49 protein-coding genes, 1 tRNA gene, 1 other RNA gene and 1 riboswitch (2 of these 52 running past the window's edge) are annotated in these 57671 nt (G+C 44.0%); of the genes, 44 read left to right on the top strand and 7 right to left on the bottom strand.

Translation table 11 applies throughout. The annotated features are described in order from the left end of the window. The 17 genes from LKD36_RS05120 to LKD36_RS05040 form a co-directional block, all read left to right on the top strand. Positions 1-634: the 3' portion of a DHH family phosphoesterase gene (locus tag LKD36_RS05120; protein WP_118769259.1), read on the top strand. Its footprint begins 326 nt before the window's first position; only the last 634 of its 960 coding nucleotides appear in the window; its start codon lies beyond the left edge, outside the window; its stop codon occupies positions 632-634. Beyond that, complete coding sequence (gene truB / locus LKD36_RS05115) at positions 634-1566, top strand: tRNA pseudouridine(55) synthase TruB (RefSeq protein WP_308458948.1); 933 nt, start codon at positions 634-636, stop codon at positions 1564-1566. The genes LKD36_RS05120 and truB overlap by 1 nt, the downstream gene beginning before the upstream one ends. An 11-nt stretch (positions 1567-1577) precedes the next feature. Continuing rightward, positions 1578-2519, top strand: a complete 942-nt coding sequence (locus LKD36_RS05110; protein ID WP_118769261.1) for a bifunctional riboflavin kinase/FAD synthetase — start codon at positions 1578-1580, stop codon at positions 2517-2519. A gap of 95 nt (positions 2520-2614) precedes the next feature. Then, positions 2615-4273, top strand: coding sequence for a Na/Pi cotransporter family protein (locus LKD36_RS05105; RefSeq protein ID WP_118769262.1), 1659 nt, complete (start codon positions 2615-2617; stop codon positions 4271-4273). Positions 4274-4345: 72 nt separating this feature from the next. Continuing rightward, positions 4346-4428: transfer RNA gene (locus tag LKD36_RS05100), tRNA-Leu, on the top strand. Positions 4429-4662: 234 nt separating this feature from the next. Next, positions 4663-5139 (top strand): complex I 24 kDa subunit family protein, encoded by a 477-nt coding sequence (locus LKD36_RS05095; protein WP_118769263.1) that lies wholly within the window; start codon positions 4663-4665, stop codon positions 5137-5139. A gap of 3 nt (positions 5140-5142) precedes the next feature. After that, positions 5143-7023 carry an NADH-ubiquinone oxidoreductase-F iron-sulfur binding region domain-containing protein gene (locus LKD36_RS05090; protein ID WP_118769264.1) on the top strand — a complete coding sequence of 627 codons (1881 nt, stop codon included), beginning with the start codon at positions 5143-5145 and terminating at the stop codon, positions 7021-7023. A gap of 14 nt (positions 7024-7037) precedes the next feature. After that, positions 7038-8744 (top strand): [FeFe] hydrogenase, group A, encoded by a 1707-nt coding sequence (locus tag LKD36_RS05085; RefSeq protein ID WP_308458947.1) that lies wholly within the window; start codon positions 7038-7040, stop codon positions 8742-8744. Between the two features lie 143 nt (positions 8745-8887). Continuing rightward, entirely contained in the window at positions 8888-10387 is a 1500-nt protein-coding gene (locus tag LKD36_RS05080; protein WP_118769266.1) for a HAMP domain-containing sensor histidine kinase, read from the top strand. Between the two features lie 62 nt (positions 10388-10449). Then, on the top strand, positions 10450-11457 hold the full coding sequence (locus LKD36_RS05075) for a guanosine polyphosphate pyrophosphohydrolase (protein WP_308458946.1): 1008 nt from the start codon (positions 10450-10452) through the stop codon (positions 11455-11457). A gap of 176 nt (positions 11458-11633) precedes the next feature. Next, positions 11634-11973: a transfer-messenger RNA gene (ssrA, locus tag LKD36_RS05070) on the top strand. Positions 11974-12120: 147 nt separating this feature from the next. After that, positions 12121-12444: an anti-sigma factor family protein gene (locus LKD36_RS05065; protein WP_118769268.1), complete on the top strand. Its 324-nt coding sequence runs from the start codon at positions 12121-12123 to the stop codon at positions 12442-12444. Next, positions 12444-14972: a DNA polymerase I gene (polA, locus tag LKD36_RS05060; protein ID WP_308458945.1), complete on the top strand. Its 2529-nt coding sequence runs from the start codon at positions 12444-12446 to the stop codon at positions 14970-14972. The genes LKD36_RS05065 and polA overlap by 1 nt, the downstream gene beginning before the upstream one ends. 3 nt (positions 14973-14975) lie before the next feature. Next, positions 14976-15563 carry a dephospho-CoA kinase gene (gene coaE, locus LKD36_RS05055; RefSeq protein WP_118769270.1) on the top strand — a complete coding sequence of 196 codons (588 nt, stop codon included), beginning with the start codon at positions 14976-14978 and terminating at the stop codon, positions 15561-15563. Then, positions 15564-16361 (top strand): MBL fold metallo-hydrolase, encoded by a 798-nt coding sequence (locus LKD36_RS05050; RefSeq protein ID WP_118769271.1) that lies wholly within the window; start codon positions 15564-15566, stop codon positions 16359-16361. 19 nt (positions 16362-16380) lie between these two features. After that, positions 16381-16653, top strand: a complete 273-nt coding sequence (locus LKD36_RS05045; protein WP_118769272.1) for an ACT domain-containing protein — start codon at positions 16381-16383, stop codon at positions 16651-16653. A 17-nt stretch (positions 16654-16670) separates the two neighbouring features. Next, complete coding sequence (locus LKD36_RS05040) at positions 16671-18035, top strand: PFL family protein (protein WP_308458944.1); 1365 nt, start codon at positions 16671-16673, stop codon at positions 18033-18035. Positions 18036-18139: 104 nt separating this feature from the next. Next, a riboswitch (cobalamin riboswitch) is annotated at positions 18140-18342 on the top strand. Positions 18343-18605: 263 nt separating this feature from the next. Here LKD36_RS05040 and LKD36_RS05035 read toward each other — a convergent pair. From LKD36_RS05035 to LKD36_RS05025, 3 genes are read right to left on the bottom strand one after another with little or no spacing between them, the layout of a single operon-like run. Next, positions 18606-19313, bottom strand: coding sequence for a response regulator (locus tag LKD36_RS05035; protein ID WP_118769274.1), 708 nt, complete (start codon positions 19311-19313; stop codon positions 18606-18608). Beyond that, entirely contained in the window at positions 19282-20448 is a 1167-nt protein-coding gene (locus LKD36_RS05030) for a sensor histidine kinase (protein WP_308458943.1), read from the bottom strand. The genes LKD36_RS05035 and LKD36_RS05030 overlap by 32 nt, the downstream gene beginning before the upstream one ends. Positions 20449-20466: 18 nt before the next feature. Next, complete coding sequence (locus tag LKD36_RS05025; RefSeq protein WP_308458942.1) at positions 20467-21645, bottom strand: tRNA(Met) cytidine acetate ligase; 1179 nt, start codon at positions 21643-21645, stop codon at positions 20467-20469. 117 nt (positions 21646-21762) lie between these two features. On the opposite strand from LKD36_RS05025, the gene LKD36_RS05020 reads away from it, so the two are divergent. The 8 genes from LKD36_RS05020 to LKD36_RS04985 all read left to right on the top strand — a co-directional run bounded on the left by LKD36_RS05020 (position 21763) and on the right by LKD36_RS04985 (position 31116). Continuing rightward, positions 21763-23796, top strand: coding sequence for a DNA topoisomerase (locus LKD36_RS05020; RefSeq protein ID WP_308458941.1), 2034 nt, complete (start codon positions 21763-21765; stop codon positions 23794-23796). 4 nt (positions 23797-23800) lie between these two features. After that, complete coding sequence (locus LKD36_RS05015; protein ID WP_118769277.1) at positions 23801-24472, top strand: acyltransferase; 672 nt, start codon at positions 23801-23803, stop codon at positions 24470-24472. Then, positions 24462-25193, top strand: a complete 732-nt coding sequence (locus LKD36_RS05010; RefSeq protein ID WP_308458940.1) for a TraX family protein — start codon at positions 24462-24464, stop codon at positions 25191-25193. Before LKD36_RS05015 ends, LKD36_RS05010 begins: the two co-directional genes overlap by 11 nt. Positions 25194-25208: 15 nt before the next feature. Next, on the top strand, positions 25209-25778 hold the full coding sequence (locus tag LKD36_RS05005; protein WP_118769279.1) for a flavodoxin family protein: 570 nt from the start codon (positions 25209-25211) through the stop codon (positions 25776-25778). Between the two features lie 16 nt (positions 25779-25794). After that, positions 25795-26490, top strand: coding sequence for a 2-phosphosulfolactate phosphatase (locus LKD36_RS05000; protein ID WP_118769280.1), 696 nt, complete (start codon positions 25795-25797; stop codon positions 26488-26490). Positions 26491-26595: 105 nt separating this feature from the next. After that, positions 26596-27309: a response regulator transcription factor gene (locus LKD36_RS04995; protein ID WP_118769281.1), complete on the top strand. Its 714-nt coding sequence runs from the start codon at positions 26596-26598 to the stop codon at positions 27307-27309. Further along, entirely contained in the window at positions 27284-29638 is a 2355-nt protein-coding gene (locus tag LKD36_RS04990; RefSeq protein ID WP_308458939.1) for a sensor histidine kinase, read from the top strand. Before LKD36_RS04995 ends, LKD36_RS04990 begins: the two co-directional genes overlap by 26 nt. A 110-nt stretch (positions 29639-29748) precedes the next feature. Then, a complete protein-coding gene (locus LKD36_RS04985; RefSeq protein WP_308458938.1) occupies positions 29749-31116 on the top strand; it encodes an NCS2 family permease in 1368 nt (455 codons plus the stop codon). A gap of 71 nt (positions 31117-31187) precedes the next feature. Here the strand turns inward: LKD36_RS04985 and LKD36_RS04980 are convergent, their stop codons facing one another. Both LKD36_RS04980 and LKD36_RS04975 read right to left on the bottom strand, forming a co-directional pair. Beyond that, entirely contained in the window at positions 31188-31526 is a 339-nt protein-coding gene (locus LKD36_RS04980) for a hypothetical protein (protein ID WP_118769284.1), read from the bottom strand. A 4-nt stretch (positions 31527-31530) separates the two neighbouring features. Beyond that, positions 31531-32499: a carbohydrate kinase family protein gene (locus LKD36_RS04975; protein ID WP_118769285.1), complete on the bottom strand. Its 969-nt coding sequence runs from the start codon at positions 32497-32499 to the stop codon at positions 31531-31533. Positions 32500-32654: 155 nt separating this feature from the next. On the opposite strand from LKD36_RS04975, the gene LKD36_RS04970 reads away from it, so the two are divergent. After that, positions 32655-34307, top strand: coding sequence for a SulP family inorganic anion transporter (locus tag LKD36_RS04970; RefSeq protein WP_308458937.1), 1653 nt, complete (start codon positions 32655-32657; stop codon positions 34305-34307). 52 nt (positions 34308-34359) lie between these two features. Here LKD36_RS04970 and LKD36_RS04965 read toward each other — a convergent pair whose 3' ends face one another. Further along, positions 34360-35304 carry an AEC family transporter gene (locus LKD36_RS04965; RefSeq protein ID WP_308458936.1) on the bottom strand — a complete coding sequence of 315 codons (945 nt, stop codon included), beginning with the start codon at positions 35302-35304 and terminating at the stop codon, positions 34360-34362. A 210-nt stretch (positions 35305-35514) separates the two neighbouring features. On the opposite strand from LKD36_RS04965, the gene LKD36_RS04960 reads away from it, so the two are divergent. From LKD36_RS04960 to LKD36_RS04890, 15 genes are all read left to right on the top strand, one after another. Continuing rightward, positions 35515-36189: a hypothetical protein gene (locus LKD36_RS04960; RefSeq protein WP_308458935.1), complete on the top strand. Its 675-nt coding sequence runs from the start codon at positions 35515-35517 to the stop codon at positions 36187-36189. A gap of 26 nt (positions 36190-36215) precedes the next feature. After that, complete coding sequence (locus LKD36_RS04955) at positions 36216-37556, top strand: hypothetical protein (RefSeq protein ID WP_118769290.1); 1341 nt, start codon at positions 36216-36218, stop codon at positions 37554-37556. A 112-nt stretch (positions 37557-37668) separates the two neighbouring features. After that, positions 37669-38502 carry an HAD family hydrolase gene (locus tag LKD36_RS04950; RefSeq protein ID WP_308458934.1) on the top strand — a complete coding sequence of 278 codons (834 nt, stop codon included), beginning with the start codon at positions 37669-37671 and terminating at the stop codon, positions 38500-38502. 194 nt (positions 38503-38696) lie between these two features. Then, on the top strand, positions 38697-39728 hold the full coding sequence (locus tag LKD36_RS04945) for a hypothetical protein (protein ID WP_308458933.1): 1032 nt from the start codon (positions 38697-38699) through the stop codon (positions 39726-39728). Positions 39729-39905: 177 nt separating this feature from the next. Next, positions 39906-40532: a sugar O-acetyltransferase gene (locus LKD36_RS04940; RefSeq protein WP_118769293.1), complete on the top strand. Its 627-nt coding sequence runs from the start codon at positions 39906-39908 to the stop codon at positions 40530-40532. 342 nt (positions 40533-40874) lie between these two features. Then, a complete protein-coding gene (locus LKD36_RS04935) occupies positions 40875-42176 on the top strand; it encodes a nickel pincer cofactor-dependent isomerase, group 22 (RefSeq protein ID WP_308458932.1) in 1302 nt (433 codons plus the stop codon). After that, positions 42103-43821 (top strand): amidohydrolase, encoded by a 1719-nt coding sequence (locus LKD36_RS04930; RefSeq protein ID WP_308458931.1) that lies wholly within the window; start codon positions 42103-42105, stop codon positions 43819-43821. The genes LKD36_RS04935 and LKD36_RS04930 overlap by 74 nt, the downstream gene beginning before the upstream one ends. Positions 43822-44037: 216 nt before the next feature. Beyond that, positions 44038-45627: an ABC transporter substrate-binding protein gene (locus tag LKD36_RS04925; protein ID WP_308458930.1), complete on the top strand. Its 1590-nt coding sequence runs from the start codon at positions 44038-44040 to the stop codon at positions 45625-45627. Positions 45628-45710: 83 nt separating this feature from the next. Next, positions 45711-46634 carry an ABC transporter permease gene (locus LKD36_RS04920; RefSeq protein WP_308458929.1) on the top strand — a complete coding sequence of 308 codons (924 nt, stop codon included), beginning with the start codon at positions 45711-45713 and terminating at the stop codon, positions 46632-46634. A gap of 12 nt (positions 46635-46646) precedes the next feature. Further along, entirely contained in the window at positions 46647-47483 is an 837-nt protein-coding gene (locus LKD36_RS04915) for an ABC transporter permease (protein ID WP_308458928.1), read from the top strand. A gap of 12 nt (positions 47484-47495) precedes the next feature. Next, entirely contained in the window at positions 47496-48455 is a 960-nt protein-coding gene (locus LKD36_RS04910) for an ABC transporter ATP-binding protein (RefSeq protein ID WP_308458927.1), read from the top strand. A gap of 12 nt (positions 48456-48467) precedes the next feature. After that, positions 48468-49487: an ABC transporter ATP-binding protein gene (locus tag LKD36_RS04905; RefSeq protein WP_308458926.1), complete on the top strand. Its 1020-nt coding sequence runs from the start codon at positions 48468-48470 to the stop codon at positions 49485-49487. A gap of 243 nt (positions 49488-49730) precedes the next feature. Continuing rightward, a complete protein-coding gene (locus tag LKD36_RS04900; protein ID WP_308458925.1) occupies positions 49731-50390 on the top strand; it encodes a GntR family transcriptional regulator in 660 nt (219 codons plus the stop codon). Positions 50391-50557: 167 nt separating this feature from the next. Further along, positions 50558-52192: an amidohydrolase gene (locus LKD36_RS04895; protein WP_308458924.1), complete on the top strand. Its 1635-nt coding sequence runs from the start codon at positions 50558-50560 to the stop codon at positions 52190-52192. 25 nt (positions 52193-52217) lie between these two features. Further along, entirely contained in the window at positions 52218-53597 is a 1380-nt protein-coding gene (locus LKD36_RS04890) for a GntP family permease (protein ID WP_308458923.1), read from the top strand. Positions 53598-53681: 84 nt separating this feature from the next. Here LKD36_RS04890 and LKD36_RS04885 read toward each other — a convergent pair whose 3' ends face one another. After that, positions 53682-54539 (bottom strand): AraC family transcriptional regulator, encoded by an 858-nt coding sequence (locus LKD36_RS04885; protein ID WP_308458922.1) that lies wholly within the window; start codon positions 54537-54539, stop codon positions 53682-53684. Positions 54540-54824: 285 nt separating this feature from the next. Here LKD36_RS04885 and LKD36_RS04880 point away from each other — a divergent pair, with 285 nt between their 5' ends. From LKD36_RS04880 to LKD36_RS04870, 3 genes are all read left to right on the top strand, one after another. Continuing rightward, positions 54825-55793, top strand: a complete 969-nt coding sequence (locus LKD36_RS04880) for an NAD(P)-dependent oxidoreductase (RefSeq protein ID WP_308458921.1) — start codon at positions 54825-54827, stop codon at positions 55791-55793. A 69-nt stretch (positions 55794-55862) separates the two neighbouring features. Then, on the top strand, positions 55863-56777 hold the full coding sequence (locus tag LKD36_RS04875) for a DMT family transporter (protein WP_308458920.1): 915 nt from the start codon (positions 55863-55865) through the stop codon (positions 56775-56777). A gap of 51 nt (positions 56778-56828) precedes the next feature. Then, positions 56829-57671: the 5' portion of an Ldh family oxidoreductase gene (locus LKD36_RS04870; protein ID WP_308458919.1), read on the top strand. Its footprint extends 228 nt past the window's final position; 843 of the gene's 1071 nt are visible here — the first part of the coding sequence; the start codon lies at positions 56829-56831; its stop codon lies off the right edge, out of view.

The following is a 57671-nucleotide window of genomic DNA, read 5'->3' as shown; positions in this document are numbered from 1 at the left end:
GAGCAATAAAGGCTATGCTCTGACGAATATCATTGACGGAGACGCAAGCTCCGCCTGCGAAGTAATCTGCAGATTGCTGGATATGGAAAAAGTTTCCAGGGACGCAGCGTCTGCTCTGTACATGGGAATTGCCCATGACACAGGGGTGTTCCAGTATAGCTGCACTTCACCGGAGACCATGCGGCTGGCTGCGGCTTTGATGGAGAAGCAGATCCCGTATACGGAGATCCTGGAGGAGACTTTCTACAAGAAGACCTATCTTCAGAACCAGGTAATGGGAAAAGCATTGCTGGAAAGCATGCGTCTCTTAAATGGCAAATGCATTGTCAGTGTCATGCGGCAGAAAGATATGGATTTCTTTGGAGTAACCACCACGGATCTGGATGGCATTGTCAGTCAAATGAAGCAGACGAAGGGGGTAGAGGTAGCAATTTTCCTCTATGAAACTGATTATATGGAATATAAAGTATCCCTCCGTTCTGAAAATATTGTGGATGTCAGCAAAGTGGCCTCTTATTTTGGAGGCGGCGGACACGTCCGGGCAGCCGGAGTGACCATGAAGGGAACTTTTCATGATATTGTAAATAATTTAACCTTACACATCGAGCGGCAGCTTGAAGGGCAGGAAGATTAGTGATTAACGGAGTTATTAATATTTACAAAGAGCGCGGCTTTACCTCACACGACGTAGTGGCAAAGCTGCGTGGTATTTTAAAACAGAAAAAAATCGGACATACAGGGACGCTGGATCCGGATGCGGAAGGCGTCCTTCCTGTGTGTCTGGGAAAAGGAACCAGACTCTGCGACATGCTGACAGACCACAGTAAGGTCTATGAGGCGGTGCTGCTGCTGGGACAGTCCACGGACACCCAGGATGTATCAGGAAACGTATTGCAGGAGGCACCGGTGGATGTTTCAGAAGAGGAAGTTCGAGAAGCAATTATGAGCTTTGTGGGGCCTTATGACCAGATTCCACCTATGTATTCCGCACTGAAGGTGAACGGACAGAAACTCTGCGATCTGGCGAGAGCAGGAAAAGAGGTGGAGCGGAAAGCCCGCCCGGTGGAGATCTATGAGATTCAGATCGAGGAGATTCATCTTCCGAGAGTAAGGATGAACGTGTTCTGCTCTAAGGGAACATATATCAGGACCTTGTGTCATGATATCGGAGAGAAACTTAAGTGCCACGGATGTATGGAAAGTCTTCTGAGAACCAGAGTAGGCCAGTTTCTTCTGAAGGACAGCCTGACTCTTGCACAAGTGGAAACGTACCGGGATGAGAACAGGATTACTGAAATTGTGATGCCTGTCGATCAGGTATTTTCTGACTGTCCGGCACTGAAGCTTACGAAAGAAGCGGCAAAGCTTGGATATAACGGAAATCCATTTACATCCACACAGGCGTTGACAGAAAATGATCAGATGGTGGAAAAATCATCAGATATTTCCCTGGACGGTGGAAAATGGTTCCGTGTATATGACCCGGAAGGAGTATTTATCGGCGTCTATGCTTATGACAGCAAAAGAGATCAGTTCCGTCCGGAGAAAATGTTTTACGAGAAGTGAAAAGGGACAGTATGAAGTATGTGACAGGTGAAATCGGATATACCATGGACAGACCTTCAGCAGTCAGTCTGGGAAAATTTGACGGGCTCCATCGCGGACACCGGAAACTTCTGGATGAGGTGCTGAAGCAGAAGAAAAACGGACTTGCATCGGTGATTTTTACCTTTACGCAGAATCCGACTAGGGTGCTGTCAGGATTATCCGCCCAGAATATTATTACAAATGAAGAACGCCGTGCTATGTTGGAAGAGGAAGGCATTGATTGCCTGGTGGAATGTCCCTTTGTACCGGAACTTGCCCATATGGAACCGGAACGTTTTGTGGAAAAGATTCTGGTAGAGCAGTTAAAAGCAGCTTTTATTGCAGTAGGGACGGATTTTCACTTTGGTTATCAGCGAAGAGGGGATTATGAACTTCTGCTGAAACTGGGAGACAGGTATGGGTTTCAAGTGGAAGTGGTGGAAAAAGCACAGAGCCATGGTCGGGATATCAGCAGCACCTATATAAGGGAAGCACTGCATGAGGGAAATATTCCACTGGCCAATGAGCTGCTTGGATATCCTTATTATGTGACAGGAGAAGTGCTTCATGGCCGTCAGATCGGCCGGACTCTGGGGCTTCCGACGACGAATCTTCTTCCTCCGCAGGTGAAACTGCTTCCGCCCAATGGGGTCTATCTTACCAGAACCATTCCCATGGACGGAGAAGAGTGGGAGTATTACGGAATCACCAATATCGGATACAAGCCAACGGTAGGGGCCACGGAGCAGAAAGGGGTAGAGACGTACCTTTTTGATTACAACGGAGACCTCTATGGAAGAAAGCTTCGGGTGGAATTTCTGGAGTTTGAGCGCCCGGAACAGAAGTTTGAATCTCTGGAAGTGCTGAAAAGAAGGATTTTATCTGATGTAAACTGGGGAAAAAGCAAAATAAAACAAAAGAAACCCTTGTAAGTTTTATGAAATTCATGTAAAGTATTAGTAAAGCGTATGTTAAACAACATACGCTTTTGTTTTGTCATAAAATGGACGAATGAGGTAGAGAAAAAATGGATTTGAGTGTAATTGTGACACTGATGGGCGGACTCGGCCTCTTCCTTCTGGGTATGCATCAGATGGGAGATGGTATGGAGAAGGCAGCCGGAGCCAGAATGCGTAATATTCTGGAAGCGGTAACTTCCAACCGGGTTATGGGAACACTGGTCGGAATTCTGTTCTGCGCGGTGATCCAGTCATCCAGTGCGACGACAGTTATGGTCGTCAGTTTCGTAAATGCCGGCATGATGAATCTGTATCAGGCAGCCGGTGTTATTTTTGGGGCAAATATCGGTACGACGGTTACGTCACAGCTGGTGTCCTTTAATTTGTCAGCTTATGCGCCGGTCATCCTCTTTGTGGGTGTGCTGATGACGCAGTTTGTGAAGAATGATCGGATTAAGAAGATCGGTGAAGTCATTCTTGGATTCGGAGTTCTGTTCATGGGACTGGACATTATGTCCGGCAGCATGTCCAATATGAAGGATTCTCCGTTGGTGGCAGAGTTCTTAAGCAGCCTGACCAATCCGTTCCTGGGTGTACTCCTTGGTACGGTCATCACGGCAATTATTCAGAGTTCTTCTGTAACCGTCAGTATCCTTCTTCTGATGGCACAGCAGGGTCTGATGGAGCTTCCGATCTGCTTCTATATCATTCTGGGATGTAATATTGGTGCCTGTATGTCCGCACTGCTGGCATCTCTGAATGGAAATAAAAATGCGAAGAGAGCAGCTCTGATTCACTTGTTCTTCAATATTATCGGAACCATTATTATTTTCCTGATCCTGACATTTGCAGGGGATCTGGTGCTGTATCTGCTGCAGACCATCTCCGGACCGGAACCGGGAAGATGTGTGGCAAATGCCCATACACTGTTTAAGATCAGCCAGGTTATCATGCTGCTTCCGTTTACGAAGGGGATTGTAAAACTGACCTATTTAGCAGTGCCGGGTGAGGATGAGACCGCAGAGGGCGAATGCGAACTTCTTTATATTGGAAAGAAAGCGGTATTTTCTCCGACAACTGCAGTCATCGAGGCTGTCAGAGAGCTGGAGCATATGGGTAAACTTGCCTATGAGAACCTGAATCGTGGTCTGGATGCATTAATTACCTTAAATGAGGATGAGATCAGTAAGATCTATGAAGTGGAAAAGCAGATTAACTTTATGAACCATGCAATCACCAATTATCTGGTGAAGATCAGCCAGATGACCCTTCCTATTGACGATAGTAAGAGTATCGGTGCTCTGTTCCATGTGGTAAATGATATCGAACGTATCGGTGATCATGCGGAAAATCTGGCAGATTCCGCCCAGACCCGTATCAAAGAGCAGATTGCTTTCAGTGATACTGCGTTAGAGGAATTAAGAGAGATGGGATCCAGAGTGAACACCATTCTCAAATATGCTATGGACATGTTTGCCAATAATACAAGGGAACATCTATATGATATCATGACTTTGGAGGACAGCATTGATGAGATGGAGCGTGAACTTCAGAAACATCATATTGAGCGTCTGACTCAAAATGAATGTTCCGCAGCAGCAGGCATGGTATTTTCCGATACCATTTCCGGTTTCGAGCGCGTGGCTGACCATGCAACCAATATTGCATACTCTATGCTGGAGACCCCGCCGGAGGATGAAGAAGAATCTGACGGAAGTAAGAAATAATTTTTAAAAGAACTTGTAAAATAATTTCTTGCACTTTGAAGAAACTTGTGGTAAGATAATTGAGTTAGATGCGCAGGAATGGCGGAATGGCAGACGCATCAGACTCAAAATCTGACGAGGGTGACTTCGTGTGGGTTCAAGTCCCATTTCCTGCACTGGCTTAAATACAGGCTTTTCTGACAAAATCCTCTGGAGAAATCCAGAGGATTTTTTTGTTTTGACATCAGCACTAACTTTATTAACATGTACTAACTATTGGATTTGTCAAATTCCGAACCCAAATTCTGTGAAAAATGGAAATTGTGCAAAACGTTGAAAAATGATAGAATTAACACATCGTATTATGCACAAAATGCATAAAAGTATATGGGATAAGGAGGATAACGAAAATGCTTGACCAGTCTTATTACAGTAAGACAGATGAGATCATTGAACATTATGGCAAGGATGCCCGTTCATTGATCCCCATCATGCAGGACATCCAGGCGGAGTACCGCTATCTGCCGGGGGAGCTGCTCACCTATGTAGCAGAGCAGATTGGAATTACAGAGGCGAAAGCGTACAGTGTAGCAACATTTTACGAGAATTTTTCCTTTGAAGCAAAGGGAAAATACGTGATTAAAGTCTGTGATGGTACCGCCTGTCATGTGCGGAAGTCCATGCCGGTTCTGGAAGCGCTCTGGAAGGAACTTGGACTTAGTAAGAAAAAGCATACAACGGATGACATGATGTTTACCGTAGAGACGGTGTCCTGTCTTGGAGCATGTGGTCTGGCACCTACCATGATGGTTAATGAAGACGTGCATCCTTCCATGACACCGGAGAAAGCACTGGCGGTGATCGAAGAATTGAGAGGGAGGGGATAAACCATGATGACAAGGGAAGAGCTTCAGCAGGTAAGAGAAGATGCCAGACGGCAGATTGAAGCTTATGATTGCCGGATTCTGGTCTGTTCCGGTACCGGATGTATTGCTACAGGTTCCACGAAGATCTACGAAGAATTTCTGGAACTGGTAAAAAACACACCGGGAATCGTGCTTGATTTTGCACCTCACGATGAAGACGGGGAGCATGTAGGCGTTAAGAAAACCGGATGTCAGGGCTTCTGTGAACTTGGACCCCTCGTAAGAATCCAGCGCGGGGATGAAGTGATTCAGTATGTAAAGGTACAGCCGGAAGACTGCAGAGAGATTTTTGAAGAGACGGTCGTAAGGGGAGAGATCGTCGATCATCTGCTTTATACGAAGAAAGATGTTCATTATAAGCATCCGGAAGATATTCCGTTCATGGCAAAACAGACAAGAATTGTTCTGGAAAACTGTGGTCGTGTGGATGCGGAATCTTTGGATGAGTATATTGCATCCGGCGGCTTTGAGGCACTGAACAAAGCCATGTTCGAGATGTCCAGAGACGAGGTTATTGATGAAGTAGACCGCTCAGGATTAAGAGGACGTGGAGGCGGAGGTTTCCCCTGCGGACGCAAGTGGAAACAGGTAGCACGTCAGAAAGAAACGGTTCGTTATGTGGTATGTAACGGTGACGAGGGTGATCCTGGTGCATTCATGGACGGTTCCGTTATGGAAGGTGACCCCTTCAAATTGATTGAAGGTATGATGATCGCCGCTTATGCAGTAAAGGCAGCTGATGGTTATATCTATGTACGTGCCGAGTATCCCATGTCTGTAGCCAGACTGCGCCATGCCATTGCACAGCTGGAAGAAAGAGGACTGTTAGGAGACAATATCCTTGGAACGGATTTCTCCTTCCGCTTACATATTAACCGAGGTGCCGGTGCATTCGTATGTGGTGAAGGTTCCGCACTGACGGCTTCCATCGAAGGTAAGAGAGGAATGCCGCGTGTCAAGCCGCCAAGAACGGTAGAAAAGGGATTGTGGGAGAAACCGACGGTTCTGAATAATGTAGAAACCTATGCTAATGTTCCGAAGATCATTCTGCAGGGTGCAGACTGGTATCGGACCATTGGTACGGAGGGAAGCCCGGGAACCAAGACTTTCTCACTGACCGGTGCCATCGAAAATACCGGCCTGATCGAAGTCCCGATGGGAAGTACTTTAAGAGAGATTATCTTTGATATCGGCGGCGGTCTGAAGAATGGCGCTCAGTTCAAAGCAGTACAGATCGGCGGACCGTCCGGCGGATGTCTGACAGAGAAACATCTGGATGAACCCCTTGACTTTGATTCTGTAAAGAAATTTGATGCCATCGTTGGTTCCGGCGGAATGGTAGTTATGGACACCAATACCTGTATGGTAGAGGTTGCCCGTTTCTTCATGAGCTTTACCCAGAGAGAATCCTGTGGTAAATGCGTACCGTGCCGTGAGGGTACCAAGCGTATGCTGGAGATTCTGGAGAGAATTGTAGCCGGAGAAGGCAGGATGGAAGATCTCGATCAGCTGGAAGAGCTTGCAACCATGATTCGGAGCATGGCTCTGTGTGGGCTTGGCAAGAGTGCTCCGCTTCCGGTATTAAGTACGTTGAAAACATTCCGTGAGGAATATGAAGAGCATATCCGCGATCATAAGTGCCGTGCGAAAGTCTGTCAGGCAATGCGTCGCTTCATCATCAATCCGGATTACTGTAAAGGCTGCGGAAAATGTGCGAAGAACTGTCCTGTTGGCGCTATTACCGGTGTGCGTAAAGAGTGCTACCATATTGATCCAAACCTGTGTATCAAGTGTTCAGCATGTAAAGACAACTGTGCATTTGACGCTGTTTATGTTGAAATGTAGAAAGGGGGAGAAATATGGGAATCATTACAATTGACGGTAGAAAAGTAGAATTTACCGATGAAAAAAATCTCCTGACCATCATTCGTAAGGCAGGTATTGATATTCCTACACTGTGTTATCATTCAGAACTCTCCACCTTTGGAGCGTGTCGTCTGTGTACGGTGGAAGATGACCGGGGAAGAACCTTTGCCTCCTGCTCAGAGGAGCCAAGGGATGGTATGGTGATTTACACCAATACCGGAAAACTGAAACGCTACAGAAAGCTGATTATCGAGCTTTTACTGGCTGCACACTGCAGAGACTGTACTACCTGCGTCAAGAGCGGTGACTGTAATCTGCAGACTCTGGCACACCGTTTTGGCGTGACCAGTGTAAGATACAACAACTACAGAGAGCAAAAGCCGATTGATTTCAGTTCTCCGTCCATCGTGCGTGATCCGAATAAATGTATTCTTTGTGGTAACTGTGTACGTGTCTGCAATGAGCTGCAGGGGGTAGGCGCACTTGATTTTGCATTCCGTGGTTCCGAAGCTATGGTGATGCCGGCATTTGACAAAGAGATTGCAAAAACTGATTGTGTCAACTGTGGTCAGTGTCAGATCTTCTGCCCGACCGGTGCCATCAGCATCCGTCATAACAGAGAAGCAGTATGGGAAGCACTGGCTGATCCGGATACTCGTGTGATAGCACAGGTAGCTCCGGCAGTGCGTGTGGCAGTCGGCGGCGCCTTCGGACTTCCTAAGGGCAAGAGCGTGATGGGCAAGATTGTCAATGTGCTTCACCGCATGGGATTTGATGAAGTATACGATACCGCATTCAGTGCGGATCTTACGATTGTGGAGGAGTCTGCAGAATTTCTGGATCGTCTGAAAAATGGCGGAAAACTTCCGCTTCTGACCTCCTGCTGCCCGGCATGGGTGAAATTCGTAGGAGAGCAGTTCCCGGATTACAGGGAGAATGTATCTACCTGCCGTTCTCCTCAGGGAATGATGTCTGCGGTAACCAAAGAGTATTTCCGAAATCCGGAAAACAGTCAGGGTAAGAAGACCGTCATGGTATCTTTCATGCCGTGTACAGCGAAGAAGATGGAGGCAAAACGTCCCAACAGCTTTACCAATGGGGAGCAGGATACCGATTATGTGATCACAACGACCGAGTTTATCGATATGATCCGTATGACCGGCATTGATTTTGCAGAGCTGGAGCCGGAATCTTCCGATATCCCGTTCGGATTTGGATCCGGCGGCGGTGTGATCTTCGGTGTAACCGGTGGTGTAACCGAGGCAGTGATACGTCATCTGGTACCGGGACATGACAAAGCAACGCTGGAGAGCATTGCAGAGTGTGGTGTACGTGGTGACGATGAAGACGGGTTGATCAGAGAATTTTCTGTTCCATATGGAGGAACAGAATTAAATATCTGTGTAGTCAGCGGTCTTGCCAATGCAAGAAAAGTCATGGAACAGGTACAGAGCGGTGAGAAGAATTACCATCTGATAGAGGTCATGGCATGCCGCAGAGGCTGTATCATGGGTGGCGGTCAGCCGCGTCTGGCAGGTGACCGTACTAAAGCAGCCCGCAAGGAAGGCATTTATCGTGCAGATAATGTAGCGGTGATTAAAAAATGTGATGAGAACCCGATGGTAATGTCCCTCTATGAAGGCTTCCTGAAAGGAAAAGAACATGAACTGCTTCATAATCATGAGTTCTGTTCTTCATAGATCCTGGCAGAAACGTGAAATTCCTGTGAAAAGGATGGAAGTTTTCTGATGTTGTGGTAAAATAGCGTCAGAGTAAAAAAGGCGGAGCGCCTGAAGTGCTCCGCCTTTTTGCTGATCCGATAAGAGAACAGGAGAGGATAATCATGTCGGAAAACAAGAAAAAACCAGGGCATATTCATTCCATCAGAGTCCGGATGACAGTGATCTTTTCACTGGTACTGATCGTGGCACTGGCAGCCTGTATGCTGGCGAATATGTTTTTCCTGGAACGATATTATATTAAGAATAAGATGGAAGCGTTAAAGGAAACGTATCAGTATTTAAATGAGGCCTCTGCGGCGGATGCTATGAGTGGAGATGCGTTTATAACAAAGCTGAATACTATCTGTGAGGTGGATAATGTCAGTCTGTTTGTCATGGGAAGTGACGGACATGCCAAGTTGACAACGGTGCGTGATTCCGCAGAACTGCAGAGAGAATTATATGAGTATGTACTGGGAGCAGAGCCAGATAAGAAAACAATCTGGGAACAGACGGACAATTATACTATGAGTTTAAGTGGCGGAGAAGCCAGAAGAGGATATCTGAAGATCACAGGCACCCTGGATAAAGGAGAGCTGTTTTTAATCCGGACAGCGGTGGAGCCTTTGCGGGAAAGCGTCATGCTGGCTAACAAGTTTCTGCTGGAGGTGGGAATTTTTGTGCTGCTGATTGGAGCGGTTGCCATTCAGATCCTGTCCAAAAGAATTTCCGAGCCAATTCTGGAACTGGCAAAATTGTCCGAACGAATGTCGGATCTGGATTTTAATGTAAAATTTTCCGGTGGTAAAGATGAAGAAATCGTATTTCTGGGTAATCATATGAATCAGCTGTCGGAAAAACTGGAAAAGACCATCTCAGAGCTGAAGACAGCCAATAACGAACTGCAGCGGGATATTGAGCAGAAGGAAAAAAGGGATCAGATGAGGAAAGAATTCCTGTCCAATGTATCCCATGAACTGAAGACACCCATTGCACTGGTGCAGGGGTACGCAGAAGGACTGAAGGAATGTATTAACGATGATGCGGAGAGCCGGGATTTTTACTGTGAAGTCATTATGGATGAAGCGTCAAAAATGAACAAACTGGTGAAAAATCTGCTGACACTCAATGAACTGGAATTTGGAAATGAAGTGGTGACCATGGAACGTTTTGATCTGACATCCATGCTTCATAATATGCTGCAGTCCATGAAGATTCTGTTCGAACAGAAGGAAGTTCATCTGGTATTTGATCAAAGGGAGCCGGTCTATGCCTGGGCCAATGAATTTAAAATGGAACAGGTGCTGACCAATTATATCAGCAATGCCCTGAACCATGTGGAAGGGGAAAAGATTATTAAGATCACCATTCAGAAAGAACCTGATCATGTGCGTGTTGGGGTCTTCAACACTGGTAAACCGATTCCGAAGGAAGATCTGGGACGCATCTGGGATAAGTTCTATAAAGTAGATAAGGCAAGAACCAGGGAATATGGCGGCAGCGGTGTGGGCCTCTCCATTGTAAAAGCTATTATGGAATCCATGCATCAGCGCTATGGAGTCAACAATTATGATAATGGTGTGGAGTTCTGGTTTGAACTGGATGATAAAAATGAAGTATAAATAAAAAGACGGAGAACGTCATTACAGCTTACGGAAAGAGCGGGAAGGATTCTAACAGACAGATGATAGCATTAAATGATTACCTGTATTCAGGAGATACAGTACTTCGAATCTTACACAATTATGCAGATGACTTGAAGAAGGAAGCAGATAGAACGGGAAATGAGATTGATTTGATTCACCATGAGTTTCTGCACCAGATGATTGATCTGTTGGAACACAATGAATTCCTGACGGCGCAGTCCCAGAAAATCAGGGAATTTTATATGTATATGGCAAAAGAATATCCATATTTGGCATTTACATTTAAAGGACGGATCAAATCCCTGATTCGTGCGGAGGCAAAGTTCAACGGCTATATTGTGAAAGATATTTACAAATATTATATAGAGCATGGCACCTATCCGCCGGTGGAAGAGGTGAAGAAGCGTCTGCAGCGTTTCCGGGATCTCATTGCATACCGGATCGTTATTTCCATGCCCAGATGCCATCTGGAAAGTGAAGAAGAGAGGGAAGCGCAGGAATTAAAATGCATTTATGAAATTGCGAATGTGTTGCCAGGATTTCTGGAGAAACGCGGATTTACCGTGATTCCCACAGGCGGTATCAAGAGAAGTACATCACCGCTTATGAAGGAAGAAGTAAAAGACTGTTTCCGGGATTATATTTCTAACGAAAATACTTCCAGCTATCAGTCTTTGCACATTACATTTTTTGATAACTGTGCCAACTGTCATATGGAAGTACAGATTCGGACCAAAGATATGGATGATACGGCAGAGATTGGAAGTGCCAATCACCAGAATTATGAAAAACGGCAGGAGAAAGAAAGGGGCAGACGCCACCAGATCCCGGAAGGGGAATGTATCTGGTTCGATGAAGCGTATGAGCGTGGTATCCGCCTGCAGCATCTGGATCTTTCCAGACTGGATGTCAATATGTTCTCTGCCGTGGACAACAGCCTGATCAATGATGGCTGTGGACTCTACAGAGGACGTCTTATTCTGCCCTATGAGCATCTGTCACGGTTTCAGAACGATCGGATCGATAGTTCTGATGCTCTGCTTTGATCTGACTGAGAAGCTCCGGAGCTTCCATCGTCGGATATGTTCCTGAGCACCTTCTTTGGAACAATTTCGCATTCTGTATTGTTATTTTTAATGGTATTTTTCTTGACAAATTTATTTATGACGGCTAAGATATAAATACGCTAAATTTCAGCCACGCGACTTTACAGGCAGTATCAGGGCTAGTAAAGGTTTCGACGGGGGTTTTGAAGTTGGGGCAGCCATCCGAAGGTACCGCGTAAGGTGCAAAAATAAATATAAACGCTGAAGATAATTTAGCAATCGCTGCCTAATGGCAGCTGTCTGACTCAGAGCACCCACACTTTGTGACCCAGGCATCGACTATGTGGGAAACGACACACGTTAAGCTTTGCACGTGTGGGCGTATCATGAAGCTACTGAAGCTGTAAACCTGCCGGTTGGTGTACAGCGGAGGGAATGTCAAATAAGCGGCTGTGATGGGAGATACCGCGATGGATGGGCTTTCGGACAGGGGTTCGACTCCCCTCTGGTCCACTAAAAAGATCTTGATTTTTCAAGGTCTTTTTTGTTTTGTCAAATCGGAAGTAATCATGAAAAGCAGAACAGGCGGCTTGCATTCCCATATTTGATTGGATATAATAAATGTGTATGTACCTATATATATGTATGGCAGGAGCGGTAAGAATGAACTGTAAGCAGGCGCAGAGGCTTTTAGTGCCGTATATTAACGGCGAATTGGATGAAAAAGAAGAAGGCGAATTTGTAAAACATATCCGGCATTGCCCGGAGTGCTATGAAGAACTGGAAGTATATGCGACGGTATTTGCAGGTATCCGGCAGCTGGACGGAGCGGAAGAGACGGTAAATTACCGGACACTGGTGGAGGATTCCCTTGAGACTTCCGAGGCGGACGTACAGGATGAGAGGTTTCTGTATACGTATGTCCTGTTTTTGCGTGCCGCAGCCATTATGGCACTTATATATATGATCGTGAGGTGGCTCTTTTAATGAGTGAAAAAATAGTTTTGATTGATGGGCACAGTATTATCAACCGTGCCTTTTATGGTGTCCCGGACCTGACCAATGCGGAGGGACTTCATACCAATGGAATCTACGGATTTCTGAATATTATGTTCCGGATTCTGGACGAGGAAAAGCCGGAATATCTGGCGGTGGCGTTTGACCTGAAGGCACCGACGTTTCGGCATAAAATGTACGACGCTTATAAGGGAACGAGAAAACCTATGCCGGAGGAACTGCGTGAGCAGGTGCCGGTATTAAAAGAACTGCTTACAGCTATGGGTATCCCACTGCTTATGATGGAGGGTTATGAGGCGGACGATCTTTTGGGAACAGCAGCAAAAAAGAGCGAAGAGGCAGGCGTGGATGCAGTCATTGTATCCGGAGACAGGGATCTTCTGCAGCTGGCCACAGAGAAAATTATGATCCGGATGCCGAAAACAAAGAGAGGTGTCACGGAAATTGAAAATTATCATGCCCAGGATGTAAAGGATGCCTATCAGGTAACACCGTCCCAGATTATCGAGTTAAAAGCACTTATGGGAGATGCTTCTGATAATATTCCGGGGGTACCGGGTATTGGAGAGAAGACGGCAACCAATCTGATCGCTGCTTACGGCACGATTGAAAATGCGTATGCCCATGTAGAGGAGATTAAGCCAAACCGTGCAAAGGAAGCGCTGAAAAACCATTACGATATGGCCGAGATGAGTAAAGAACTGGCTACCATCTGCTTGGAAGCACCTCTTACTCTTTCTTTTGAGGATGCAAGGCTTACAAACCTCTATACGACGGAGGCCTATGAATGGTGCAGAAAACTGAATTTTAAGAAGCTCCTGGGACGTTTTGAGGAGGCAGAAGCAGGCAAGCCGGCAGAACCGGAAGTGACGATGGTTACCGATTTTGCCGAGGCAGAAAATCTGTTTTCACGACTGAAAAATCAGAAGCAGATTGCCTTTGAACTGTATTATGAAGAGGGACTGCATGTATCTCTGACAGATTCAGAGCAGGAAGTGTTCTGCGTTTCCGAGGAAGGATTTCTGACGGAACAATATCTTCTGGACAAGCTGAGAGAAATCATCGAGGAAGTACCGCTTTGCGGGGCTTCAGATGTGAAAAAATTATTAGCTTTTGTCCATCCGGTTTGCCGGGAACATTTATTTGATATTGAGATTGCGGCTTATCTTATCAATCCGCTCATGAGCAGCTATGAGCATGAAGATCTGAAAAAACCGTATGCGGCACTCACTACTTTTAAAAAGATGCCGGAGCTTCTGAAAAAACTGGACGATATGGGGATGAGAAAGCTGTTCGATGAGATCGAGATGCCGTTGGTATTTACCCTGTATGACATGGAGCAGGCGGGTATCCGGGTGAATGGTGAAGAACTCCGGGAATATGGGGAAGCGCTGGTTGGCCGGATTGAGGAGCTGGAGAAAAAGATTCATGAGGCAGCCGGTGAGGTATTTAATATAAATTCTCCCAAGCAGCTGGGTGTGATTTTGTTTGAAAAGATGGGGATGAAGGGTGGTAAGAAGACCAAGACCGGTTATTCCACATCAGCGGACATATTAGAAAAGCTGGCAGGCGATCAGCCTATAGTGAGGGATATTCTGGAATACCGTCAGATGACCAAATTAAAATCCACTTATGCGGACGGGCTGGCTGGCTGTATTGCGAAGGATGGAAGAATTCACAGTAAATTTAACCAGACCATTACAGCCACCGGAAGGATCAGCAGTACGGAGCCGAACCTTCAGAATATTCCGGTACGTATGGAGCTTGGACGGCTGATCCGAAAGGTCTTTATTCCGGCGGAGGATTGTATTTTCCTGGATGCGGATTATTCCCAGATTGAACTTCGTGTGCTGGCTCATATGTCCGGGGATGAGAAACTGATTGAGGCTTATCAGCAGGCAGAGGATATTCATCGTTTGACTGCTTCTCAGGTATTTCACGTACCCATTGATGAGGTGACACCGCAGCAGCGTAGAAATGCGAAAGCAGTTAATTTTGGTATTGTATATGGAATCAGTTCTTTTGGGTTGTCTCAGGATCTGAGCATTTCCACCAAAGAAGCCAAAGAATATATTGAACGATATTTTGAAACCTATCCGGGAATCAAATCTTATCTGGATGGACTGGTAGAGCATGCCAAAGAGGAAGGCTATGTGACCACCATGTACGGCAGGAGAAGACCGGTTCCGGAATTGAAATCTTCTAACTTTATGCAGCGATCCTTTGGAGAGCGCGTGGCCATGAATTCCCCCATTCAGGGAACAGCAGCGGACATTATCAAGATTGCCATGAACCGGGTACATGACCGGTTACGGGAAGAAAAAATGAAATCAAGGCTGATCCTGCAGGTGCACGATGAATTACTGGTGGAGGCAAAGCTTTCTGAAGCAGACCGGGTAGAAGAAATTTTGCGGGAGGAGATGCAGCAGGCAGCGTCTTTGCGGGTTCCGCTGGAAATCGATCTCCACAGAGGAAAAAACTGGTACGAGGCGAAATAACAGATGAAAATTATCGGAGTGACCGGCGGTGTGGGAGCCGGAAAGAGTACGGTGCTGAACTATCTGGAAAAACGTTACGGAGCGAAGCTTATCTTGGCGGATCTGGTAGGTCATGAAGTGATGGAACCAGGTCATGAAGCTTATGAGCAGGTAGTAAAGGTGTTTGGTCAGGAAATAGTAAGTGAAGACAAAACCATTGACAGGAAAGCATTGGGAGCCATCGTATTTGCGGATGAGAAGAAACGCATGATTCTGAACCGGATCATCCATCCGGCAGTGCGGCAGGAAATTCTGCGACGGCTGGAAGAAGCGGAATTATTGCATTTGTCATATGTTGTGGTAGAAGCTGCTTTATTTCTGGAAGAAAATTATGATGCATTCTGTGATGAAACATGGTATATTTATACAGATGAAAAAATTCGGCGTCAAAGACTGAAGGAAAGCCGCGGTTACAGCGACGAGAGGATAGATCAGATCTTCCGAAGCCAGAAAACACATGAAGAATTTCAGAAGCGCTGTCTGTTTATGATTGATAATAACGGCAGTGAGGAAGAGACATTTCGACAGATAGACAGAAGGATGAAGGAATAGATGAGATTATGCAGTATTGCCAGCGGAAGCAGCGGAAACTGTATTTATACAGGAAGTGACAATACCCATCTGCTGGTGGATGCGGGCATCAGCGCGAAACGGGTCGAAGCGGGTTTAAAGGAACTGGAGCTGGAAGGAAGCGACATTCAGGGGCTTTTGATTACCCATGAGCATTCAGATCATATTAAGGGAGTGGGTGTTCTGGCCAGAAGATATGGTGTGCCGATCTATGCAACGGAAGGCACGATCCGTCAAATGAAGTCTATGAGCAGTCTTGGAACCATAGACGAAGGACTGTACCATGTGGTGCATGCTGATGAAGATTTTTTCATAGGGGATATGAAGGTGGAACCATTCGCTATTTCTCATGATGCGGCGGAACCGGTGGCTTATCGGTTTGAGTGCGGAGAGAAGAGTACGGCGGTAGCCACGGACATGGGGGTCTATAACGATTATATTGTGGAACATCTTAAGGGGCTGGATACAGTTCTTCTGGAGGCGAACCACGATATTCAGATGCTTCAGGTAGGACCTTATCCTTATCCTTTAAAACAGAGGATTTTAGGAGAGAGGGGACATCTGTCCAACGAGAGTGCCGGACAGCTTCTTTGCAGAATTCTGCATGATAATATTAAGAAGATTTACCTCGGACATCTGAGCAAAGAAAATAACTACGCGGAACTGGCTTATGAGACGGTACGTCTGGAAATTGAGCTGGATCCGGTGGATTATAAATCCGGAGATTTTGATATTCAGGTAGCAGACAGGGAACAATGCTCCGGAGTATGTAATTTCTAACCAATATGGAGGAGAACCTATGAAAAACAAATTTATTATCACAGTAGTAGGACACGATACAGTAGGCATTATTGCAAAAGTCTGCACGTATCTCGCAGAACATCAGGTAAACATTCTGGACATTTCCCAGACCATCGTTGACGGTTATTTCAATATGATGATGATCGTGGACGCTGCACAGGCAGGAGATGTGACAGAGCTTTCCAGTGATCTCGGTGCACTGGGACAGGAGATCGGCGTAGTGATCCGCTGTCAGCATGAAGATATCTTTAACATGATGCATCGTATCTAAGGAGAGATAAGAAGACTATGATCAATATTACAGAAGTTCTTGAGACCAATAAAATGATCGAGGAAGAGAATCTGGATGTACGTACCATTACGCTGGGCATTAGCCTTCTGGACTGCATTGATTCTGACCTTGAGATTTTGAAGAAAAATATTTATGAGAAGATCACCACGATGGCCAAAGATCTGGTATCCACTGGAAAATCCATCGAGGCGCAGTACGGAATTCCCATTGTTAATAAACGTATTTCCGTAACTCCGATTGCTCTGGTCGGTGGACCGGCCTGCAAGACACCGGATGATTATGTGGAGATTGCAAAGGTGCTGGATAAGGCAGCCCATACGGTAGGCGTTAACTTCCTGGGCGGGTTTTCTGCACTGGTTTCCAAGGGAATGACGAAGAGTGACGAGCTTCTCATGCGTGCCATCCCGAAGGCGCTGGCAGAGACGGAACGTGTCTGCAGTTCTGTCAATGTGGGTTCCACCAAGACAGGTATTGATATGGATGCAGTCCGTCTGATGGGTGAAATTGTAAAAGAAACTGCAGAAATGACGAAGGAAAATGATTCTCTTGGCTGTGCCAAGCTGGTTATTTTCTGCAATGCACCAGATGATAACCCGTTCATGGCAGGTGCTTTCCATGGAGTAACTGAGGGAGATGCTGTCATCAATGTGGGCGTCAGTGGCCCTGGTGTTGTAAAGAAGGCCCTTTCCCAGGTTCGTGGAGAAAATTTTGAGGTACTTTGTGAGACGATTAAGAAAACCGCATTTAAGATTACCCGTGTTGGTCAGCTGGTAGCTCAGGAAGCATCCAGAAGAATGGGAATTCCATTCGGTATCATCGACCTTTCTCTGGCACCGACTCCGGCCATTGGAGACAGCGTCGCTGAGATTCTGGAGGAGATTGGGCTGGAGCATGCAGGAGCACCGGGTACTACTGCAGCCCTGGCACTTTTAAATGACCAGGTAAAGAAGGGCGGCGTTATGGCATCTTCTTATGTAGGCGGCTTAAGCGGTGCATTTATTCCGGTCAGTGAAGATCAGGGAATGATTGATGCCGTACAGGCGGGAGCACTTACGTTGGAAAAATTGGAAGCTATGACCTGTGTCTGCTCCGTAGGTCTTGATATGATTGCTATTCCGGGTGACACAAAAGCAACTACCATTTCTGGTATTATTGCTGACGAGATGGCAATCGGTATGGTTAACCAGAAGACAACGGCAGTTCGTCTGATTCCGGTTATCGGAAAAGGTGTAGGTGAGATGGTAGAGTTTGGTGGATTGCTTGGCTATGCACCGATCATGCCGGTAAATAATTTCTCCTGCGACGCATTTGTAGGAAGAACCGGAAGAATACCGGCTCCGATTCACAGTTTTAAGAACTAAAAGGTAATAATTGCCAATGAAACAGCCGGACTGGAAAAGAAAATTGGGAAAATTATCCCAAAACTCTTGACAGTTCGGCTGCTGTCGTCTATAATCAAAAATGTGCAGAGAGTGCTGTATCAAGTGCGTACCTACCATACAACAGGTACGAAAAGGGAATCAGGTGTGAGTCCTGAGCGATCCGGTCACTGTATTCGGAGAGTCTGTTTTCAAAATCCCATTGCATAACCCAATCATACATGTGAGAAGGGGAGGACAGACGTTGGTATCCGTAAGTCAGGAAACCTGCTTGGTATATGAGATGAGCTTCCGAGCAAGGCTTAACATCCAACAGATGGAGTGAATGGCGCACTTCATTTTGCGAAATGTCGGCTTGTGGGTTATAGCGGCAGTTTTTTATTTATGTGAAATCTCATGCAGAATGCACGAATATATGACTGGTGTATATGCGTTATCCTCCATATTCATCGCATATGAATGGCACATCAGTCCAGCAACAGACAATGACCCCTCCGGGCGCAGGTTCCTGAACATCCTGCCTCCCGGAGGGGTCATTATTATCAGCACATCTTATGTGTCTTCTTCTGCCATGCGGTAGCCAACTCCGATTTCAGTAAAAAGATAAATTGGCTCTGCAGGGTTTGGCTCCAGTTTTCTTCGGATATTTGCCATATGTACCCGGAGACTGGTGTTGTCATTTTCGGAATAAGGTCCCCATACATATTCAATCAGTTTATCATAAGTGAGCACGCGGCCACTGTTCTGAGCCAGAAGCGCCACGATTTTGTATTCGTTCTGAGTCAGATGGATGTCCGTTTCGTCTCTGGTGACCAGTCGTTTTTCAAAATCAATGGTCAGTCCGCCATGGTGATAGGGATGGAGGAGCGGATCGCTGCCTGTCTGGTGCTGCATGGTATGGCGGAGGGCTGTCCGAATTCTTGCCAGAAGCTCGGAATTGCCAAAGGGTTTTGTGATGTAGTCATCAGCGCCCAGATCCAGTGCAAGTACCTTGTCCTGCTCCTGAGTACGGGCAGAGATCACGAGAATGGGAACTGCGGACCAGGTTCTTATTTTCTGAATCACTTCTGTTCCATCCAGATCCGGAAGTCCCAGATCTAAAAGGATCAGATCAGGCGTGGAAGAAGCGGCTTGGGAAAGTCCTTCCGTAGCGTTTGAAGCAGAAATTACCTGGTAGTTTTGAGATTCCAGGACAGAAGTAATAAAGCTCAGAATATTTCGCTCATCTTCAATGACGAGGATTCGGATCGTAGGTTTCATGATGGATTTCCTCCTTCGGAATAGTAAAACAGAATTCAGCTCCTTCGGTGAGATTGCGTGCGGTAATCTCACCGTTATGGGCATTGACGATGGCTTTGCAAATAGAAAGCCCAATGCCCATGCCTTTGCGGGTATCCACAGTGGATGCAGCAGAGCTGGGAGCAGACGGAACCGCGTCAAAGATACCTGACAGACGGTCCGGGGCAATTCCGGTTCCATAGTCACGGATGCAGAATTTGATGGCATCTTCGGTACTGCTTAAGGTACATTCCAACGGTTTTGTGCTGCGGGCATGAAAATATGCATTTTCAATGAGATTCAGGAGCACCTGCTTTATGAGCAGCGGATCCATGGGAGCAGTTACGAATTCATCGGGAATGACGGTCTTAATCTGCAGGTCCGGGTATCGTTTTCGAGAAGTGGACACTGCATCAAAGAGCACTTCTTCTGCAGCCTCTGGTGTTTTTTTCAGAACACTTGCTCCGCCGTCGGTAATCCGGGTGACGGACAGAAGATTCTCCACCATATGAAGCAGCCAGTTGGCATCTTCATAGATTTCAGAGACCAGTTCCCGTTTTTCTTTCGGTGGAAGAGCGGCCTCGTTTTCCAGATAAGAAGAGCTGGCTCCGATCATACTGGTGAGAGGGGTTCTAAGATCATGGGAAACCGCCCTCAGCAGGTTGGCGCGAAGCTTTTCTTTTTCTGCTTCAGCCAGAAACTTTTCTGCTTCATTAATTTTTCGTGCCTGATCTTTCATGCGGAAGGTGGTGGCACTGGTCAAAATAGAAATGAAGTACATGACCATAAAGGTGAAGGGATATCCGGACACAGCAAAGCTGAACTGGCCAAACGGATAAGTAAACAGGTAATTTATGAAAAAAACACTGACAATACCAGAGATAATACCATATCGGTATTTGTCCGTGTGGTAGGAAATCATAATAATCGTCAGGATGTAAATCAGCGCCACATTGGCAGAACCGGTAGGATTGACATGGTGGTAGATGGAAGAAATCCCGGTAGCCAGCGCCATGGCCCAAATGGTAAAGAGCAGACTGAAATGAGCATGAAAGGTATGGGTGCGCGAAATTCGTTCCACAAAATTGGTGAACAGTTTCCAGATATAATTTTTCAAAAGCAGAACCTCCTGTGGTCAGATGACCAGCATTTTTCTTCGGTATTCATTCTGAAAGGGCCGTCCGTGCAGCAGGGAACGGACGGATTCATAAAGATGATCTGCATAGAGCTCTTTCGGTGGAATTCCAGCCTGGGAAAGGGAAGTGATCACGGGCAGATTCCCATGAGCACTCAGTTCTTTCAGCAGTATGGCGGATGATTTTCGAAATCCGAGTACGCGGAATACACTTGCAGGCTTATATTCGCGGACATCCAGCAGAACATGGAGCAGTGCACGACTTACGGAAGTGCGGGTCAGTTCCCGGGTTTTCAGAAGATCCGTAAAACCGGAAAAGGATGAAAATTCATCCAGACGGTTCCAGATCCGATTGGAGAGCTCTGCACTGACACCAAAGTACTGTTCCAGTGGCTGATCCTGTAATGCCCGCAGTTTCTGTAAAAGGGGCAGGGAAAAGGAATTCTCCGAGACAGGTGACAGTCCTTCGTAGTCCTTGTAGAGTTCCGGAAATGGAAGCTGCTGCAATATACGGTCAGTGAAGACACCCTGACTCTTCATTAGAGAGTCCCGGATACCGCTGGCAGAGGCAGATCTTCCGTCTGTAACGGTAGTGTCGTGGTAAGCATTTCCCTCCCGCTGAATGGTATGAGGAAGGATCGTGCTGTGAAGCCGTTTCAGCGCTTTCAAATATTCCAACCCCAGCAGGTTGTTGGGCGCATCGAGAAGATCAGAGGCAAGATCCGGTGCATAGTCTTTCACGGCATGCGCCCGGGCAGCCGGGAAACTCATTCCCTCCTTTAAATACTTTCGAAGGAGAATCTGATATTCTTCCGGCTCCTCTGCCAGAATGTCTGCCAGCTTCTGAAGATCCATAAGAGAACCACATTCACTGCCGAAGCAGAGATCTGTCACGATTCCCGTATCTGCCAGCATCTTCACAGCACCGGATGCAAAGTATTCGGCGCTTCCCGTGGCGACAGGTACAGGAAGTTCCAGCACCAGATCAGCACCGCTTCGCAGAGCTGCCTCTGCCCTTGTATATTTATCGAACATGGCAGGCGTTCCCCGCTGCACATAATTGCCGCTCATGACGACAATCACATAGTCCGCACCGGACAATTCCCGCGCACGCGATAAATGAAACTGATGTCCCTTATGAAAAGGATTATATTCTGCGATGATACCTACAACCTTCATGAAAGTACTCCTCAAAACAATGGTGTGGGGACCAGATGGAGGTTCCCGATATCATGGACATTATAGCATAAGTATGTTACAATTGCACATGGCAAAGAATGAGAAAGTGTAGTACCTATGAATAAATCTTTATATATTGCGGAGAAGCCCAGCGTGGCGCAGGAATTCGCAAAAGCACTGAAACTGAATATGGCGCGAAAAGATGGCTACCTCGAATCCGACGAGGCCATCGTGACCTGGTGTGTGGGTCATCTGGTAACCATGAGTTATCCGGAAGTTTACGATGAAAAATACAAACGCTGGTCTCTGGAGACCTTGCCGTTTCTTCCCACAGAATGGAAATATGAGGTCATCGGCAGTGTAAAGAAGCAGTTTCAGATCGTGAGCGGACTTCTGAACCGGCCGGATGTGACATGTATTTACGTCTGTACGGACTCAGGGCGGGAAGGAGAATACATTTACCGTCTGGTAGAACAGATGGCAGGCGTGAAAGACAAAGAACGCCGGAGAGTCTGGATCGATTCCCAGACGGAAGAGGAGATCCTGCGCGGCATCCGGGAGGCAAAAGACCTGTCCGAGTATGATAATCTGGCAGGAGCTGCATACCTACGTGCCAAAGAAGATTACCTGATGGGAATCAACTTCTCCAGACTGCTGACTTTACAGTACGGAAGAGCTATTTCCAGCTTTCAGAACACTAAATACACGGTGATCTCCGTGGGTCGGGTTATGACCTGTGTTCTTGGTATGGTGGTTCGAAGAGAACGGGAGATCCGAAGCTTTGTAAAGACACCGTTTTACCGGGTACTGCTGGTACAGGATCTGGGTGGAAAACCCTTTGACGGAGAATGGCGTGCTGTGGAAGGAAGCGCTTACTATCAGTCGCCGCTTCTTTATAAGGAAAATGGTTTCAAAAAAGAAGAGGACGCGAAAGCCCTGATTCACAAATTAAAAGCCATGGAACCTCAGGAGGCGGAGATTGTCTCCATCGAGCGGAAGAAAGAGACCCGTTATGCGCCGCTTTTATTTAATCTGGCAGAGCTTCAGAATGAGTGCTCCAAGCGGTTCAAGATCAGTCCGGATGAGACACTGAAGATCACCCAGGAGCTCTATGAGAAGAAGCTGGTGACTTATCCTCGAACGGACGCCCGTGTGTTATCCACGGCGGTGGCAAAGGAGATTTATAAAAATATCGGTGGCTTACGGAATTATCAGCCGCTGGCAGAATCAGCGGCAGAGATTCTGGAAAAAAAATCCTGGCAGGGGATTGGAAAGAGCCGCTATACCAATGATAAGCAGATTACCGATCACTATGCAATTATTCCTACTGGTCAGGGATTTGGAGCGCTTCGAAGTGTGTCACAGACCGGACAGCAGGTCTATGAGCTGATTGTAAGAAGATTTTTAAGCATTTTCTATCCGCCGGCGGTGTATCAGAAGGCAGCGCTGGTGACCTGTATGGGAACGGAGAAATTTTTTGCGAATTTCCGGATTCTCATGGAGGAAGGATATCTCAAAATCGCGCCGAAAGCCCTGGAGTTCAAGAAGAAAAAGGACGATGCAGGGGAAGAGGAGGAGACCGGAGGAGATGCTTCCACGCTGGAGCTTTTGATGAAGCTTCGAAAAGGCATGAAGCTTGCGGTGAAGAATGCGAAGATCAAGGAGGGAGAGACCTCTCCGCCCAAGCGTTATAATTCCGGTTCCATGATTCTGGCTATGGAAAATGCAGGACAGCTTATTGAAGATGAGGATCTGCGTGCACAGATCAAGGGAAGCGGCATCGGCACCAGCGCAACCAGAGCAGAGATTTTGAAAAAGCTGGTGAACAATAAATATATTGCGTTAAATAAAAAAACACAGATCATCACCCCCACTCTGCTGGGCGAAAATATTTTCGACGTGGTCAGCGTATCCATCCGGTCCCTTTTGAATCCGGAGCTGACCGCCAGCTGGGAAAAGGGACTTACCTATGTGGCGGAAGGCCAGATTACCCAAGATGAATATATGGGAAAACTGGAACATTTTGTCCGCAGCAGAACGGAGCAGGTGCTGGGAAGCCGACAGCATTTTGCCATGAGGCCTTATTTTGAGGCGGCAGCAGCATATTATAAAAAGACAGAGAAAACCCCAACAAAGCAAAAAGGAGAATAACAGTATGAGCAACATTACCATTCAGGATCTGTATGACTTAAACGAGACGATCGCAGCAGAGCTTTTTGACGGTCTGACCTATCCATGGGAGGCACTTCCGAAAATCGGTGAATTTATCAAAAAATTAGGTGCAGCCCTCGATCCGGAGGAGTACGACAAAGTAGGCGAGGATGTATGGATTGCAAAATCTGCCAATGTATTTCCAAGCGCTTATATACATGGACCGGCCATCATCGGAAAAGAAGCAGAGGTGCGTCACTGTGCATTTATCCGCGGTAACGCACTGGTAGGCGAAGGGGCTGTGGTCGGCAATTCCACCGAACTGAAAAATGTGGTGCTTTTCAATAAAGTACAGGTTCCTCATTACAACTATGTGGGTGACTCCATTCTTGGATACAAGGCACATATGGGAGCGGGTTCCATCACGTCCAATGTAAAATCTGATAAACATCTGGTGAAAGTACATACACCGGAGGGAGATATTGAGACCGGTATCAAGAAATTTGGTGCCATGATCGGTGACAATGTAGAGGTTGGATGCGGTTCTGTCCTGAACCCGGGTACGGTGATCGGTAGACAGAGCAATATTTATCCGTTGTCTTCCGTAAGAGGTGTAGTGCCGGCACATTCTATTTATAAGAAACAGGGCGAAGTAGTGAAGAAGCATGAAGACTAAATGGGGGATCAGCGGCAGCGTACTCAAATGGTTTGCGGTTATCACCATGGTCATTGACCATTTCGGGGCATCTGTTCTGGAAACCTATATGATGAACGTCTGGGGCAGGTCACCTCTGGGAAATCTGTTTTCCGATCACTGGAACGAGTTACTGCGGGTGGACCGGATCTTACGGTATATTGGCCGGCCGGCCTTTCCGATTTTCTGTTTCCTTTTGGTGGAAGGATTTCTTCATACCAGGGATGTGAAAAAATATGCCATGCGGCTGGGAATTTTTGCACTGATCAGCGAGATTCCTTTTGATCTGGCAGTGCGCGGGAAATTCTTTGACTGGCAGTATCAGAATGTGTATATAACTTTACTGCTTGGACTTCTGACCATTTGGGCATTGAAAACCCAGAAGGATGTCTGGTATCTGCGTCTGGTGATTGCCGCAGCCGGATGTGCGCTGGGAGAACTGGTGCACTGTGACTATGGAGCAATGGGAGTGGCTTTGATTGTCGTGCTCTATCTTATGCGGGAATCCAGATTCCAGCAGTGTATCACAGGAGCGATCTGTACTTACTGGGAGCTTCCGGCACCGTTGGCTTTCATCCCCATCTGGTTTTATAATGGGGAGCGGGGGCGGCAGCCCAAATGGTTTTTCTATTGGTTTTATCCAGTTCATCTGCTGATCTACGGAGTTATCGGCAGCTGGATATTACCGGGAATTCTTCTATAAAAAAGAAAAGGAACAATGATGAAAACACTGATTATCACTGGAACACCGAGAAAAAAAGGACATACGATTGCCATGGCAGAGTATCTGGCAGGACAGCTTGACGGCGAAGTGGAATGGCTGTCGGTGGATAACCGGAAAGACATTACTCCCTGCAGGGACTGTCGCTACTGCTTTACCCATCCTAAATGTGCCATTGATGATCCTATGAATGAGATCTACGCGAAGCTCGACGCAGCGGATCGGATTATCTTCGCAGCTCCGGTATATTTTTATAATATTCCAGGATCCATGAAAGCAGTATTGGACCGGCTGCAGGTATACTGGGCAGCCATCATCCGGGGCGGGAGAAAAGAGCCTTACCGGAAAGGGGCGATTCTGCTGGTGGGCGGAGCACCGGAATCCGAACGGCAGTTTCTGGGAGCATCCACTACGTTCCAGTACATGCTGGATGATCTGGGAGCAGTCTGTGAAGGTATCGTAACCATGGGCGGCTCAGATAAGAAAGGACTTGCGGAGCGCCCGGATGTGAGAAAAAAACTGGACGAGCTGGCAGAAAGGCTCTGTCAGAATGGATCAGACAATTAGATTGAGGCAGAAAAAGATGAATATTCAGATTTTGGAAATGATAGAAGGGGCCAGACAGGCGAAAGGGCTGACCGTTATTATTGATGTCTTCCGGGCATTTTCCCTGGAGTGCTATCTGATGGCAAAACATCCGGCACAGTTGTGTCCGGTGGGGGCGAAAGAGACCGCTTATGCATGGAAAGAGAACCATCCGGAGGCGGTTCTGATAGGAGAGCGTCACGGTGTGATTCTTCCGGGATTTCAATATGGAAATTCTCCGTCCCAGACCGCAGACGTCGATCTTGAGGGAAAGACACTGATCCACACCACCAGTGCCGGAACCCAGGGAATCGTCAATGCTGCCGGAGCAGAGGAGATTATCACGGGAAGTCTGGTCAACGCAGCGGCCATTGCGCGTTACATTCAGAAAGTACAGCCGGATCAGGTCTCTCTGGTTGCCATGGGACTGGAAGGAAAGGCCTCCGCGCCGGAAGATGTTTTATGTGCCCGCTATATTAAGAGTCTGGTGGAAGGAACCTCTCTTGATATGGAGGCAGAACTGAAAACACTCCGTCACACCGAATCCGGGGAAAAGTTTTTCCGGCCGGAGACCCAGGAGGTATTTCCGGCAGAAGATTATCAGCTGTGCACAGATGTGGACCGATTCGATTTTGTCCTGCAGGTAACCAGACGGTCAGAGGACATGTTTGAAGTTCATAGAGTAGATTTATAATTAGAAAGTATGCAGGTATTTCTTCAGAATTTTTTTAGAAATACCTGCATTTGATTTTAAGAATCGGCAGTTAGAATACAAGTCATGAAGGGCAGGAAAAGTGAAATGGAGAAATATCATGTGTTAGTCGTCGAGGACGACAAAGAGATTCGGGACGGAATCGAGATTTATCTGAAAAGTCAGGGCTATGAAGTATTCAAAGCTGCGGATGGAATCGAAGGGCTGGAAATTATTTACCGGGAGGAAATCCACCTTGCCATTGTGGATGTGATGATGCCGAGAAAAGATGGAATCCAGATGGTGATGGAGATGCGTAAAGACTATGATTTTCCGGTGATTATGCTCTCTGCAAAATCAGAGGAAGTGGATAAGATTCTGGGACTTAACATGGGAGCGGACGATTATGTGACCAAACCCTTTACGCCGCTGGAGCTTCTGGCAAGGGTCAATTCCCAGCTGCGCCGCTACAGCCGTTATCTGGAAAAATTAAAGGACGGCGGCTCAAAGGAAGAAGAACAGCACATTTACCGGATCGGCGGTCTGGAACTCAACGAGGAAAAAGTAGAACTCCGGGTGGATGGTGTGCCGGTGAAGGTGACCCCGATGGAGTACCGGATTCTGTTGCTGCTGATGAAGCATCCGGGAAGAGTGTTCTCTTCTGATGAGATCTATGAGCGGGTCTGGAATGAGAAAGCAGTCAATTCAGATACGATCATGGTGCATGTGCGGAATATCCGTGAGAAGATCGAGATTAACCCGAAAAATCCAAAATATTTGAAGGTGGTGTGGGGCGTTGGCTATAAAATGGAAAAACAATAAATACAAAGGAATACTGGCAGTACTGCTTTGCGTGTCTTTGGCAGGTGTGATTATGTGCAATCTCTATCCGGTATTCTGGCAGAAAGCGCAGAAAAGGATTCAGACTTATCAGACAGAGGAAGAAGCCAGAGTAAGTAAAAATCGTGATGTGGCTGCATTTACAGTAGGTGACGACTTTGAACGGTATCTGTTATCCTCGATTTACTATCTGAATTATGAGATTACACCGGATATGAATGCCTATACTTATCTGACACAGAACTATGACAAAGGAAAACTGACAGACAGTGAGCAGGCGGGCTTAAAAGAAGCGGCCGCAAGACTCATGAAGAACATGAGAAACCAGTATGTAACGGTACAGGATATCTACGAATATGCCAGCTATGCGAAAGGGGTGGACAAAAATTTCGGCTCGGATGCCAGACTGCTGCAGGCAGTTTATAACGACGGAGTGGATATGTTTGATTACTATTCTTCCGGCCTGGTCATTTCCTATGACAGCAGAGGCGTTCCGGATATCCGTAAGACATGGAATCTCGATCTGGATGAGATCGGCGGCCTGTCAAATCTGACCGAATGTCTCACGCAGGCAACGATTGGACAGCTCATGGATGACAATGGCATGGATGAAGGCGAAGACTATGAGGTCAGCTATGATGAGACCGACGAGGATACTGCCATCAATGTGGAGTCGGGTACCGTGGTATCTGGTGATGAAACCTATCTGAGAGTTGATCAGGCTGGTAATGATGCACTGCTGAGGCAGATGTCACTTCCAATCATTCAGAATGTGACGTTTGTCTTCGGAATTAATGGAAATTATGACAGCTATAATTACATGGATGATGAGTACTGGGTGGAAAGAGTTGCTTATAATAACAGCGGTATTGCCACGGCAGGTATGGTCATCATCATTGCCATGGCATTGCTGGCGCTTATCCTGCAAAATATCCCTTCTCTCGAACTGCGGAAATACCGGATTTTCCGTCTGCCAACAGAAGTAAGCTTTGTGATCGGGTGTATGGGAGCAGTTGGTACAGTCTGGGCGCTGGGGAATGAATTTGCGATACTGACGCTTAAGAGAGGATCGGATTCTCTGACCGGTTACCTGGAATCAGATATGGCGTTGGGACAGTATGCCCCCGCAGTAGCGGTATTCTTGATCTGGCTGTTCTGGAGCTGCTTTGCATTTGGCTGGTACTGGCTGATGGCTTCCCTGCTTCCGTATATCACACATCCACTCCGGACGATCTGGGAACAGACGCTGTTCTTCCGGTTTTTCGTATGGCTGAAACGTCAGTGGCTCAGGCTGTGGAATTGGGCGACGGATGTGGAGCTGGATGAGCATCTGACCAGAAATATCTGGAAAGTGGTCGGCATTAATGGACTGATTGTGGTTCTGCTGTGCTGTATCTGGTTTGGAGGAATCTTTGGAGCAATTATTTATTCGATTCTTTTGTATGTGCTCATCAAGAAAAAATGCGGAGAGATTCAGGAAAATTATAAAAAACTTTTAAATGTCACACAGACTATTGCTGATGGAGATCTGAATGCTTCTACGGAAGAGGACATGGGGATTTTTAATCCCATCCGGGATCAGCTGACTTCGATTCAAAGTGGGTTCCGGAAAGCGGTAGATGAGGAAGTAAGAAGCCGGAATATGAAGACGGAGCTTATTACGAATGTATCTCATGACTTAAAGACGCCGTTGACCGCTATTATCACCTATGTGGATCTGCTGAAAAAAGAAGGTATCACAGAGGAGGAACGTAAAGAGTATGTGGCAACCCTGGAGAAAAAATCCCAGCGGCTGAAAGTGCTGATTGAGGATTTGTTTGAGATCAGTAAGGCGACCACTGACAACATTGTCATGAATTATGACGAAGTAGATCTGGTGAGCCTTATCAAGGAAGTACGACTGGAAAATGAGGATAAAATTCAGTCAAGCACACTGGATTTCCGGTGGAGTCTGCCGGAGGAGAAATGTATCCTGCGTCTGGATCCGCAGAGAACCTTCCGTATTATTGATAACCTGGTGCAGAATATTCTAAAATATTCCATGGCTCATTCTCGCGTGTATATTGCCATGAATGATCAGGATGGAAAAGTTACCGTCAGCCTGAAAAATATGTCTGCAACGGAGATGAATTTTACACCGGAGGAGATCACGGAGCGGTTTGTAAGAGGTGATCTTTCCAGAAATACCGAAGGAAGCGGTCTTGGTCTTGCGATTGCCCAGAGTTTTACGGAACTGCAGGGCGGTGAATTTAAGGTAGAGACAGACGGAGATCTTTTTAAAGTCACAATTATGTGGAAGAAAGAGAAGTAGTATGCTATACTGTATAAGGATCAAAGAAGATCCCGCAGTGAGCCGGGCAGAGATGATTCATCTCTGCCCGATTTTTGCGGGAAAAAAGTTTACAGGAGGGATTCAACATTATGTTGGAAAAAGTGTTTAAACTGCGTGAAAACCACACGACAGTGAAAACAGAGATTCTGGCGGGGATTACCACATTTATGACCATGGCATATATTCTTGCTGTGAATCCAAATGTATTAAGTGCGTCAGGTATGGACAGAGGAGCGGTCTTCACTGCGACGGTACTGGCTTCATTTCTTGGAACTGCCTGCATGGCATTGTTTGCAAACTATCCGTTTGCATTGGCTCCGGGTATGGGACTGAATGCATATTTTGCTTATACGGTCGTCATCGGTATGGGGTATCCGTGGCAGTCTGCGCTGGCAGCCGTTTTTGTAGAAGGTGTGATTTTTATTCTGCTTTCCCTGTTTAATATTCGGGAAGCAATTTTTAATTCCATTCCGGCGAACCTAAAGAAAGCGGTATCTGTAGGAATTGGATTTTTTATTGCCTTTATCGGTCTTCAGAATGCGAAGATTGTTGTAGGAGGAGCGACTCTGGTAGAGCTCTTTTCTCTCGATGCGGTAGAGGGCGCAACCATGCAGGATGCGGGTATCTGTGTGATTCTGGCACTCATCGGTGTATTCCTGACGGCTATTCTGGTTATCAAAAATGTAAAAGGAAATATTCTCTGGGGAATCTTAGGAACCTGGATTCTCGGTATTATCTGCCAGTTTATGGGGCTGTATGTGCCGAACCCGGAGATTGGATACTACAGTCTGCTTCCGGATTTTTCAGCAGGCATTTCCGTGCCGAGTCTGGCACCGATCTTTATGAAACTTGACTTTACATCTATTCCGGTAGCTGAATTCATTGTTATCGTATGTGCGTTCTTATTTGTAGATATGTTTGACACACTAGGAACTTTGATTGGTGTGGCTACGAAAGCAGATATGTTAGACGAGGAAGGAAAACTTCCAAACATCAAGGGAGCCCTTCTGGCAGATGCGGTTGCAACGACAGCAGGTGCGGTACTTGGTACTTCTACGACGACCACTTTTGTAGAGAGTGCTTCTGGTGTGACAGAGGGAGGAAGAACGGGTCTTACTTCCATTACGACTGCGGTTCTGTTCTTGCTGGCACTGTTATTCTCCCCGATTTTCCTCGCTATTCCGTCATTTGCAACGGCTCCGGCGTTAATTATCGTAGGATTCTACATGGTCAACCAGGTAGGACTGATTGATTTCTCTGATTTCAGTGAGGGAATTCCGGCATTTATCTGTATTGGGGCAATGCCCTTCTTCTACAGCATTTCCGAAGGTATTTCCATGGGAGTGATTTCCTATGTGATCCTGAATCTGCTGACAGGAAAAGCACAAGAGAAGAAGATCAGTCCGGTGATGTATATTCTGGCTGTACTGTTCTTAGTGAAATATTTCCTGATCTAGGAACTTTGAAAATAGATGATAAAAAGGCTGCTCATCGTTGGATGGGCAGCCTTTTTTTGGAAAATTTTTGGTTATTCAAACGGGTCTTCTTCCGGTTCGGAAACTTCTTCTGCCGGAGCATCTTCAGAAGCAGGTGCTTCTTCTTTGGCTTCTTTAGCAAGAGCCGCTTTTTTTTCTTCAATATTTGCATTGTGCACGGAGATAGCGGTGCAGTACTCAGATACAGCCTCATCTACTGACTCTCCGGCTGCGAATTTCTTATAGTAGTAAGCACCTATTTTGCGTTCCAGTTCCCGGATAGATTTCTCGTCATTTAAAATTTGTGTTTTCAGACGGGTGTCTTCTACCAGTTCATTGGTTTTGTCAGCCGCAGTTTTTGCAAATGCATTCAGTTTTTCAAACAGTTCCATCAATTTATGCCTCCTGTTTTTTCAGAAAATCCAGAACTTCCTCACGGGTCGGCATGACGCGGAGGGCGCCTTTTCTGGTGGTGATGATGGAAGCGGCCGCATTGGCGAAGGTGAGCATTTCTTTTAACTGCTCATCCGTCAGTGCTTCCAGGTCATGCTCCAGTACATAGTTCAGGACACATGCACAGAAAGTGTCACCGGCTCCGGTGGTCTCAATGGTATTTTCCTGAAGGAATGGAGCTACTTCTACATAATGATCACCATAGTATGCGCGACTTCCGTCACGACCCATGGAAACAAGAATCAACGGAATGGGGAATTCCTCGCGGATCTTCTTTACGCCTGCGGTAAAGTCTTCTTCTCCGGTGAGCCACTGGATCTCATTATCAGAAATCTTCAGTACATCGCATTTTCCAAGTCCCCAGCGAACCTGCTCTTTGGCATTGTCAAGAGAATCCCAGAGCGGTTCTCTTAAGTTCGGGTCGAAACTGATGAGTGCACCGGCTTCTTTGGCAGTTTCTACTGCTTTTTTTGTGGTAGCGCGGATGCCGTCATGGGTCATGGACAGGGTGCCAAAATGAAAGATTCTGGTATCACGTACCAGATCAAGGTTCAGCTCGTCCACAGTGAGCATCATATCAGCGCCCGGATTGCGGTAGAAGGAGAAATCACGGTCTCCGTCTGCAAAGGTATGTACCAGTGCCAGGGTCGTATGCACTTCGTTGTCCATCAGCAGATTTTCCGTGCCGATACCAAGCTCCTCCAACGCTTTTTTCAGTGTTTTTCCAAACTGATCGTTTCCTACTTTTCCGATAAAGGAAGTTTTCTTTCCAAGGTTATTTAGCATAGAAAGTACATTGCAGGGAGCACCTCCTGGATTGGCTTCGAAAAGTCCGTTGCCCTGTTCACTCAGCCCATTCTGGGTGAAATCAATAAGAAGCTCACCAAGAGCGATTACGTCGTATTTTTTCATAAGAAAAGCCTCCGTTCTTTAATATATCTATTGTACAAAAAAAACTGGTGCTTGAAAAGAGATACTTGTCATATTTTTGGTTGATAATTAGGAAAAATCTGTGCTATAATTCTAAACTGTTGTGTATAAAGGATAGAAAGGAAATAGAAATACGGATGAATTCTTTAAAACCTATGTTATTGACTTCTTTAAAGTCATACAGCCGGGAACAGTTCTTTAAAGATGTGACGGCTGGAATCATTGTGGCGATTATCGCGCTGCCGTTGTCCATCGCACTGGCACTTGCATCAGGTGTGGGACCGGAGGCAGGTATTTTTACCGCAATTGTAGCGGGATTCGTGATCTCTGCACTGGGAGGGAGCAGTGTGCAGATTGCTGGTCCGACTGCAGCCTTTGCGACAATCGTGGCAGGAATTGTGGCAAGAGCCGGACTGGATGGTCTGGTCATTGCGACAGTATTGGCAGGTGTGTTCCTGATTCTTATGGGACTCTGCCATTTTGGAACGCTGATTAAATTTATTCCATATACGATTACGACTGGTTTTACATCAGGAATTGCAGTGACTATCGTTATCGGGCAGCTGAAAGATTTCTTCGGTGTGACCTATCCGGATGGGGTAAAACCCATTGAAACTATGGAAAAACTGGAAGCATTTATTGGAAATATCAATACGGTAAATACGGATGCATTGATTGTGGGCGCGGTCAGCTTGGCAATTCTGATCATCTCTCCTTATATTTTCAAGAAAATTCCGGGTTCTCTGATCGCAGTCATCGTGGGAATACTGATGGTGCAGTTCCTTCCGCTGAAGGTATCTACCATCGGAAATCTTTATACTATCAGTAATGCATTGCCATCCTTCCATTTTCCGGCACTCAGTCTGAAGTCGGTGGAAGCAGCCGTACCGAATGCATTTACCATCGCAGTGCTGGCTGCCATTGAGTCTTTGCTTTCCTGTGTGGTGGCCGATGGTATGATCAATGGAAAACATCGTTCTGACATGGAGCTGGTAGCTCAGGGTGCAGGAAATATTGCCTCTGCTCTGTTTGGAGGCATTCCGGCGACAGGAGCAATCGCAAGAACAGCAGCCAATATTAAAAATGGCGGACGCACGCCGGTGGCCGGTATGGTGCATTCCGTAACACTGGTGATTGTTCTGGTCGTGTTGATGCCTTATGCCGGTATGATTCCCATGCCGACTATTGCAGCGATTCTGTTTATCGTAGCTTATAATATGTGCCAGTGGAGAACCTTCAAACATCTGGTGGAGACAGCTCCAAAGAGCGATATTATCGTGCTGGTAGTTACCTTTGTGCTGACGATTGTATTTGACCTCGTCGTAGCAATTGAGGTCGGCATGATTCTGGCATGTCTGCTTTTCATTAAGCGGATGAGCGACGAGACTCATGTGGACAGCTGGATCTATATGGATGATGATTCTCAGATGGTTGATGAACATCTGCAGAAACTGTCCAAACAGATCCGGGTATATGAGATCACCGGACCTCTCTTCTTCGGTGCAGCCAGTGCTATTGAACATATTGTGGTGAAGGATTTTACGAAGTGTGTGGTATTCCGTATGCGTGCAGTTCCGGCGTTGGACAGTACCGCTATGAATGCCCTTCATAACCTGACGAAATACTGTGAATCAAAGGGAATTGCGCTGGTGTTCTCCCATGTGAATGAGCAGCCAAGACATGTTATGGAAAAAGACGGATTTCTGGAACTGGTCGGAAAAGAGAATTTCTGCGCAAATATTACAGAGGCTCTGAACCGGGCAGAAGAGATTGTACGTACGGCGAAATAAAAAAGGACATAAAATATCCGGGAAATCATCTGGTATGGTTTCCCGGATATTTTTATGCCAGAAATCCGCCAGCACTTAGGACATAGATCCATAATGTCATGGTAACAGCGGAGAACAGAGTGGTTGCTGCAACACAGCTGGCGGAGAGGGTACCGTCGTGTCCCATATTTTTCGACATGACATAAGATGCCGGAGTGGTAGGACTGCCCAGCATAATGAGCAGAGCGATGAGCTCCTGTCCGCGGAAGCCGAATTTGATTGCAATGGGAAGGAATATCATATCTAACAGCATTAGTTTGCAGAAGGACGCTGCAACGGTGGGTCCCAGTTTTTTGATTGCCTTGGCACCTTCGAAAGAAGCTCCGATGGAAAGGAGCGCCAGTGGAGTGGTCAGACTTCCAAGAGTGTTGAATGTCTTCTGAGCCATGGCCGGCAGGCCGATGGGCAGCAGATTGTAGATAGTACCGATCAGAATGCCGTCCAGAATCGGGTTGGTCAGGATGCCATAGAGGATGGCGCCCGGATGAAGCTTACCCTTGTGGGATGGATTTTCAATGGTCAGAATCAGCACTGCAAAAATATTGAACAGCGGCACGCTGCCGAGCATCATAAGCGGAGCCATACCGGAAGTGCCATAGATATTCTGGATGAAGGCTACGCCAAGGATTGCTGCGCTGCTTCGGTAACAGGCTTGCACGAATTCACCGGTCAGACTTTTATCACGCAGGAAAATACGTGCCAGAATCCAGATGACGATGATGGAAATGGCGGTGGCTCCGAAACAGAACAGAACGAATTTGCCATTGAAATTTTCCGTCAGGTCAATGGATGTCATATCACAGAACAGCATGGCCGGAAGTCCGACACGAAAAACCAGCTTATCTGCCACGGAACAGAATTCTTTTGTTAGAAACTTTTTTTGCCCGAGCACATATCCTATGATAATCACGATAAAGATAGGAAGCGTGGAATTCAGGCTGAAAATCAGATTACTCATATGTAATGCCTCCGTCGCCGGTCGATGACCGGAATTTGTAGAAATAAATCTCTGTAAGTATAGCATAAAAAACATAAAGCAGGAACCACAAAATAAGCAATGTTGAAGTCAATCCCCTTAATCGACTTTGAAAAGGGCATTTTCTATAATATCCATAGAAAGCCGGAGAAAACGGTGCAATATAATCAAACATTATGGAGGTATAGTAAAATGCTCGAAAAACTGATTGTCATGCTGACACACAATGATGTAACCGTAAAGGATGCAAAAGAGATCTTTGAGGAGAATAAAGATCTGCCGGTTACCAACTGGGGATTCAAAGATGTAGGTCTTGAGCCGGAAAAAATGAAAGAACTGTGCGGTATGATGAAAGCAGCTGGAAAGACTACTTTCCTGGAAGTTGTTACCTACTCTGAGGAAGAGTGCATGAGAGGCGCAAAACTGGCTGTAGAGTGTGGATTTGACTGCCTGTTGGGAACTCTTTTCTATGATTCCGTAGCAGAGTATGTAAAAACAACCAATCTGAAATATTATCCGTTTGTAGGTAAAGTATCTCAGAGTCCATCCATTTTGGAAGGAAGTTGCGATTTTATGTTGGAACAGGCTGAAAAGTTTAAAGCAGCAGGTGCTTGCGGCGTCGATCTCCTGGGATATCGCTATGTAGAGGGTGATCCGAACGTACTGTCTGCAGCATTCATTAAAGCAAGCTGTATCCCGACTGTGCTGGCAGGCAGCATCGGTTCTGAAGAGCGTATGCTTCTTGTAAAACAGATGGATCCGGCATACTTCACCATGGGATCAGCTCTGTTCACCAAGAACTTTGTAAAAGATAGTTCCTTCCGTGATAATCTGAAGGCTGTTGTAGATTTCCTTCAGAAACAGTAAGAAAGACCCTAAGGAGGATATGACTTATGTCAATTGAAGCAAAAACCGGACTGGTAGTAGTAGCCAGCCACTATGAGAGCGGCGGACAGCGTGCAGAGGAACTGATGGAGGCAGCTGTTCAGTCCATGAAAGACAGAATGGTAGTCCCGGCAGTGGGCTCCAAAACCGTATGGGATGCGGCAGATGCCATTGATGTCTGCAAAGAGTTTAAAGAGCAGGGAGTTGATTCCCTGACTGTTATTTTAAGTACCTGGGTAACGGATTCTCTTCTGTACGTATTAGTGCATGAGATGCAGATCCCGGTTGTGTTCTGGGCAGTTCCTTATACAGAGACCTTCTCCATTGGTTGTGTACAGCATTTTGGAAGTGCACTGACTACTCATGGTATTCCGTATGATTATGTATATGGCCTGACCAATGACAAAGCTGCAGCAGATAAGGTTGCTAAGATTGCAGAAGTTGGCCGTATCATGAAAGCGGTTGGAAACATGAAACTTGCTCTGGTAGGACCAAGGCAGACCTGGCGTGTGGCAGGCCCGCAGGATACCACCAATGAAGAGTGGGAATTCTCAGAAAAATTCGGCGTAACACTCGTTCATATTGAGATGGAAGAGATTATGGAAGCAGCAGAAAAAATCTCTGATGAAGAGGCAAAGAAAGTATATACCTGCCTGAAGAAACGAACCGGAAAAGTGCTGGCAGAGGAATCTTCTATGCTTCATATGACCAAGGTTTACATGTCGGTAAAAGAAGCAGTAAAGAGATATTCGCTGGATGCGCTGGCAGCAGAGTGCTATCCGTTCTACAGCGGTGAAATGAACCTTCCGTCCAGCTGGCTGGCAGATGAAGGAATTATCCTTGATACCGAAGGAGATATCGGACATACCATGGTAATGTATATGCTGAACCTGGCTGCCAAGGGCGGAGCAACTGCTCTGGGAGAAGTTGGAAGCATTGATGATAAAGAGCATATTCTGGCGCTTGCTCATGAAGGAAGTACTGCCCATTCTCTGGCTGAGTCTGTGGAACAGGTACAGATTTCTCCGAGTGGAGAGAGAGGCTGTTTTGTAGGACTTCCGCTTCGTCCGATGGACAAAGTGACCGTATCCAGCATTCAGGGAAATGGAATTGATGGATATCAGGTATTGGTAGAGTCTGGAAAAGTTGTAAAAGCTTCTAAGCAGGAATGGATTGATGGCGGCGAGAAGCTGCTGGTAAAATTGCAGGTTGCACCGAAAGCAAGCGAGGCAATTGACAGCCTGATGGCATCAGGCATGGATCATCATCTGCTTGTAAAAGAGGGAGATTATATAGAAATGATGACTTTACTTTGCAAATATATGGGAGTGAAGAAGGTTACTTTTTAGAAGTTAGCAATTTCTACCATAAAATTCAAAAATGGAGCCGGGAGTAATCCCGGCTTCATTTATATCATGATTTTTATAAAATAGCAAAATAGGAAAACAGGAGAACAGTATTTTGAAAAAGAATGTATTATATGTATCTGATCTGGATGGGACACTGCTGGACAGCAAGAAAAGAATTACTCCATACACGGCAAATGTACTGAACCGGTGTATTCAGAAAGGAATGAAGTTTGCGGTGGCGACGGCCAGGATGCCTTATGGGTGTGACTATCGCCTGCAAGAGATAGAGATGGATACGCCTGGAATTGTAACGAACGGTGTATTTTTATATGATTTTAAAGAGAAAAAGATTATTTCAGCAGAAGAGATCGAAAAGAAAAGTGCAGAACAAGTAATCAAAGCTTTTGAGAAGCATGGTATGTCCTGTTTTGTTTATATTTTTTCAGAGGGGAGCATCTCTTTATATTATGGAGATCAAACATTAGAAAAACAGACCCAGTATTACAGTGACCGTGCTCTGGAGGCTTGCAGAAAGATTGTTTGCACAGATCATCTTCAGAATGCATTTCAGGAGGGAAAGGTTGCCTACATCACTTATACCGGCGAGAAAGAAGAGTTGGAACCGGTGTGCAAAGAACTGGATCAGATTCCAGATATTGATTACTCTTTCTATTTGAATATTTATAATGGCTGGTACTGTCTGGAAATATTCAGTAAAAAAGCCAGCAAGAAAAATGCACTTTTGAAGCTGAAAGAAATGATTCATAGTGATGAAATCGTTGTGTTCGGGGATAACTTTAATGATCTTTCCATGATAGAACTGTCAGACAGAAGCTATGCACCGACCAATGCACTGCCGGAAGTGAAGGAACAGGTTACAGAAGTACTGGGTGATTGTGACCATGATGGTGTGGCAGAATTTCTTGAAAAAGAGTGGGAGTTATAAGAAAGCCAGATACAGCCAGCTGATGGCAGCTTATATCAGCTGGCTGTTATTTTATGGAAAATATACAAAAATTGTAAACAAACTGTAAACATGGTTGCTTTTTCTGAAACAAAGAGTATACTAAACGCATCTTAAGATATTTCAAATCGTTCGATAAAAATCCCATGATGAAAAATAACGACAGGAGGAATTACGTGAGTAACCTGAAACATGCAGTTATGAATATTGAGGAAGGAAAAGCAAAGTACGACCAGACCATGAAAGAACTGTTATCGGACAGACAGGTGCTGGCCTGGATCTTAAAACGTTTTGTGCCGGAATACCAGAATTGTGAGCTGGAGGATATTGAGAAGAAATATATTCAATCGGAGACAATTATGGTGTCGAAAATTGGAGTGGAGCAGGGCAGTGAAAATATCCAGGGGATAAGAAATGAGGATGCGGTACAGGGAGAGGCAACTGTATTTTATGATGTACTTTTCCATGTCTGGTATCCGGGCATGAATGGAAAACAGATAGGCATGTACCTGAATCTGGAAGCGCAGTCGGATTATTATCCTGGATATCCTATAGAGCCAAGAGGAATCTATTATGCGGCCAGGCGGTTGACAGCACAGCTAAAAAGGATTGATAAAGATACGAATTATGGATCTTTGCAGAAAGTGTACAGTATCTGGCTGTGTATGGGGAATGTTCCAGTATATGAAGAAAATACAGTGAGCTTGTATTCTTTAAACAAAAATGATATAATTGGTAGAACAAAAAGAAACGAAGAGATCTATGATCTGATGAGCGTCCTTATCATGAGATACAATGACAAAACAGAATTGAAGGATAAGACACTTCAAATGTTACAAACATTATCAAGTGACAGACTTTCAAAAGAAGAAAAATTGGAAAAGCTGAAGAATCTGGGAATGAGGGTGGATGACCGGATTGAGAAAGGAGTTTGGAAAATGTGTAATATGGGAGATTACATTGAAGCAAAGGCGATCAAAAAAGGAATGGAGCAGGGAATAGAACAAGGTATATCAAAAGGAAACGAGCAGGCAGAGATCAGATTTGTAAGAGTACAATTAGAAAAAATGAAAAGAACCCCGGAAGAAACGGCAGAGTTATTGGATCTGCCAGTGGGATATATTCAGAAGATAGCAGATATGCTGCAGACGTATGCAGGTGCAAGTGATTTACAGATTGCGGAAAAACTGGTGGATATGAGAATGTAATAAATGCAAAAGAAATTTTTACAATACTAATTTGAAAAAGAAAAGCTGTTCTATTGATAATAAGTTATCCGTAGAACAGCTTTTTATAATAGCAACATGTGAAATATAAAAATCAAGATGAATCATAGAAGCTGTATAAAACAAATAGTACAATAATTTTGAAGGAGGATTGATAGAATGTTAAACTTTGAAGAACAGAAACAGAGAACCTTATCCGGTCTTATGTACAATGATCTTACATCGGAATTGGTGGAAGCGAGAAGAGTGGCAGTGGAGCTGACAAATGCGTATAACGCTTCCTATGGTCAGCCGCCGGAAGTTCGGGAGCCATTATTGCGTAAGATACTTGGAGAGATGGGTGAGGATGTATTTTTTGAGCCGTCCTTTCAATGCGAGTTTGGTTATAACATCAAAATAGGAAATCATTTTTATGCGAACTTTGACTGTGTGATGCTTGATCCGGGTGGAATTGAAATCGGAGACAATGTTTTATTTGGACCAAGAGTAAGTATCTACACGGCAAGACATGCATTTGACGCGAAAGAAAGAGGTGCCGGAGCCTGCTTTGCGAAGAAAGTAACGATTGGAAATAATGTATGGGTTGGTGGTGGAGTCCATATGGATTGTGGAATTACCATCGGTGACAATACAGTTATCGGTGCAGGAAGTGTTATCACCAGAGATATTCCTGCAAATGTGGTAGCAGCAGGGGCACCGTGCAGGGTGATCAGAGAAATTACAGAAGCAGATAAGTCAGACTACTTTCATATTCTGGAAACAATGTATTCATCTGTCATACGATAAAAAATAAAGAATGTACTATTCATGGAGAGTCCATGATTAATGAAAGGAAAATCTGAAGGACAACAGATATACTGCTGACGTATTCGGGATCAAGGGATTTGTAGCTTGCAGAAAAATTGATGTATATGAAAATATAATGAAAGACCTCTATAGATATAAATGATTGTATCTACAGAGGTTTTGTTTTGTGCAATTATGTCTGAAGATTATTTTTCTATGGTTAAGTATACAAGCAACAAAAAAAGAAAGAAAAATGTCAAAATAAAAAATTGATATAAAAAAACAAATAATATAATTTTGTATATGAAAGTATCTAAAAAATGCAAAAGAGAGGAAAAACTTATGGGAATTATGTGGGATTTAATTGAACACGTTCAATTACCAAAAGTAGTTAAGGTGCGGCAGAATTTTGATGAAACTCGTTTGGAAAATGTGGAATTGGCGGTGAGAGAACAGTTCTTAAAGAGCGAAATATCATCAAAAATAAAACCAGGAATGAGTATTGCATTGGCAGTTGGGAGCAGAGGGGTTGCTCTAATTGCAGATATTACAAAGGCAGTTGCTTCGGAAGTTAGAAAGCTGGGGGCAGAACCATTTATTGTGCCAGCTATGGGAAGTCATGGAGGAGCAACGGCAGAGGGACAGAAAGAAGTTTTAGAGCAGCTTGGGGTAACGGAAAAATATGTAGGATGCAAAATTCGTTCCTCAATGGAAGTATATGATATAGGAAGTTTCAAAATTGATGAGACGAGTGATGAAGTTCATGTTTATTTTGATAAAAATGCGATGGACTCAGATGGTGTTATTCCGATTGTGAGGGTGAAACCACATACATGTTTTAGGGCACCGATTGAAAGCGGATTATGTAAGATGCTTACAATTGGTCTGGGAAAGCAAAAAGGGGCAAATGCGTGTCATCAGCGTACATTCAAATATATGTATGAAATGATAACAAAATCAGCCAGAATAAAAATCGAAACAGGAAAGATTTTATTTGGCGTTGCATCAGTTGAAAATGCGTATGACAAAGTATATACCATTCAGGTAGTTCAGGCAGAACACTTTTTAGAGGCAGATAAAGAATTGTTGGAACTGGCCAGATCAAAAATGCCAAAGATATTATTCAATCCAATAGATGTATTGGTGCTTAGAAGATCGGGAAAAGATGTGTCTGGTGATGGATATGACCCGAATGTTGTTGGAAAACCTTGTTCACAATTTGTACCTAATAATGATCCTTATGTCAATGTGGCCGGCATATTGGATTTAACGGATGCGACACATGGAAATTCATCAGGAATAGGAACGGTAGAGGTTATCACAAAGAGATTATATGACAAAATAGATTTTCGCGCGATGTACGCTAACGCCATTACGACAACAGGACTTGATATAGCAAAGGTTCCTATGGTTATGGAAAATGATAAGGAAGCAATCATGACTCTGGTAGGAGCTGCTAATGCATCAAGTTTTGAAGAGACAAGAATGGTAATAATTACAGATTCTCTTCATGTGTCTGAATTTTATATTTCGGAATCCATGATTCCTGATGCAAAGAAGGATTCAAGAATTGAAATATTGTCAGAACCATTTGAAATACCGTTTGATAAAAAAGGAACTTTATTGTTATCGTTACAACAGTAAAAAGGGAGAAAATAAAATGAGCAGAATGAAAAAAGTAGTCGCAGATGTAGTTTATACAAATGGTAATATTTATACAATGGACTCTTGCATGCCAAAGGCCACGTGCCTTGCGATTAAAGGTGATCGGTTAGTGTATGTGGGAGGAAATGTACAGGCAAAATTTTTTGTTGGTAGTGATACAAAGGTAATCGATTTAAAGGGGAAAACTGTATATCCTGGTTTTAATGAATCACATATGCATATTTATGACTATACAAAAGTATTACTGAGTGTAGATATTTATTGTAAAACAAAAGAAGAAATTTTAAAAAATGTAAAGGCCAAAGCTGCGGCAGCAGAACCTGGAGAATGGATCTGGGGAATGGGATGGTCTGAACTGTTCTGGGAAGACGCAGTTTACCCTACCAAAGAAGATTTGGATCAGGTGGCACCTAATAATCCGGTAGTGTTGGAACGATTTGGTGGTCATATGAGCTGGGTAAATTCAAAAGCCTTTGAACTTGCAGGTATTGATGAAAGTGTTGAGAATCCTCAGGGTGGAGAATATTTAAGGAATGCAAATGGAAAACTGACTGGTTGTCTGAACGAGACAGCAAGAGATCCGATTGAAGCTATTATTCCGCCAATGTCAGGTAAACAATTGAAAGATGGATTAGAAATGACTCAGAAAGAGTTATTGGCATACGGAATTACCAGTTTTGGAGATCTGATGACAACAGATGACTTTCTAAGAACAATGGAAGAAATGTATGCAGATGGAAGCTTTAAAATCAGAGGCTATTATGCTTTGACAGGACCATCTATCCAAGAAAGTAACGCCCAGTTGGATCACTGGTATGCAAGAGGTCCTCAAATTGGAGCTTATGGGAACAGATATACGGTAAGAGCAGTAAAGCTGTTCGCAGATGGATCTTTGGGGGCGAGAAGTGCAGCATTAACAGAAGCGTATGAGGATCGTCCAGGCTGGAAGGGAAAACTGTTAAACACGGATGAACAGTATCATGCAATCGTTGACAAGGCTGCTAAAAATGGTTTTCAGGTGATTACCCACGCGATTGGTGATCAGGCGAATGATCAGGTTTTACGAACTTATAAAAAAGTGATGAAGGATCATGAATTAGTAGATCCACGGTTTAGAATAGAACATTTTCAGGTCATCCATGATGATTATCCGGAGCGAGCCAGAGAAAGTGGAATTATACCATCGATGCAGGCTACAAATGCAACATTTAATTATCCTATGCCGGATCAACGCCTTGGACATGGTAGAGTAAAATATGCATATGCATGGAGGAAGGTTTTGGATGGTGGATGCATTATAGCAGGAGGAACAGATGCGCCAGTAACGACGGTAAATCCATTAGTAGAAATGCATTCTGCAGTTGCGCGAAAGAATGATAAGTGTATTCCGGAAGAAGGATGGATGATGGAAAATGCCGTATCCAGACAGGAGGCACTGCTTTCTCAGACACTGTGGGCTGCATATGCAACTTATGAAGAAGATATCAAAGGATCATTAGCACCGGGGAAATTAGCAGATTTTGTGGTGACAGATTATGATATTATGACTTGTGAAACAGATAAAATTAAAGACGGAAAAGTTTTATTGACAGTGATTGGAGGGGAAGAAGTATATAAAAGATAATAAAAAATAATGATAACTCAAAATACCGGATTCTCAAAATGGGGATTCGGTATTTTGCACATAAAAAGAGAAAAAACAAGATAATAATACAGCAAAATGCAATATTGAAAAAGATGACGACAAAAATGTCAATGGATGAAACAGGAAACAGCAACTATAATTAATATATCAATAAAGGAAACAGAACATCGTGCAAAAGCAAAAGGAGGAAAATGAATGAAAAAGAAACAAATGTTATCTTGTTTTCTGGCAGCGGCAATGGTCTTGAGTCTGACAGCTTGTGGGGGCGGCAATAAGACAACAAGTGATGGTGGAAACGCTGTAAGTCCGGCAGCAGGGGAACCGGAAAAGCGTCTGACTATTGGATGGGATTCAGTTACAGATCGTCTTGATCCCATTTATATTTCAGATCAGGAAGGTTTTACCTATGCATACATGGTATATGACTGTCTGGTAGAAAGTGATCATAAAGGTGGTTACGAACCAGCATTGGCAGAGGACTGGAGCGTTGCAGATGATGGAATGACATGGACATTTAATTTGCGTAAGGATGTAAAGTTCCAGAATGGACAGGATTTTACATCAGCGGATGTTGTATGTTCCTACCAAAGAGTTCTGGATGATCAGACTTGTAATACATACATTGATCATTGGGCAATGCTTGACAGTGTTTCTGCAGTAGACGATTATACTGTAGAAATTAAGACGACAGAGCCGTTTTCTATGTTCTTGGCATCTGTTGGCTGGACTTGGATTATTCCACATGAAGCATATGAACAGTACGGTGCAGATCTGTTCACGGAACATAGAGAAATTCAGTGTGGTACGGGCCCGTGGATGCTTGCAGAATATAATGAAGGACAGAACTGGGTACTAGCGAAAAATCCAAATTGCTGGAAGACAAATGATTCATATTATGATGAAGTTGAGATGCGTGCTCTGAATGAGGTAGCAACATCTGTATCAGCACATTTATCTGGGGATATTCAGGTAAATCTGAATATGAATGATGAAATGTTGAGCATGTATAATGGATCAGAAGATAGAATTGATGTTCAGGTAGAAGATGAAGCAACTATTTTCTACTATTGCCAGTACAACTGTGCAGCGGGTGAACCGTTCTCAGATCCGAATTTAAGATTGGCATTTGATTATGCAATTAACAGAGAAGCGATTGGAAATGGATTCTATAATGGAAGAAATGGTGGAGTTCCGAATGGAATCTGGTGTTCCAGTACCTACGGTTATGATGAGAGCTATCCGGCATATGAGTATGATCCGGAAAAAGCAAAAGAATATGTTGCAGCATCTAATTATGATGGAAGAGAAATTGTACTGAATGTAAAAACATCAGAACAGTATGCACAGGAGATTGGATTAGCTATTGCAGAAGATCTGCAGGCAGTTGGAATTAATTGCAGTGTAGAACCTATTGAGCCGGCAACTATGAATACAATTCGTGCAGAGGGAACTTATGATATCTTTATGGTAACTCAGATTCATGCTGACGGAGATGCATTTTCACACCTCAGCAAACGAATTCTGCTGGATGCACATCATTCGGGATATGTAAATGAAGAACTGAATGCGTTGATTGAACAGTCCAATAAAGAACTGGATGAGGATAAGAGAATTGAAGAATTACATGAAATTAATAAAATCATGAGAGAAGATCCTGCATCACAGTCAAATATTGTTTCATATCATGATTATTCGGCACATGATAAAGGAATTATCAATTTACCGATTTATCCGGATAATGTTCACTATTTCAGATACGTAACATATGATGCATCTGCAAATTAGAAACTGAACTGGTAAAGTTACCCGTGCATAACAGAAAACAAAACGTGTATCTGTTATGCACGGTTTTTAAAAGGAGGAGTAATATGCTCTGGAGATATATTTTGAAAAGAATAGGGCAGACATTTATTGTATTGTTTGCAGTATCTATACTTTCTTTCGTCTTAATACGTCTTGCTCCTGGAAACCCTGCAATGATGGTGTTGGGAGACAGTGCTACGGTAGAAGATATTGCGGCTATGGAGGCAAAATTAGGATTGGATCAGCCACTTGTTAAGCAATATATAACGTATATTGTGGGTGTGTTGCATGGAGATTTAGGAACTTCTATCATTTATAACAAAGCAGTTTCGAGTCTTGTAATATCACGGTTTTTTGTTAGTTTAAAAATATCTATGGCAGCACTGGCATTTTCACTGATTATAAGTATTCCTATAGCAATTTTAGCAGGAACACATCAGGGCAAATTTATTGATTTCTTTGCAATGGCTTTTGCAGTTCTTGGACAGTCAATGCCTACTGTTTGGCTTGGTATTTTAAATATTCTCGTATTTGCAGTATTTCTTGGAATTTTCCCGGCGTTTGGATATGAGGGACCAATGAGTTTGGTCTTACCGGCAATGACGTTAGGTTATCCATTTGCAGCAGTTGTAACGCGAATGGGAAGATCAGGAATGATAGATGTACTTCGAGAAGACTATATTACGGCGACAATAGCGAAAGGGATTCCAAGACATACCGTATATATGAAATATGCTTTCAAAAATGCAATGATTCCGATTGTTACGTTAGTTGGTATGCAGATTGGACATTTCCTTGGTGGAGCAGTCGTATGTGAGACTATGTTTGGAATGCCTGGTATTGGACAGCTTTTGAATTTATCAGTTGGAAATCGTGATTACTTTGTTGTACAGGCATTATTGCTGCTAATTGCAACAGCGTTTGCAGTTCTGAATCTTTTGGTAGATATTGTCAATGCATTGATAGATCCGAGAATTCGGTTACAGTAAAGGAAAAAAGGTATGGATAAAAAAATAGTTATTTCACGAATGAAGAGAAGTTCCTTTTTCTTAATTGGGTTAAGTATTACGGTTCTGATTATCTGTGCAGCGATTTTTGGACCAATGTTAGTTAAAAGTGACCCAGTGCATAATGATTTAATGAGTAAATTACTTCCACCTCTTACAGATGGACATTTGTTAGGAACAGATCAGTTGGGAAGAGATATTCTTGCAAGAATTTTATATGGGGCCAGAATGTCATTAATTATTTCGTTTGTTGTTACAATTCTTGCAGTAGCGTTAGGAACTCTGTTGGGACTGATAAGTGGTTATTGGGGCGGAATTGTTGATACTGTTATCATGAGAATCTGTGATGTGTTTTTGTCACTGCCTCTCATTGTAGTAACAATAGCTCTGGTTGCAGTATTGGGAAACACAGTACCGAACTTAATTGCTATTTTGGTTTTGTTGAACTGGGTAGAGTTCTGCAAGCTGACAAGAACAAATGTGCTTGTTGCTAAAAATATGGAATTTGTAAGTGCAATTAAAATTCTTGGAGGTTCGTCAAGCAGAATTCTCAGCAAAGAGATTTTTCCAAATGTCACTACAACACTGTTAATTCAGGCTAGCCTGAAATTTGGCAATGTAATTTTGACAGAAGCTTCGTTGAGCTATCTGGGGCAGGGAATTATGCAGCCGACACCCAGTTGGGGAAATATGATTGCTGATGGAAGAAACTATCTGGCAGCGTATCCGTGGGTATGTCTGGTGCCGGGGATTGCTCTTATGATTACAATATTAGGATTTAATTTCTTAGGAGATGGACTTAGGGATGTATTAGATCCGAAACGTACTTAGGAGGAAACAGATATGGAACATCTGATAGAAATCAAAAATCTTAATGTAGAATTTCATACAGAAAGAGCAGTAACAAAGGCTTTGAATGGGGTCAATCTTACCATAGACGCGGGAGAATCCGTAGGACTTGTAGGAGAAAGTGGAGCTGGAAAGACGACTACGGCATTATCTATGCTGCAGATGCTGCCAAAACCAGCGGGAAGATTTACAGATGGGGATATCCTTTATAAAGGAAACTCTTTGATGAAAATGAGTGAAAGAAAGATGACGGATATTCGTGGTAACAAGATATCCATGATTTTCCAGAATCCTTTAACATCTTTGAATCCGGTGTTTTCGGTTGGTGAACAGATTGCAATGGTATTAAGACGTCACAGAAAGCTTGGAAAAAAGGAGGCCATGAAGGAAACACAGCGTTTAATGGAAATGGTAAGTATACCTGGTGAACGTTTCAATGATTATCCTGTTCAGTTCAGTGGTGGCATGAGACAGCGAATCGGAATTGCAGCAGGTCTGGCTTGTAATACAGAACTTCTTATTGCGGATGAACCTACAACAGCTCTGGATGTAACTATTCAAGCTCAGGTGCTTATGTTGTTGAAAGAACTGCAGAAAAAAGAAAATACTGCTTTGCTCATGATAACGCATAACCTGGGTATTGTATCAGAACTTTGCGAAAAAGTTGCAGTAATGTATGGAGGACAGATTATAGAGTATGGTCTGGTACAGGAAGTGTTCGCAAATCCGGCACATCCATATACAGTAGGGCTTTTAGGTTCATTACCTAAACTGACGGGACCAAGAGATGAATTATATTCTATTCCTGGAACAGTAGCGAATCCGCAGCATTTACCATCCGGTTGTTATTTTCATCCAAGGTGCGAGCATTGTACACAGGAGTGCGAGAAAAATAGTCCCAAAATGATAAAACTTAATGAGAATCATTATGTTGCTTGTTTTCGGCATATGTAAGAGGTGTGTACTATGGAAAACAAAAGTATGGATAAACAGCAGGCATTAGTGCAGGCAGTAAATTTAAAAAAGCATTTTAAAATTAAAGGAAGAGGAGTGCTGCATGCAGTAGATGGAGTAAACTTTTCTTTGAATGCAGGAGAAACTTTGGGGCTGGTAGGCGAGTCTGGCTGTGGAAAGAGTACAGTTGGAAATCTTGTATTAAGACTGCATGAAGCAACAGGCGGAGAACTTCTGTTTAAGGGAAAAAATATTTTCGAGGCATCTGGAGAGGAAAGTATGGAACTGCGGAGGCATATACAAATGATTTTCCAAGATCCGTATTCTTCTCTGAATCCGAAAAAGATGATAAAAGATACGCTGAAAGATGCTTATGAGATTCATGGAATTAAAGACAAAAAAGAGGTTGATGAAAAAATAAGCGAATTATGTAAGATGGTTGGCATTTCAGAAGACCTTTTGGATCACTACCCTCATGAATTGGATGGAGGAATGCGTCAGGTAGTTGGTATTGCGAGAGCATTATCATTGAAGCCGGATTTTATTGTTTGTGATGAGCCGGTATCCTCTTTGGATGTATCGATTCAGGCTAAGATTATAAATCTTCTTATGAAATTACAGAAGCAAATGAATATTTCCTATCTGTTTATTTCTCATGATCTGAGTGTAGTGCGTCATATTTCACATAAAATTGCAGTTATGTATTTAGGACAGATTGTGGAAACTGCAGAGACGGATGAGTTATTTGCCAATACCATGCATCCTTATTCGATTGCACTTCTTTCAGCAGTACCGCAGGTTAGGACAGATGGAAGCAAAGTAAATAGAATTGTCTTGAAAGGAGATGTTCCCAGTCCGATCAATCCGAAGGAGAATTGTTGCCGATTTGCAACGAGATGCTGGATGAGTCAGGAAATTTGTCATAAGCAAAGTCCGGAAATGAGAGATATGGGGAATGGACATTGTGTTGCATGTCATTTTGCTGAAAAGTCAAGAGAATTGGAGAAGACTGCAGAAAAGATTATGCTGTAAAAGAGAGTAGGCTGGCAAAGTAGTTGCACAGGTTCGCTGTTTCTGCTTTCTTGATTAATGTAAAGATATATTCTCCCAAAAGAAACAGCTTCAGAGAGAGTGTTCTGAAGTTGTTTTTTTGAAGGAAAAATTTTAAAATATTTGTAAAAAGTGTAAAAGTTATCTGTTGGCTAAAGAAGAAAAAGCATGCTATAATTAAAAAAAGTATTTAAAAGCGGACAATAAAGGAGTAAGTATAAAATTATGGCACCAAGAAAACTTCGCACAAATGTGTTAGAACTATTTCATGATAAAATAGAATACATGGAATGGCTTCCGGGAGAGGTACTTCATGAGGCGCGGTTGTGTGAAGAATTTTCTGTCAGTCGAACACCGATCCGTGAGGCATTGATTATTTTACAGGGAGAGAAACTGGTGAATATTCTTCCGCAGAGCGGTACATTTGTTTCCAAGATTGATATTGAATATATCAAGCAGTTGACTTATTTCCGGCATATAATGGAAAAGGAAATTCTGTTGGAAATGATTGATAAAAACATTTCTGCTTTTAAAGAGACAGAAAAGGTTCTGGCGATGCAGGAGATTGATTTGAGGCTGCATGATGTAAAGTCATTCATGAAAAATGATGATGATTTTCATGAGCAGCTGTTTCAACTGGCAGGACATCATGAATTGTGGGAGATTATTGAAAAATCAAGTCGGCAACGAAATCGGTTTCGATGGCTTAAGGCAGAGCTGATTGGTTTAAGTCCTACTATTATGCAGCATCGGGAGATTGTAGACTGTATTGAAAAGAAAGATAAAGAACATTTATTGCAATGTTTGACTGTTCATCATGATATTAACCTTGAAGAAACAGAAACATTACAAAAAATGCATCCGGAATATTTCACAAAAATATAGAAATTAAAAATAAGCTATCTGAATATTGGTTATTTAGATGGCTTATTTTTGTATTTTAACAATCGGGGAAATGGGAATAGCAATTTTATGTATGTTAAATTACATATTAATATATTAATATGTAATTACAAAATAAAGCGCGCTGAAATAAAAGAGAAGGTAAGTGGATGAAAAAGAAAAAATTAATTACAGCAGAGAAAATATTTTATAATGGTATTTTTTATTCCATGAACGAAACACAGCAGGTGTGGGAAGCTGTTGCAGTAAAAGGGCAGTATATTTTGTGTGTAGGCACCAGGGAAGAAGTGTTTTCCTGGCGGGATGAACATACGGAGATCATTGATCTTGGAGGAAAAGTAGTAATTCCGGGATTAATAGAAGGACATTTGCACTTGATGCAGGCAGGCGAAGTAGCTGCACAGGTTCCCTGTTTCTGGCTTCCCAAAGATGTGATTCTTGCCAATGTGGCGGCAAGAGTACGTACATTGAAGCCAGGACAGTGGATTAAGAGTGTATTTGGCTGGAACAATGAAGTATGGGAAGATACTTCTTATCCCAGCAAGGAAGAGCTGGATGCAGTTGCACCGGAAAATCCAGTATCACTGGGAAGATGCGACGGACATATGATCTGGGTCAATTCAAAGGCACTTGAGATTGCGGGCATCACAGAAGAAACAAAAAATCCTCAGGGCGGTGAAATCATGAGGAAGAAGGACGGAAGTGTTCTCGGATGCCTTAGCGACAATGCGTGTACATTAGTCATGGAAAAAATACCACCGATGAGTCTTCAGGAAAGGGAAGAAGCTCTTCTGTGTGCACAGGAAGAACTATTCCAGTGGGGCATTACTTCTGTGATGGCTATGTGTGTAACGAAGGAGCATATGGAAGCAATTAAATCTGTGTATGAGAAAGGAAAATTAAAACTCCGGATAAGCTGTGCACTGGGTGGACTTCCTGGAGAATCAGATGGAGGAATCTGTGAGGAATATTATCGGACAGGCCCGGTGATAGAAGCATATGATCAACATCTGAATGTCAGAGCAATTAAATATTTTGCAGATGGTTCTTTTGGGGCACAGAGCGGTGCATTGTATGAGGACTACAGTGATCGACCTGGACATAGCGGCAAACTGAATCATACAGATGAAGAAATGGAAGCTCTGGTGGAAAAGGCGCATAAAAAAGGATTTCAGGTGATTACCCACGCAATCGGGGATCGTGCAAACCAACAGATTCTGGATGCTTATGAAACTGTACTGAAAAAAGAATGGAATCCGGATCACCGTTTCCGTATTGAACATTTTCAGCTGGTGAATGAAAAAATGGTGAAGCAGACCAGAGATCTTGGGGTACTGGTTGGAATGCAGGCGATTCATGCACCGAAAAGTGGCTCAATGGCAGATCGAAGAATCGGAACAGAGAGAGCAGTCTGGTCTTATGCAAGTGGAATCCCCTACCGGGCAGGTATTAAAATTATCGGTGGGTCGGATGCACCGTCTTCACCGGGAAATCCGTTCTGGGGGATTTACGCAGCGTGTACGCGAAAAGACGAATATGGAAAGCCAGAGAGCGGATGGTATGCACAAAATTGCATTCCACTGTTGGCAGCAGTAAAGTCTTATACAAACTGGGCGGCATATGGACAGTTTGAAGAGCATATAAAAGGCTCTGTGGAAGCGAAAAAATTGGCTGATTTTATTGTATTGGACAGAGATATTTTTACGTGTCCTACGGATGAGATAAAAGAAATAAAAGTTTTACGTACAGTATTAGGAGGAGAGACTGTTTATCAGTCGAAGTAGATAAAAACAGAGGAGGAAGTTTCTTATGGTAACAGGACCATTATTAGTTGTTATTTTTGTAGTTGCTTTGGCATTCTTGTTAATATCAATCGTTAAATTTCGCTTAAATGCATTTGTTTCACTGATTTTTACTTCATTTCTGACGGCATTGTTAGTGCAGATGCCCTTATCCGAAATTACGGATACCGTAGCTGCAGGATTCACCGGAACCGTGGGTGGAATTGGAATGGTAACTGCATTTGGCGTTATGCTGGGTATGCTTTTATTTGAATCTGGCGGTATCAGTGCAATTGCTAATGCAATGATTGATAAGTTTGGAGAAAAAAATTCACCGGCAGCACTCGGAATTGCAGCATACATCGCAGGAATCCCAGTTTTTGGAGATGTAGTTACAGTATTATTCTCTACTATGGTACGTGCACTGTCCCGCAAAACAGGTATTTCAAGACTTTCCTTTGTATCTTGCTATGCAGTGGCAGCATCCATTACGGCAGCTTGTGTAATTCCAACAGCAGGACCATTGGCAGTCTGCGAAAATATGCAATTGAATATCGGTGTGTTCTTTGTATATTCCACATTGGCTGGACTGGTAGGTTTCCTTTTTGGAGGAATCCTCTGGGGAAAATATATGGATCGTCAGGAGAAAAAGAGTGGTTTTGTACGTGAACTGGATGAAGCTGAACTGATGGAACAGGCGGCGATGGAGGAAGGTGAAGCTGAAGGAAAAGCGACGATTTCTGCGCTTAAAGCACTGTCCATTCTATTAGTGCCGATTGTTATGATTGTAGTGGGAAGTTTTTCCGCATTATTCCTTCCGAAAGGAAGTACAGCACTTAATATCCTGTCTTTTATTGGAGGCAAGAATTTTGCAATGATGACAGGCGTATTATTTGCAATGTTTATCACACGTCCGTATATTGAACGTGGAATGGATGAAATTATGAGTCATGCACTGGATCAGATTGGTTTGGTTTTGATGATTACCGGAGCTGGCGGTGCATTTGGAAAAGTAATTCAGGCAACAGGAATTGGTGATTATATGGCAAATGTATTCCAGTCTTTGAGTATTCCGGTGTTGATCCTTGGCTTTGTGTTGGCACAGTTGATTCGTTTGGCACAGGGGTCCACTACTGTAGCAATTACAACGACTTCTTCTATCCTGTATCCAACAGTTATTGCAGCAAGCGTTTCACCTATACTGGCAGCAATTGCGATTTGCGCAGGTGGTGTTGGTTTATCTCTGCCGAATGATTCCGGATTCTGGTCTATAGGAAGATTTAATAAAATATCCATTCCGGAGACGTTCCGGTGCTGGACATTAGGTGGATTTATAGGCGGATTAGGAATATTAGCATGTGTATTGGTGCTTTCACTTTTCCAGAATATACTCCCTGGATTAATGTAAAGATACATTCCCCAAAGAGAAGCTGCAAAAAAGGCAGCAAGAAAAAAGCGTTTATTTCTGATTTTTAGAAATAAACGCTTTTTTCTATTTTGCTTCAGCTCGGTATTGAGCCTGATATTCAGCAGGACCGCATCCCATGAACTTTTTGAATGTTTTGTAAAAATAACTGTAATTGTTGAATCCGACCTGTTCAGCAGCCTGGTTAATGGAATCATAGCTTCTTAAGAGACAGGCAGCTTCATGGATTCGTTTTTCCTGAATGTAGGTGGTCAGTGTCTTACCGGTCATTTTTTTAAAAAGACGGCAGATATAATATTCACTGTAATTGACTTCAGCGGCCAGTTCTGCAAGGGTAAAGTCATTGCTTAAATTGCGATTAATGTAACGTAGCAGCTGGGAAATAATTGCCATGTGCCGAGAATCTGTAGCATCTGCATGTTCACCGGAGTAGCAATCACTATAAATGTAGGAAAGCATCTGGTGTACAAGTGCTTTTTCCAGAATATCCTGTCCATTGCTAAGTTCAATTTTTGAAAATTCGTTCATGAGACGAAGATATTTTTGAAGTTCTGGTTCACTCAGGTGATAAATTGGGTGTCTGGAACTACATTTGTGGAAAATATCTAATAGATTAGATCGGGAAGTACTGTAAGCAATGAGCAGGTTCAGATTAATACTGACACTGAATCGTTCATAGTAACTGTTCTTATTGGCAATGAGGGTGTGAGGCTTGAACATGTCGATCAGGACGATGTCTCCGCGACGAACCAGATATTCGGAACCTTCAATCTGGAAGACACCGGCATTACCAAGATAGATCACTACTTCATAGAAGTCATGGTAGTGTACCACAGAAGTGAATTCGTTCTTAGGACTGTGCAAAATACAGTGGTAATCACCTTCAAATAGGCTTGACTGAGATAAAAATGTAGCATCACTCATCGAAATGCAATCCTCCTCTTCTAATTTAATCCTTATTCTACTTGTGAAAAACGAAAGTGTCAATCTGTTTGAAAGAAAAATCGCAAGATAGGAAATGTATGCGAAAAGATAGGAAAAGAAAATAAACAGAAATCGGGAGAGAATTTTAATGACAAGATAAGAAATGTCCATGGCAAACGCAAATATAGACGAAAAAGGATTTTGTTTTTATAATAGCGTCAGAAGGTTGAAAATAATGGCTGTGCAAAACGGTACAATATGATGCAAAGTAAGGAGGACAACAATATGAAAAAGATACTGATTTCAGAATGGGTTCCGGAGGAGTGCCTGAAACCGTATGAGGGAGAATTTGAGTTTACTGTTCCATCTGCAGAGAAACATGCATTTACTTATGAAGAAGCTTACAATATGGTGGAAGATTATGACGGCTACTTCATTCTGGATAATGATGGTGATCAGAAGATTATTGACAAGGCAAAGAATCTGAAAGTAATTGCAAACTTCGGTGTCGGCTATGATAATATTGACTGGAAATACGCGACTCAGGTAGGACTTCCGGTAGTAAATACTCCGACCCAGGTAACCGAGGCAACTGCAGAGCATGCAGCAACTTTGATTGTGGCGGCTATGAGAGGCGTTGCCCGCTACGATAAAGAAGTAAGAGCTGGTATCTGGAAGAGTCCGAACTTCTCTGATTGTGATACTCAGGTAGAGGGAGCAACACTCGGAATCCTTGGATTTGGAAGAATTGGAAAACGTGTATGTCGCAAAGCACAGGGATTTGGGATGAACGTTATTTACTATGATAAATTTCGCGCAAAACCGGAAGTAGAGGAAGAGTTCGGTGTTACTTATATGGAGTTTGATGAAGTTCTGAAAAATGCAGACTGCATTTCTCTTCATATGCCGTATATTCCGGAAAATCATCACCTGTTCAATGCAGAAACCTTTAAGAAAATGAAACCGACGGCATACTTTGTAAATTGTGCAAGAGGAAAGATCGTAGATGAGCAGTCTCTTGCAGACGCACTGAAAAATCATGTAATTAAAGGTGCTGCACTGGATGTATTTGAAGATGAGCCGAATGTAAATCCGGATCTGCTGAATCTTGACAATGTAACGCTGACGCCGCATATTGCCAGCCTGACTATGAAAGCAAGACTTGGAATGTGCAGAGAGGCATTGGCCGGAATTACCGGGGTTCTTAAAGGTGAGAAACCGTATAATGTGGTAAATCCTGAGACGTTAAAATAAATATTTGAAGTGAGAAAGGCAGTCAGCGCTTTTTGCTGGCTGCCTTTTGACTTTGTAAGGAGAACGAGAATGGAAAAGAAAGAAACGATGGGGAAAGTAGAAATCCTACTGGCAACGATAATCTGGGGTTTTGCGTTTGTGGTTATCAGGGATGCGCTTACGGTTGTGCCGTTTCATATGCTGATGGTATGGAGATATACCATTGCAGTCGCTATGATGGTTTTGCTGTTTCGTAAACAGATAAGAAAGGTAGACAGGGAATTGCTGTTTGAGGGTGCAGTGCTCGGTCTTCTTCTGTATATCAGCCAGTGCTTTCAGACGGGAGCGCTTGGATTCGCGGATACAACGGCCGGAAAGGTTGGTTTTATTACGTCGTTGTATGTGGTGCAGGTCCCCCTTTTTAGTTGGATCTATAGCAGAGGAAAAAGAAAGATCAGGATTTTGCCGGTGCTGTTGGCAGTTGTAGGACTGCTTCTGCTGACATTAAACGGAATCTTTGGAATGGGAAAAGGAGATGTGGTGGCTCTGATTGGCAGCCTTGGATTTACATTTCATATTCTTGCCATTGATGTGTTCGGAAAAAGACACAGTGCAATAGAATTGATGACATTTCAGGTAATGTTTGCGGCAGTATTTGCATGGATTGGCTGCTGGGTGATGGGAAGCCCAGTGCCGGAAACAGTATGGAACATACAGATGCTGTTTCCAATTTTGTATCTTGGAATTTTCAGCACGACATTTGGTTTCTTGCTGCAGTTTCTCGGACAGCAGCATTTGAAACCGGAACATTCTTCGATTTTACTGTCCATGGAATCTGTGTTTGCTATGGTCTGCTCGGTTCTGTTCCAGGGAGAACAACTGAATCTTCAGAAACTAGCTGGATGTATTCTGATGTTTGCAGCACTGATTCTGGCTGGGAAAAACAACAATGACAAGATTGGAAATTTGCAGGACAAGCACATGAATGGTGAAATAGATAATTAACTGATAATATAAAACCATCAAATGAAGAAATAAGAAAGGAGAGCATCAGATATGCAGAATTATTCCGTTCAGCCTGAAGCATTAAAAAAATTTACAACTGCTATTTTTGAAGCGGCAGGACTGAAAAACAACGAAGCAGCTTCCATTGCAGAACTTCTGGTTCATGCAGATCTCAGAAATGTTCACAGCCATGGCGTTCTTCGTACGATTCCTTATTTGGAAAAAATCCAGGGAGGTGGTGCTTCTAAAACAAGTACTTATCCAGTTATAAAAGAAACCACCAACACCGCAGTCATTGATGCTCAGGGAGGACTCGGAGCACTTGTTGGGGAAAAAGCAGTAGCTCTTTGCAGAGAAAAAGCACAGAAAAATCTGATCAGCATGGTAGTAGTAAAAAATAGCAACCATTTTGGCATGGGTGCTCATTGGGCATTAAAACTGGCTGGAGATGATATGATCGGTGTAGCCTGCTCTACCACAGACTTAACTATGGGACCTCCCGGAGCGAAAGAACCGTTTATGGGAAATAACCCGTTTGCGTTCGCTTTTAAAGCAGGAGCGAAATATCCGGAAGTTTGCGTCGATATGGCGACCAGCTTGGTGGCGATGGGAAAATGCAAGGATATGGAGAAACGTGGAAAAGAGATTCCACACGGATGGATGCTTGACAAAGATGGAAATGACACCACCAGCGTTAAGGACTGCTACATGATGACAACGATGGCAGGTCACAAAGGATTTGGTATTGCTCTGGTAGTGGAATTGTTTGCAACACTGCTTTCCGGTGGCGTGCTTTCACCGGATATCAATAATCAGGATCTGGCAGATACACCGGAGTTATCCAGCCAGTGTTTCGCATGCTTCAATATTTCTGCATTCCGCGATCTGCAGGAG

Source organism: Hominiventricola filiformis, assembly GCF_020686965.1.
Taxonomy (GTDB): Bacteria; Bacillota; Clostridia; order Lachnospirales; family Lachnospiraceae; genus Hominiventricola; species Hominiventricola filiformis.
Note: the sequence above shows the minus strand (reverse complement) of the source record. Positions and strands in the feature narration are given on the sequence as shown.

What these genes read in the sequence shown, in the direction of transcription:
- LKD36_RS04900 (WP_308458925.1), top strand. Translation starts at nt 49,731, where the DNA reads ATGGCACCAAGAAAACTTCGCACAAATGTGTTAGAACTATTTCATGAT.
- LKD36_RS05020 (WP_308458941.1), top strand. Translation starts at nt 21,763, where the DNA reads ATGAATAAATCTTTATATATTGCGGAGAAGCCCAGCGTGGCGCAGGAA.
- LKD36_RS05005 (WP_118769279.1), top strand. Translation starts at nt 25,209, where the DNA reads ATGATGAAAACACTGATTATCACTGGAACACCGAGAAAAAAAGGACAT.
- LKD36_RS05035 (WP_118769274.1), bottom strand. Translation starts at nt 19,313, where the DNA reads ATGAAACCTACGATCCGAATCCTCGTCATTGAAGATGAGCGAAATATT.
- LKD36_RS05000 (WP_118769280.1), top strand. Translation starts at nt 25,795, where the DNA reads ATGAATATTCAGATTTTGGAAATGATAGAAGGGGCCAGACAGGCGAAA.
- LKD36_RS05085 (WP_308458947.1), top strand. Translation starts at nt 7,038, where the DNA reads ATGGGAATCATTACAATTGACGGTAGAAAAGTAGAATTTACCGATGAA.
- LKD36_RS05010 (WP_308458940.1), top strand. Translation starts at nt 24,462, where the DNA reads ATGAAGACTAAATGGGGGATCAGCGGCAGCGTACTCAAATGGTTTGCG.
- LKD36_RS05080 (WP_118769266.1), top strand. Translation starts at nt 8,888, where the DNA reads ATGTCGGAAAACAAGAAAAAACCAGGGCATATTCATTCCATCAGAGTC.
- LKD36_RS04905 (WP_308458926.1), top strand. Translation starts at nt 48,468, where the DNA reads ATGGAAAACAAAAGTATGGATAAACAGCAGGCATTAGTGCAGGCAGTA.
- LKD36_RS04885 (WP_308458922.1), bottom strand. Translation starts at nt 54,539, where the DNA reads ATGAGTGATGCTACATTTTTATCTCAGTCAAGCCTATTTGAAGGTGAT.
- LKD36_RS04920 (WP_308458929.1), top strand. Translation starts at nt 45,711, where the DNA reads ATGCTCTGGAGATATATTTTGAAAAGAATAGGGCAGACATTTATTGTA.
- LKD36_RS05090 (WP_118769264.1), top strand. Translation starts at nt 5,143, where the DNA reads ATGATGACAAGGGAAGAGCTTCAGCAGGTAAGAGAAGATGCCAGACGG.
- LKD36_RS04895 (WP_308458924.1), top strand. Translation starts at nt 50,558, where the DNA reads ATGAAAAAGAAAAAATTAATTACAGCAGAGAAAATATTTTATAATGGT.
- LKD36_RS04935 (WP_308458932.1), top strand. Translation starts at nt 40,875, where the DNA reads ATGGGAATTATGTGGGATTTAATTGAACACGTTCAATTACCAAAAGTA.
- LKD36_RS05110 (WP_118769261.1), top strand. Translation starts at nt 1,578, where the DNA reads ATGAAGTATGTGACAGGTGAAATCGGATATACCATGGACAGACCTTCA.
- LKD36_RS04975 (WP_118769285.1), bottom strand. Translation starts at nt 32,499, where the DNA reads ATGAAAAAATACGACGTAATCGCTCTTGGTGAGCTTCTTATTGATTTC.
- LKD36_RS05105 (WP_118769262.1), top strand. Translation starts at nt 2,615, where the DNA reads ATGGATTTGAGTGTAATTGTGACACTGATGGGCGGACTCGGCCTCTTC.
- LKD36_RS04965 (WP_308458936.1), bottom strand. Translation starts at nt 35,304, where the DNA reads ATGAGTAATCTGATTTTCAGCCTGAATTCCACGCTTCCTATCTTTATC.
- LKD36_RS04910 (WP_308458927.1), top strand. Translation starts at nt 47,496, where the DNA reads ATGGAACATCTGATAGAAATCAAAAATCTTAATGTAGAATTTCATACA.
- LKD36_RS04995 (WP_118769281.1), top strand. Translation starts at nt 26,596, where the DNA reads ATGGAGAAATATCATGTGTTAGTCGTCGAGGACGACAAAGAGATTCGG.
- LKD36_RS05015 (WP_118769277.1), top strand. Translation starts at nt 23,801, where the DNA reads ATGAGCAACATTACCATTCAGGATCTGTATGACTTAAACGAGACGATC.
- LKD36_RS04890 (WP_308458923.1), top strand. Translation starts at nt 52,218, where the DNA reads ATGGTAACAGGACCATTATTAGTTGTTATTTTTGTAGTTGCTTTGGCA.
- LKD36_RS04955 (WP_118769290.1), top strand. Translation starts at nt 36,216, where the DNA reads ATGTCAATTGAAGCAAAAACCGGACTGGTAGTAGTAGCCAGCCACTAT.
- LKD36_RS05045 (WP_118769272.1), top strand. Translation starts at nt 16,381, where the DNA reads ATGAAAAACAAATTTATTATCACAGTAGTAGGACACGATACAGTAGGC.
- LKD36_RS04985 (WP_308458938.1), top strand. Translation starts at nt 29,749, where the DNA reads ATGTTGGAAAAAGTGTTTAAACTGCGTGAAAACCACACGACAGTGAAA.
- LKD36_RS05065 (WP_118769268.1), top strand. Translation starts at nt 12,121, where the DNA reads ATGAACTGTAAGCAGGCGCAGAGGCTTTTAGTGCCGTATATTAACGGC.
- LKD36_RS05025 (WP_308458942.1), bottom strand. Translation starts at nt 21,645, where the DNA reads ATGAAGGTTGTAGGTATCATCGCAGAATATAATCCTTTTCATAAGGGA.
- LKD36_RS05075 (WP_308458946.1), top strand. Translation starts at nt 10,450, where the DNA reads ATGATAGCATTAAATGATTACCTGTATTCAGGAGATACAGTACTTCGA.
- LKD36_RS04970 (WP_308458937.1), top strand. Translation starts at nt 32,655, where the DNA reads ATGAATTCTTTAAAACCTATGTTATTGACTTCTTTAAAGTCATACAGC.
- LKD36_RS04880 (WP_308458921.1), top strand. Translation starts at nt 54,825, where the DNA reads ATGAAAAAGATACTGATTTCAGAATGGGTTCCGGAGGAGTGCCTGAAA.
- LKD36_RS04875 (WP_308458920.1), top strand. Translation starts at nt 55,863, where the DNA reads ATGGAAAAGAAAGAAACGATGGGGAAAGTAGAAATCCTACTGGCAACG.
- LKD36_RS04940 (WP_118769293.1), top strand. Translation starts at nt 39,906, where the DNA reads ATGTTAAACTTTGAAGAACAGAAACAGAGAACCTTATCCGGTCTTATG.
- LKD36_RS05050 (WP_118769271.1), top strand. Translation starts at nt 15,564, where the DNA reads ATGAGATTATGCAGTATTGCCAGCGGAAGCAGCGGAAACTGTATTTAT.
- LKD36_RS05095 (WP_118769263.1), top strand. Translation starts at nt 4,663, where the DNA reads ATGCTTGACCAGTCTTATTACAGTAAGACAGATGAGATCATTGAACAT.
- LKD36_RS04915 (WP_308458928.1), top strand. Translation starts at nt 46,647, where the DNA reads ATGGATAAAAAAATAGTTATTTCACGAATGAAGAGAAGTTCCTTTTTC.
- LKD36_RS04925 (WP_308458930.1), top strand. Translation starts at nt 44,038, where the DNA reads ATGAAAAAGAAACAAATGTTATCTTGTTTTCTGGCAGCGGCAATGGTC.
- LKD36_RS04980 (WP_118769284.1), bottom strand. Translation starts at nt 31,526, where the DNA reads ATGGAACTGTTTGAAAAACTGAATGCATTTGCAAAAACTGCGGCTGAC.
- coaE (WP_118769270.1), top strand. Translation starts at nt 14,976, where the DNA reads ATGAAAATTATCGGAGTGACCGGCGGTGTGGGAGCCGGAAAGAGTACG.
- LKD36_RS05040 (WP_308458944.1), top strand. Translation starts at nt 16,671, where the DNA reads ATGATCAATATTACAGAAGTTCTTGAGACCAATAAAATGATCGAGGAA.
- LKD36_RS04960 (WP_308458935.1), top strand. Translation starts at nt 35,515, where the DNA reads ATGCTCGAAAAACTGATTGTCATGCTGACACACAATGATGTAACCGTA.
- polA (WP_308458945.1), top strand. Translation starts at nt 12,444, where the DNA reads ATGAGTGAAAAAATAGTTTTGATTGATGGGCACAGTATTATCAACCGT.